The sequence below is a fragment of the Arthrobacter sp. B0316-5-4 genome, assembly GCF_059090325.1.
Map to the genome: position 1 here is coordinate 570,001 of NZ_JBNHFN010000004.1, position 57,671 is coordinate 627,671.

Annotated in this window: 47 protein-coding genes and 1 riboswitch; of the genes, 19 read left to right on the top strand and 28 right to left on the bottom strand. The window is 63.4% G+C overall.

All coding sequences use genetic code 11. From position 1 onward, the window contains the following. Nucleotides 1-119: 119 nt before the first annotated feature. Together AC5RU9_RS14620 and AC5RU9_RS14625 are read left to right on the top strand one after the other, a co-directional pair. Entirely contained in the window at nucleotides 120-1,295 is a 1,176-nt protein-coding gene (locus tag AC5RU9_RS14620) for a zinc-dependent alcohol dehydrogenase (RefSeq protein WP_211712942.1), read from the top strand. A 99-nt stretch (nucleotides 1,296-1,394) separates the two neighbouring features. Beyond that, nucleotides 1,395-1,580: a CsbD family protein gene (locus tag AC5RU9_RS14625; protein ID WP_211712941.1), complete on the top strand. Its 186-nt coding sequence runs from the start codon at nucleotides 1,395-1,397 to the stop codon at nucleotides 1,578-1,580. Between the two features lie 92 nt (nucleotides 1,581-1,672). Here the strand turns inward: AC5RU9_RS14625 and AC5RU9_RS14630 are convergent, their stop codons facing one another. Next, nucleotides 1,673-3,400 (bottom strand): purine-cytosine permease family protein, encoded by a 1,728-nt coding sequence (locus tag AC5RU9_RS14630; RefSeq protein WP_494017003.1) that lies wholly within the window; start codon nucleotides 3,398-3,400, stop codon nucleotides 1,673-1,675. Between the two features lie 193 nt (nucleotides 3,401-3,593). On the opposite strand from AC5RU9_RS14630, the gene bioB reads away from it, so the two are divergent. The 5 genes from bioB to AC5RU9_RS14655 all read left to right on the top strand — a co-directional run bounded on the left by bioB (nucleotide 3,594) and on the right by AC5RU9_RS14655 (nucleotide 6,086). Continuing rightward, entirely contained in the window at nucleotides 3,594-4,607 is a 1,014-nt protein-coding gene (bioB, locus tag AC5RU9_RS14635) for a biotin synthase BioB (protein ID WP_494017004.1), read from the top strand. Further along, nucleotides 4,604-4,849: a biotin synthase auxiliary protein BsaP gene (gene bsaP / locus AC5RU9_RS14640; protein ID WP_494017005.1), complete on the top strand. Its 246-nt coding sequence runs from the start codon at nucleotides 4,604-4,606 to the stop codon at nucleotides 4,847-4,849. The genes bioB and bsaP overlap by 4 nt, the downstream gene beginning before the upstream one ends. Before the next feature lie 41 nt (nucleotides 4,850-4,890). Then, the gene (locus AC5RU9_RS14645) at nucleotides 4,891-5,370 is read left to right on the top strand and encodes a very short patch repair endonuclease (RefSeq protein ID WP_494017006.1); all 480 of its coding nucleotides are present in this window, start codon (nucleotides 4,891-4,893) and stop codon (nucleotides 5,368-5,370) included. Nucleotides 5,371-5,445: 75 nt separating this feature from the next. Then, entirely contained in the window at nucleotides 5,446-5,601 is a 156-nt protein-coding gene (locus tag AC5RU9_RS14650) for a hypothetical protein (protein WP_494017007.1), read from the top strand. 104 nt (nucleotides 5,602-5,705) lie between these two features. Further along, nucleotides 5,706-6,086, top strand: coding sequence for an Hpt domain-containing protein (locus AC5RU9_RS14655; protein WP_494017008.1), 381 nt, complete (start codon nucleotides 5,706-5,708; stop codon nucleotides 6,084-6,086). A gap of 9 nt (nucleotides 6,087-6,095) precedes the next feature. On the opposite strand, the gene AC5RU9_RS14660 is transcribed toward AC5RU9_RS14655, so the two are convergent. Further along, nucleotides 6,096-6,839: a response regulator transcription factor gene (locus AC5RU9_RS14660; RefSeq protein ID WP_494017009.1), complete on the bottom strand. Its 744-nt coding sequence runs from the start codon at nucleotides 6,837-6,839 to the stop codon at nucleotides 6,096-6,098. A 99-nt stretch (nucleotides 6,840-6,938) separates the two neighbouring features. Between AC5RU9_RS14660 and AC5RU9_RS14665 the strand changes: the two genes are divergently transcribed. Further along, entirely contained in the window at nucleotides 6,939-8,609 is a 1,671-nt protein-coding gene (locus AC5RU9_RS14665; protein ID WP_494017010.1) for a sensor histidine kinase, read from the top strand. A gap of 3 nt (nucleotides 8,610-8,612) precedes the next feature. Here AC5RU9_RS14665 and AC5RU9_RS14670 read toward each other — a convergent pair whose 3' ends face one another. The 13 genes from AC5RU9_RS14670 to speB form a co-directional block, all read right to left on the bottom strand. Continuing rightward, nucleotides 8,613-8,867, bottom strand: a complete 255-nt coding sequence (locus tag AC5RU9_RS14670) for a PLDc N-terminal domain-containing protein (RefSeq protein ID WP_309990423.1) — start codon at nucleotides 8,865-8,867, stop codon at nucleotides 8,613-8,615. Between the two features lie 36 nt (nucleotides 8,868-8,903). After that, the gene (locus AC5RU9_RS14675) at nucleotides 8,904-10,112 is read right to left on the bottom strand and encodes a 5-methylcytosine restriction system specificity protein McrC (protein ID WP_494017011.1); all 1,209 of its coding nucleotides are present in this window, start codon (nucleotides 10,110-10,112) and stop codon (nucleotides 8,904-8,906) included. Between the two features lie 73 nt (nucleotides 10,113-10,185). Further along, entirely contained in the window at nucleotides 10,186-12,420 is a 2,235-nt protein-coding gene (locus tag AC5RU9_RS14680) for an McrB family protein (protein ID WP_494017012.1), read from the bottom strand. 72 nt (nucleotides 12,421-12,492) lie between these two features. Then, entirely contained in the window at nucleotides 12,493-14,430 is a 1,938-nt protein-coding gene (locus AC5RU9_RS14685) for a DUF5107 domain-containing protein (protein WP_494017013.1), read from the bottom strand. Nucleotide 14,431: 1 nt separating this feature from the next. Beyond that, a complete protein-coding gene (locus AC5RU9_RS14690) occupies nucleotides 14,432-17,500 on the bottom strand; it encodes a glycoside hydrolase domain-containing protein (RefSeq protein ID WP_494017014.1) in 3,069 nt (1,022 codons plus the stop codon). 147 nt (nucleotides 17,501-17,647) lie between these two features. Further along, nucleotides 17,648-18,409 (bottom strand): copper homeostasis protein CutC, encoded by a 762-nt coding sequence (locus AC5RU9_RS14695; protein WP_494017015.1) that lies wholly within the window; start codon nucleotides 18,407-18,409, stop codon nucleotides 17,648-17,650. 82 nt (nucleotides 18,410-18,491) lie between these two features. Next, nucleotides 18,492-18,911 (bottom strand): acyl-CoA thioesterase, encoded by a 420-nt coding sequence (locus tag AC5RU9_RS14700; protein ID WP_494017140.1) that lies wholly within the window; start codon nucleotides 18,909-18,911, stop codon nucleotides 18,492-18,494. 74 nt (nucleotides 18,912-18,985) lie between these two features. Beyond that, nucleotides 18,986-21,064, bottom strand: coding sequence for an ABC transporter ATP-binding protein (locus tag AC5RU9_RS14705; RefSeq protein ID WP_283091496.1), 2,079 nt, complete (start codon nucleotides 21,062-21,064; stop codon nucleotides 18,986-18,988). Beyond that, nucleotides 21,061-22,794 (bottom strand): ABC transporter ATP-binding protein, encoded by a 1,734-nt coding sequence (locus AC5RU9_RS14710; protein ID WP_494017016.1) that lies wholly within the window; start codon nucleotides 22,792-22,794, stop codon nucleotides 21,061-21,063. Before AC5RU9_RS14710 ends, AC5RU9_RS14705 begins: the two co-directional genes overlap by 4 nt. A gap of 320 nt (nucleotides 22,795-23,114) precedes the next feature. Further along, nucleotides 23,115-25,154: an MFS transporter gene (locus tag AC5RU9_RS14715; RefSeq protein ID WP_494017017.1), complete on the bottom strand. Its 2,040-nt coding sequence runs from the start codon at nucleotides 25,152-25,154 to the stop codon at nucleotides 23,115-23,117. 9 nt (nucleotides 25,155-25,163) lie between these two features. Next, complete coding sequence (locus AC5RU9_RS14720; RefSeq protein WP_211712927.1) at nucleotides 25,164-25,646, bottom strand: MarR family winged helix-turn-helix transcriptional regulator; 483 nt, start codon at nucleotides 25,644-25,646, stop codon at nucleotides 25,164-25,166. Nucleotides 25,647-25,802: 156 nt separating this feature from the next. After that, entirely contained in the window at nucleotides 25,803-27,506 is a 1,704-nt protein-coding gene (locus AC5RU9_RS14725; protein ID WP_494017018.1) for a thiamine pyrophosphate-binding protein, read from the bottom strand. Further along, on the bottom strand, nucleotides 27,503-28,564 hold the full coding sequence (gene speB, locus AC5RU9_RS14730; RefSeq protein WP_211712925.1) for an agmatinase: 1,062 nt from the start codon (nucleotides 28,562-28,564) through the stop codon (nucleotides 27,503-27,505). The genes AC5RU9_RS14725 and speB overlap by 4 nt, the downstream gene beginning before the upstream one ends. Nucleotides 28,565-28,780: 216 nt before the next feature. Between speB and AC5RU9_RS14735 the strand changes: the two genes are divergently transcribed. After that, nucleotides 28,781-30,754 carry an APC family permease gene (locus AC5RU9_RS14735; RefSeq protein WP_494017019.1) on the top strand — a complete coding sequence of 658 codons (1,974 nt, stop codon included), beginning with the start codon at nucleotides 28,781-28,783 and terminating at the stop codon, nucleotides 30,752-30,754. Nucleotides 30,755-30,858: 104 nt separating this feature from the next. Here the strand turns inward: AC5RU9_RS14735 and AC5RU9_RS14740 are convergent, their stop codons facing one another. Then, nucleotides 30,859-31,434 (bottom strand): helix-turn-helix domain-containing protein, encoded by a 576-nt coding sequence (locus AC5RU9_RS14740; RefSeq protein WP_235519052.1) that lies wholly within the window; start codon nucleotides 31,432-31,434, stop codon nucleotides 30,859-30,861. Between the two features lie 267 nt (nucleotides 31,435-31,701). Between AC5RU9_RS14740 and AC5RU9_RS14745 the strand changes: the two genes are divergently transcribed. Both AC5RU9_RS14745 and AC5RU9_RS14750 read left to right on the top strand, forming a co-directional pair. After that, a complete protein-coding gene (locus AC5RU9_RS14745) occupies nucleotides 31,702-33,243 on the top strand; it encodes a sodium:solute symporter family protein (protein WP_494017020.1) in 1,542 nt (513 codons plus the stop codon). Nucleotides 33,244-33,430: 187 nt separating this feature from the next. Beyond that, a riboswitch (SAM riboswitch) is annotated at nucleotides 33,431-33,550 on the top strand. A gap of 16 nt (nucleotides 33,551-33,566) precedes the next feature. Continuing rightward, nucleotides 33,567-33,908: a hypothetical protein gene (locus tag AC5RU9_RS14750; protein WP_494017021.1), complete on the top strand. Its 342-nt coding sequence runs from the start codon at nucleotides 33,567-33,569 to the stop codon at nucleotides 33,906-33,908. Here AC5RU9_RS14750 and AC5RU9_RS14755 read toward each other — a convergent pair. Continuing rightward, on the bottom strand, nucleotides 33,905-34,096 hold the full coding sequence (locus tag AC5RU9_RS14755) for a hypothetical protein (RefSeq protein WP_211712919.1): 192 nt from the start codon (nucleotides 34,094-34,096) through the stop codon (nucleotides 33,905-33,907). The two genes, AC5RU9_RS14750 and AC5RU9_RS14755, sit on opposite strands and share 4 nt — an antisense overlap. Nucleotides 34,097-34,322: 226 nt before the next feature. Between AC5RU9_RS14755 and AC5RU9_RS14760 the strand changes: the two genes are divergently transcribed. The 3 genes from AC5RU9_RS14760 to AC5RU9_RS14770 all read left to right on the top strand — a co-directional run bounded on the left by AC5RU9_RS14760 (nucleotide 34,323) and on the right by AC5RU9_RS14770 (nucleotide 37,529). Further along, nucleotides 34,323-35,495, top strand: a complete 1,173-nt coding sequence (locus AC5RU9_RS14760) for a VIT1/CCC1 transporter family protein (protein WP_494017022.1) — start codon at nucleotides 34,323-34,325, stop codon at nucleotides 35,493-35,495. Between the two features lie 85 nt (nucleotides 35,496-35,580). Next, complete coding sequence (locus tag AC5RU9_RS14765; protein WP_494017023.1) at nucleotides 35,581-36,474, top strand: matrixin family metalloprotease; 894 nt, start codon at nucleotides 35,581-35,583, stop codon at nucleotides 36,472-36,474. 119 nt (nucleotides 36,475-36,593) lie between these two features. Beyond that, nucleotides 36,594-37,529, top strand: coding sequence for a matrixin family metalloprotease (locus tag AC5RU9_RS14770; RefSeq protein WP_494017024.1), 936 nt, complete (start codon nucleotides 36,594-36,596; stop codon nucleotides 37,527-37,529). A gap of 62 nt (nucleotides 37,530-37,591) precedes the next feature. Here AC5RU9_RS14770 and AC5RU9_RS14775 read toward each other — a convergent pair whose 3' ends face one another. Next, nucleotides 37,592-38,731: an LOG family protein gene (locus tag AC5RU9_RS14775; protein ID WP_494017025.1), complete on the bottom strand. Its 1,140-nt coding sequence runs from the start codon at nucleotides 38,729-38,731 to the stop codon at nucleotides 37,592-37,594. 216 nt (nucleotides 38,732-38,947) lie between these two features. Between AC5RU9_RS14775 and AC5RU9_RS14780 the strand changes: the two genes are divergently transcribed. Further along, the gene (locus AC5RU9_RS14780; RefSeq protein ID WP_494017026.1) at nucleotides 38,948-41,887 is read left to right on the top strand and encodes a chitobiase/beta-hexosaminidase C-terminal domain-containing protein; all 2,940 of its coding nucleotides are present in this window, start codon (nucleotides 38,948-38,950) and stop codon (nucleotides 41,885-41,887) included. A gap of 216 nt (nucleotides 41,888-42,103) precedes the next feature. Further along, a complete protein-coding gene (locus AC5RU9_RS14785) occupies nucleotides 42,104-43,126 on the top strand; it encodes a Gfo/Idh/MocA family protein (protein ID WP_494017141.1) in 1,023 nt (340 codons plus the stop codon). Nucleotides 43,127-43,302: 176 nt separating this feature from the next. Here AC5RU9_RS14785 and AC5RU9_RS14790 read toward each other — a convergent pair whose 3' ends face one another. Then, nucleotides 43,303-44,322, bottom strand: coding sequence for a sugar phosphate isomerase/epimerase family protein (locus AC5RU9_RS14790; RefSeq protein ID WP_494017027.1), 1,020 nt, complete (start codon nucleotides 44,320-44,322; stop codon nucleotides 43,303-43,305). After that, a complete protein-coding gene (locus tag AC5RU9_RS14795; protein WP_494017028.1) occupies nucleotides 44,319-45,506 on the bottom strand; it encodes a Gfo/Idh/MocA family protein in 1,188 nt (395 codons plus the stop codon). Before AC5RU9_RS14795 ends, AC5RU9_RS14790 begins: the two co-directional genes overlap by 4 nt. A gap of 157 nt (nucleotides 45,507-45,663) precedes the next feature. On the opposite strand from AC5RU9_RS14795, the gene AC5RU9_RS14800 reads away from it, so the two are divergent. After that, nucleotides 45,664-46,659 carry a LacI family DNA-binding transcriptional regulator gene (locus AC5RU9_RS14800; RefSeq protein ID WP_494017029.1) on the top strand — a complete coding sequence of 332 codons (996 nt, stop codon included), beginning with the start codon at nucleotides 45,664-45,666 and terminating at the stop codon, nucleotides 46,657-46,659. 75 nt (nucleotides 46,660-46,734) lie between these two features. Here the strand turns inward: AC5RU9_RS14800 and AC5RU9_RS14805 are convergent, their stop codons facing one another. The 3 genes from AC5RU9_RS14805 to AC5RU9_RS14815 form a co-directional block, all read right to left on the bottom strand. Continuing rightward, entirely contained in the window at nucleotides 46,735-47,661 is a 927-nt protein-coding gene (locus AC5RU9_RS14805) for an ATP-binding cassette domain-containing protein (protein ID WP_494017030.1), read from the bottom strand. Between the two features lie 12 nt (nucleotides 47,662-47,673). Beyond that, entirely contained in the window at nucleotides 47,674-48,732 is a 1,059-nt protein-coding gene (locus AC5RU9_RS14810; RefSeq protein WP_211712910.1) for an ABC transporter permease, read from the bottom strand. Nucleotides 48,733-48,797: 65 nt separating this feature from the next. Next, complete coding sequence (locus AC5RU9_RS14815) at nucleotides 48,798-49,793, bottom strand: substrate-binding domain-containing protein (protein ID WP_494017031.1); 996 nt, start codon at nucleotides 49,791-49,793, stop codon at nucleotides 48,798-48,800. A gap of 307 nt (nucleotides 49,794-50,100) precedes the next feature. On the opposite strand from AC5RU9_RS14815, the gene AC5RU9_RS14820 reads away from it, so the two are divergent. Together AC5RU9_RS14820 and iolB are read left to right on the top strand one after the other, a co-directional pair. Next, the gene (locus AC5RU9_RS14820) at nucleotides 50,101-50,841 is read left to right on the top strand and encodes a GntR family transcriptional regulator (RefSeq protein WP_211712908.1); all 741 of its coding nucleotides are present in this window, start codon (nucleotides 50,101-50,103) and stop codon (nucleotides 50,839-50,841) included. Nucleotides 50,842-50,856: 15 nt separating this feature from the next. Beyond that, complete coding sequence (iolB, locus tag AC5RU9_RS14825; RefSeq protein WP_494017032.1) at nucleotides 50,857-51,750, top strand: 5-deoxy-glucuronate isomerase; 894 nt, start codon at nucleotides 50,857-50,859, stop codon at nucleotides 51,748-51,750. Between the two features lie 65 nt (nucleotides 51,751-51,815). Here the strand turns inward: iolB and AC5RU9_RS14830 are convergent, their stop codons facing one another. Genes AC5RU9_RS14830 through AC5RU9_RS14850 form a run of 5 tightly spaced genes read right to left on the bottom strand, consistent with a single transcriptional unit; the run spans nucleotide 51,816 to nucleotide 57,646 of the window. Continuing rightward, nucleotides 51,816-53,231: a sugar porter family MFS transporter gene (locus AC5RU9_RS14830; protein ID WP_494017033.1), complete on the bottom strand. Its 1,416-nt coding sequence runs from the start codon at nucleotides 53,229-53,231 to the stop codon at nucleotides 51,816-51,818. Beyond that, a complete protein-coding gene (locus tag AC5RU9_RS14835) occupies nucleotides 53,228-54,100 on the bottom strand; it encodes a sugar phosphate isomerase/epimerase family protein (protein WP_211712905.1) in 873 nt (290 codons plus the stop codon). Before AC5RU9_RS14835 ends, AC5RU9_RS14830 begins: the two co-directional genes overlap by 4 nt. A gap of 10 nt (nucleotides 54,101-54,110) precedes the next feature. Next, nucleotides 54,111-55,124: a Gfo/Idh/MocA family protein gene (locus AC5RU9_RS14840; protein WP_211712904.1), complete on the bottom strand. Its 1,014-nt coding sequence runs from the start codon at nucleotides 55,122-55,124 to the stop codon at nucleotides 54,111-54,113. A gap of 59 nt (nucleotides 55,125-55,183) precedes the next feature. After that, entirely contained in the window at nucleotides 55,184-56,101 is a 918-nt protein-coding gene (locus AC5RU9_RS14845) for a sugar phosphate isomerase/epimerase family protein (RefSeq protein ID WP_494017034.1), read from the bottom strand. A gap of 33 nt (nucleotides 56,102-56,134) precedes the next feature. Next, nucleotides 56,135-57,646, bottom strand: a complete 1,512-nt coding sequence (locus AC5RU9_RS14850) for a CoA-acylating methylmalonate-semialdehyde dehydrogenase (protein ID WP_494017035.1) — start codon at nucleotides 57,644-57,646, stop codon at nucleotides 56,135-56,137. Nucleotides 57,647-57,671: the final 25 nt, after the last annotated feature.

The following is a 57,671-nucleotide window of genomic DNA, read 5'->3' on the forward strand; positions in this document are numbered from 1 at the left end:
GCCCGGGCCCTGACACTGTCGAGGTCAGGCGGCCTTGTGCCGGGGTATCAACTCTGCTTCGCTGGGAAGGTCTCCTGCAGCGTGGGACAGCTCCAGCCGAACAGCAGGGAGAACCAGTTGTGAAAGCAGTGACATGGCAAGGCCGGCGCTCTGTGAGCGTCATCGACGTCCCGGATCCAACCATTCAAGAACCCACGGATGTGATTGTCCGAATCACATCCTCGGCCATCTGCGGTTCGGACTTACACCTGTACGAGGTCCTTGGCCCATACATGCATAAGGGCGATGTCATAGGCCACGAACCCATGGGAATCGTGGAAGAAGTCGGCTCGGAAGTCCATCGCCTGAAGAAGGGCGACCGCGTGGTGGTGCCCTTCAACATCTCCTGTGGGCGGTGCTACATGTGCAATCAAGGCCTGCAGTCACAGTGCGAAACCACCCAGGTCACCGCCAAGAACTCGGGAGCTGCCCTGTTCGGATACTCCGAGCTCTATGGCTCCGTGCCCGGCGGACAAGCCCAATACTTGCGGGTCCCATTCGCGGATTACGGCCCGGTCAAAATCGAATCCGATGCCCCCGACGAGCGTTACCTTTTCCTTTCGGACATCCTTCCCACCGCCTGGCAGGCAGTGGAGTACGCGAACGTCCCCGAAGGCGGCACACTCGCGGTGCTCGGACTAGGGCCGGTGGGCCAGTTTGCTGCCAGGATCGGCGTCCATAAGGGATTCAGGGTGATCGGCGTCGACCCCGTGCCAGAGCGCAGGGCCATGGCGGAACAGCACGGCGTGGAAACCATGGACTACAGCCCGGACGTCGCCGGCCAGATCCGGGAAGAAACTGTGGGACGCGGCCCGGATTCAGTGGTGGACGCCGTGGGAATGGAAGCCCATGGCTCACCCGTGGCCTCCTTCCTGCACAAGGCCGTGTCTTTGCTCCCGGACAAGCCGGCACAAGTCGCCATGGAGACCATGAGCGTCGACCGGCTTGCCGCACTGCACACCGCCATCGACACCGTCCGACGCGGCGGGACCATCTCGCTCAGCGGCGTGTATGGCGGACAGGCGGACCCCATGCCGCTGATGACCATGTTCGACAAGCAGATCCAGCTGCGGATGGGCCAATGCAACGTACGCAGTTGGACCGACCAGTTGCTCCCGCTGGTAGAAGACGACGCCGATCCGCTGGGCGTCATGCGCCTGGTCACCCATACGGGTTCCTTGGATGAGGCACCTGACCTGTACGAGAAGTTCCAGAAGAAGCAGGACGGCTGCATCAAGGTGGTCCTCAAGCCCTAGGCAGCCGGTCGTCCTGCACACCAAGGACTTTCAGGAAACACCCAGAATCGCTAGATAGCCTAGCGATTGTCAGAGTTGGATTACATCGAAGGAGGGCCCATGGGACTCGGAGACAAGATCAGCAACAAGGCACAGGAAGTCACCGGCAAGGCAAAGGAAGCCTTGGGCGACGCCACCAATAACGAGAAACTGCAGGCAGAAGGAGCCGCTGACCAGGCGGCCGCCAAGACCAAGCAGGCCGGAGAGAACGTCAAGGACGCCGCCAAGGACGTCTTCGACAAGTAATCCGCAAGCAGTAAACCACACAGCACAACGCCCCGGCTCCCTCCAAGGGAACCGGGGCGTTCGTGTCACCCCAACTGGGTGGCCAAGGGCACCTATTTTTGGGCTGGGAGGACCAACTCGCCCGACTTGTCCGTGGACAAGGCGAGGGACGAAATGTACTGGGGTTCGCCGTCGGGCCCGTCCTGAGCGGAGCGAAGCATGTCCGGGCGCTCGAACTCGAGGCCGGTGACGTGGCAAAGGAGCTTCGCGTCGCTCGGGTTACCGTCGGCGTCGAACATGGGCAGGTCGATCCCGTCATCGGCGCGCCGGAGGTAGTAGCGTCCCTTGGTCGCGAAAGCCAGGACCGGCGGCAAAACCAAGGCCAAGCCCACCGCAAAAATGGGTGAGAACGGCTGGACTGCCGGCCCGAACGCCCCGAAGAACACAGCGATCGACACTCCGGCGGAGACCAGCATGGATACGAAGCCCACCGGGTTCACCGCGTAGAGCATCCCGCGGCGGAACTCGGGAACCTTGGGTGAAATCTTCAGCAAGTACTTGTTGATGGCGATGTCCGAGGCCACAGTGACCACCCAGGCCATGGCGCAGTTGGCATAGAAGCCCAGGATGGTGTTCAGGAACTCGAACATGTTGGACTCCATGAGGATCAGCGCGATCACCAGGTTCACCACCACGAAGACCATGCGGCCCGGGTAGGTTTTGGTGATGCGGGTGAAGGAGTTGGTCCAGGCCAACGAGCCGGAGTACGCGTTGGTGACGTTGATCTTGATCTGCGAAATCACGACGAGCACTACGGCCAAGGTCATCGCCAACCAGGCTGGCATCATCTCTTCGTAGACGCCCAGGAACTGGTGGACGGGTTCGTTTGCGTGGACTGCTGCTGCGGGGTCGAGCTTGGCGATGAGGTAGATCGCAATGAACAGGCCAATGATCTGCTTGATGGCTCCGAAGATCACCCAACCCGGTCCGGCCAGGATCACGGCACGCCACCAGGCGCCCTTGTTTTCCGCGGTCTTGGGCGGCATGAAGCGGAGGTAGTCGATCTGCTCGGCAATCTGGGCCATCAGGGACAGGCAGACACCGGCAGCCAGCATCACGGAGGCCAGGTTGGGCCCGCCCTCGCCCGAAGCGCCGGTGAAGGCGAAGAACGCATCGATGCTTTCCGGGTGGGACAGGAGCAGGTAGCCCACGGGAACAACCATGAGCAGCAGCCACAAGGGCGTGGTCCACACCTGCAGGGTGGCGAGCGTCTTCATCCCGTAGATCACCAGCGGAATGATGATGATGGTGGACACCGCGTAGCCGATCCACTGCGGGATGCCCAGGCCCAACTGCAGGCCCTGGGCCATGATGGAGCCTTCCAGGGCGAAGAAGATGAAAGTGAACGTGGCAAAGATGATGTTGGTGACCACGGAGCCGTAGTAGCCGAATCCTGAGCCTCGGGTAATGAGGTCAAGGTCGATGTTGTACCGGGCGGCGTAGTAGGCCAGCGGGAATCCCGTGGCGAAGATGATCACGGCCGCCACGATGATGCCGAAGATCGCATTCACCGTTCCGTAGGCGATGCCGATGTTCGCGCCGATCGAGAAGTCGGCCAGGTAGGCGATGCCGCCCAAAGCACTGGTGGCTACGACGCCGGCGCTCCACTTCCGGTAGGAGCGCGGGGCGAACCGGAGCGTGTAATCCTCCAGGCTCTCCTTCGCAGCACTCAATGCGTCGGCGTTGCCTTGCTGCGGCGTGCCGGCGGTGCCGATTCCGACGGCGGTGCCTGCCGCCGTCGTCGGCTCCAATATTGCGGTACTCGTCTTGTCGTCACTCATGCGTGGTCGCTTTCGTCCGGGGAGGGTGCCTCGCCCACGACGCTAGTAATGCAGCGCGTCAATTCCGTCACGTGCGTGTTTCGCATCTGTAACTTCTGCATCAGCGGCCACGCGCGCCCCCACCAAAATCCGCGGCCACGCTTTGTGCGCAACCCACAAAATCGGCTGTGACCAGCACGGATACCGTCAAGGCATGACCCCAGAAGCCATCAGCTACACCATCCTGGACACCGCCCGCGAACGGGTCCTGCAGCGCGGTGAGGGCCTGGACGAGGCGCAGCTCATCGAGATCCTGGAACTCCCCGACGACGCCATCCCGGCAGCCCTGCAACTGGCCCACGAAGTGCGGCTCAAGCATTGTGGGGAGGACGTGGAGGTGGAAGGCATCATCTCCATCAAGACAGGCGGTTGTCCCGAGGACTGCCACTTCTGCAGCCAGTCCGGCCTGTTCGACTCCCCTGTCCGTGGCGTGTGGCTGGACATCCCCGAGCTCGTCAAAGCAGCCAAGGAAACCGCCGCCACCGGGGCCACTGAGTTCTGCATCGTGGCAGCAGTCCGCGGCCCGGACATCAAGCTCATGAACCAGATCAAGTTCGCGATCGACCGCATCAACGAAGAAGTGGACATCAACATCGCCTGCTCCCTGGGCATGCTCACACAACGCCAAGTGGACCAGCTGGCGGAGTGGGGCGTGCACCGCTACAACCACAACCTCGAAACAGCCCGCAGCTTCTTCCCGGAGGTGGTCACTACCCACAGCTACGAGGAACGGCTGGAAACCTGCGCGATGGTCAAAGCCGCCGGCATGGAACTGTGCTGCGGCGCCCTGATCGGCATGGGTGAATCGGTGGCCCAGCGTGCGGAGTTGGCCGCCCAACTGGCCGCGCTGGAACCGCACGAAGTCCCACTGAACTTCCTCAACCCCCGCCCCGGAACACCCCTGGAAAACCAGGGAATCATGGACGGCAAGGATGCCCTCCGTGCCATCGCGGCGTTCCGGCTCGCCATGCCCCGCACCGTCCTGCGGTACGCCGGCGGCCGGGAACTGACCCTCGGCGACCTCGGCACCCGCGATGGGCTGCTCGGTGGCATCAACGCGGTGATCGTCGGCAACTACCTGACAACCCTCGGCCGGCCCGCCAATGCCGACCTCAACCTCCTGGTGGAGCTGAACATGCCCATCAAGGAATTCCAGAAGTCCCTGTGACAACCGGCTATTGCGGCCATTGCGGCGGCGTCGCGGGCGCGCCGGCTACCCAAGGCGGGCGGCCGACGTCGGACCCTCACCACAGCTGCCGTCAGCAGTTGGTGATGGAGCCGCCCCGCTATTGCGAGGAGTGCCGCAGGCGGATGAAGGTCCAGGTCACTCCGACGGGCTGGACCGCGGAGTGTTCGCGGCACGGGCTCACGGGTATTTGTGCAGATACTGCCCCTCAAAGAGCTTCCTAAGGGCAGTATCTGTCCAAAAACTCCCTGGGTAGGCTGGATTCATGGGCGAAGGCCGGGACCGTCTGACGCAGGAGCAGCGCAGCCGCAACATGTCCAAAATCCGCGGGAAGGATACCAAGCCCGAGTTGCTGGTCCGCAGGCTGCTGCATGCCAAGGGCTACAGGTATCGGCTGCATGGACAGGCCGGGTCAACCAAGCTGCCCGGCCGCCCGGACCTGGTGTTCGCGGGCAGGCGCAAGGTCATTTTCATCAACGGCTGCTTCTGGCATTTTCACGACTGCAAGGTAGGCCTGCACGCCCCCGCGGCAAACGCGGAGTTCTGGGAAGCGAAACGTTCCCGGACCAGGGAGCGCGACGCAAGGCAACGGGAGCTGTTGCACGCTGCGGGTTGGGACGTACTGACCGTGTGGGAATGCGAACTGGGCAACCGGTCGATGCTCGAAGAACGGCTGACCGGTTACCTCGATACGGTCAGAGGCTACGGTGCGGACGTGGTTGTCGGGGCTGACTCAACAACGTGATCAACACCGGCACTGTGTGAGCTCTGCTCCCAGAGGGCGAAAGCGGCCGTGCCGCCGATGCCCAGGAGGATGGTCATGCAAAAGACGATCAAAACCATGAGCGCCGGTGATATGCGAGCCCCACTGTCCATGCTGTTTCCCGCTCCTTGGTTCAAGACTGACATCCCCAGATCAGTGACCTCCAACCTGCTCTTCACCACTTTCAGGCCCGGCGATCAAGACTCCCTCTGAGTCCGCTCAAGATTGGATCAAGCTTTGGGTTTCTGGCACTTGGGTAGTTCGGCGGGTCCTACTGTTGAATCGTGAATCGATTGTTTGGAGGCGGGAGGGGTTTGGTGTCTGAGTATGGCGAGTGCACCGAAGTCCTGGTGGATCGCACGGTCCTCATCGCACTCCAGGCCGAGCTTGGCGGCGACCATGCCATCATCGGTGCGTTCGTCAGGAACTACGTAGCCCTGCTGCCGTGGCGGGTTTCGCGGCTTCATCGCGCGTTGGACAACGCGGACATGGAAGATGCCATGGATGCTGTGCTGAGCCTGAAGACATCCAGCCACATGGTGGGTGCAATCTGCATGGACCGCCTGGCCAGGGAACTGGAAATTGGCATCCGGCTCGTGCCCAACGAAAACCACTTGGATGAGCTGCGGCCCCTGGTGACCCAAATCGAGCAGTACGTCGCCGGCACTATCGCCGAGCTGGAGTCACCTGTTCCCTAATGCGGCGCGTTAGTTGTTTTGCGCGGACGGCGCGAGCCGGTACCCCACGCCGCGGACCGTCTCCAGCCAACGCGGGGCCTGGATACTGTCGCCAAGCTTTTTGCGCAGGTTCCCCATATGCACCTCGACGGCGCGTTCGTCGGCGTCGCTGACGTAACTTCCGACGTCGTATGGTTCGTTCCGAAGGCGACGGGCCAGATCGGCCTTGGTCCGCACAATACGTCCGGTCTCCAGCAGGGCGAGCAAAAGGTCGAACTCCGTGCGGGTCAGCTTCAGCTCTTTGCCGTTCAGCACTGCTGTGCGTGAGCCCGCGGAAACGGACAAGCCGTTATGGGCCATCTCGGGATCGGCTTCGTCCGGGACACTCCTGGTGTCCGACGACGCGCGGGGCCTCCGCATCATGGCCTCCACACGGGCGCGCAGCTCGCGGGGGCGGAAGGGCTTGGTGAGGTAGTCATCGCCGCCGGCTTCGAGGCCCATGAGGGTATCAAGTTCTTCAGCGCGAGCGGTAAGCATGATGATGTAGGCGTCCGAGGACTTGCGGATTTGGCGCGCAACCTCAAAACCGTCGATATCGGGAAGGCCGAGGTCCAAAGTGATGACGTCCGGATTCAGCTCGCGGGCCGACATGACGCCCGCAGATCCCGTGGACGCAGTGTGGACATCAAACCCCGCCTGGGATAGAACCACACGTACCAATTCGCGAATATCCTGGTCATCTTCAATGACCAACCCCACACGTACTTCACTCATCGCTGCCCCTCAGCCCCTTCGATAACCTCAGAAGTATATCCGTTATGGTTAGGCTGATCTCATGAACCAAATTTCTTCTGCATCCGTGGTGGATGTGCCATGACCGGCCCTTCTTTTTGGGATATTGGCGAAAAGAAGAAATTGTTGATCTTTCAGCGCTCCTTCCATGAACATACCCTGCGGATGCGGGTAGTCCTCAGCCAATTGCCGTTATCGGTATGTGTCTGCTTGTCGGCTGTTTTGGTCTGGCTGTTTTTTCCGGCCACACTCGGAAATCCGTTGTTCCTGATCTTCCTGCTCAGCCAGGCTTTTTTGTTGGCGTTGTGCATCATTGTGCCGTGGCACAGGCTTCCCTTTGCCAGCTTCCTGGCCATCCCCATCCTTGACATGGTGTCGATCGCGTTCGGCCGGGAAGGCGGCCAGGAAGCGCTCACCGGCCTCAGCGTCCTGGTGGTGCTGCCGGTCATCTGGCTGTGTGCCTCGGGCCTGTACCCGAAGCTGGCCATAGCCCTGTCCTTCATTGGCCCCCTGGCCATCGTGTGGTTCCCATTGTTCGTCCGGGGTGACCTCTCGCAGCAAGCCCTGACCAAGCCGCTTCTGTTCCCCATACTCATTCTTGGCATCGGCGTGTCGGTCAGCGTCCTGACCTTGAGCATGGTCCGCCAACAGCGGGCCATGGAGCAAAAAGACGAGGCACTCAAGGAAGCCCTGGATGTCAGCACCAAGCAGGAACGGCTCCTGAACACTGTCATGGAGGCGTTGCCGCTGGGTGTAGTGGCGGTGGACGGGGACGGGCACGACATCCTCATGAACCGTCGCCAACGGCAGACCCACACCCTGGCATCGCCCCCCGGCAACGATGATCCCAACGAATCCCAGCTGCTCATCTTCGACACCGACCGGAGCACCCCCATGCCGGCCGACCGCCGCCCGGTGCGCCGTGCCGTGCTGGGCGAACGGTTCACCGACCAGCTGGTGTGGCTCGGCGACGGCAAAGACCAGCGCGCCTTCACCGCCAGCGCCCGCCCCATGGTGGACGACGACGGGAAGTTCGCCGGGTCAGTGGTGGTGTTCAGCGATGTCACCGAATTGGTGAACGCGTTGGCTGCGAAGGACGACTTTGTTGCCAACGTTTCCCACGAGTTCCGCACTCCACTGACGTCCATCCTGGGCTACGTGGAACTGATCCTGGACGATCCTGATGCCTTGGATGCGCGGTCCCGCAAGCAGCTGGATATTGTCCGGCGCAACGCCGAACGGCTGCTCACCCTCGTCTCGGACCTCCTGGCTGTCCGCTCGGGCCAAATCGCCATCCAGCCCCATGCCGTGGACGTCGCGGAACTGGTGCGGGGCAGTGTTTCCTCCGCCGAACCCCGCGCAGCGAAGGCCGGGATCAGGCTGTCCATGGACTTGCCCGATGCTTTGGAAGCGCACGTCGACTCGTCACGCATCGCGCAGGTGCTGGACAACCTGGTGTCCAACGCCATCAAATACTCACCCGACGGCGGGGACGTCGAGGTAGCTGCCTGGGAGGATCAGGACTTCGTCTTCTGCCGTGTCAGCGACACCGGAATGGGCATGAACGAAGAAGAACAGGCGGAGGCCTTCACCAAGTTCTTCCGCGCCGGTGGCGTCCGCAACAGCGCCATCCCCGGCGTGGGCCTGGGACTGCCCATCAGCAAGGCGATCGTTGAAGCGCACGGTGGCACCATCACCCTGGAAAGCGAACCGGGGCGCGGCACGACCTTCACGGTGAAGGTGCCCGCCTGAGGCTCAACGCTTGGCGGGCGATCCTCCCACCAGGGCCGAATCCCGACGGCGGCCGAACAGGAAGTAGCTGACGGGGCCGAAGAAGTTGACGAACGAAACAGCACGCCAGATGCCCTTCTTGCCCCGGATGTTGGCGTCCGGGGTTTTGGCGATGCTCCGCTGCGCGGCCACCAGCAACGCCATGTTCACCACGCCGCTGGCCACCACGGAAATCCGCTGGCCCTTGCTCATATCCCGCCACGATTTCTTGCGAGCCATGGTTTTGCCTCCACTCCGGATAGGTTCCTTCTCAGGCTAGTCCGACGGAGGTCCACCCGCCACAGCCTGGCGCACCACTTCGCCCCACGACTGTTCGGCGAGGTCTGCCACCGACGCCAGGATTTCCGCAGGCGGCCGGGAAAGATCCAGCGGATACTCCACAATGTCTATGTCAGTGTTCAGGATCCGCCGCAACTTCATTTCCCCGGAACCGGCGTACACCAACCATGCGGTGGGAACCCTTAGCGCAGTGCAGTAGGCCAGCAGCTGGTAATGGTCGGCACTCAAGGAGGCACCGGCGTCGGAAGCTGCTTTGTACTTGGAGTCGTACACCACCACGGGACGGCCGCCCAGGAAGTGGACAGCATCGGGGCGGACGGTGAGGCGATCGGAGTCACGGACGGCCTCGTTGAGCAGGGCCCCGTACTGGAGCCGCATCTCTCCCGGATGGGCGCTCATGGCACTGCGCAGGGCTGCGCCTACAAACTCCTCGAAAACCTGCCCCATGTCCACCACGAAGGAAGCGCTCTGCTGTTTGCCCACACCGGCCTCGGCGGAGGCGTTGCGGAGGATCACCTCGGACAGGCGCAGGACCGCGTGGTACCTGAGGTTCATCCGGTTGGCCCGCCACGGCGGAAGCGGAGCCCCGGACTGAAGGCGGGTGACGGCGTCGAGTTTTCCCTTGAGCTGGCGCAAGCGGCTCAGGACGTCGGGCCGGACACCGGGGACCTGTCCCATCCTCTCCAAGGCGGCCCGAAGAATCCGGTTCTCCGCGATGTCCTCCGTGAATTCGTCGTAGGACACCTCCAGCGGAACCATCATTCCGGGCCGGCGGGAGATCTGGTCCGAGATGCGGATGCGGCCCTTGACCGTCCGGAGCGATTCGTCCACCGTCAGGTAGCCCTGGAGGACTCCCCGGCTCAGTGCTTTGTCCGCAAGTTGGGCCAGCGACTCGGCCAGCGCGCTCCACAAGTCCGGGTGCTCCACGGCCTCCACCGACTGGTCGCGGAAGCCTTGCTCGCCGGCGTAGCTAAGCAGGAAGAGCAGGCGGCTGAGGCCCAGCCGGTCCTTCGGGCGGACTTCCAACTGCACCGTGGCAGTGCGCACGGAGCCCACCTTGCCCACCGGTTCTATCCGGTAGAGGCCCATGCCCATGGGCGATGCCTTCGCCAGTCCGCTGGCATTGATGAACGCCGCCGATTCGGGGTCGAGCTTGTCCACTACTCCGCCGGAGAGCTCATCCATGACAATGTGCCGTGGACCCGATGGTCCGCGGCGGGCACTCGCAGGAGCCCGGCCGGGCTTCGGCGGGATGGCGCTAGCGGGCTGCAAGACGTCCCAGCAACTGTTCCAGGCCGAAGCGTTCTTCCAACTGTGCCCGGTTCAGCTGCCCGTGGTAGTGCTCCTCCAGCAACGGCATAAGCTCGTACTTCCAGATGCGGCGCAGGCCCGTGGGATTCTGGGCTGCGTTCTTCATGAAATACGACGGCCCGATCATGAGGTCCCGGTCCCAATCGTCAATCGCGTCATTGAGCGCGTCGAGGAGGTCCGCGTTGAGCGTATCCAGGCCGCGTGCTTCCAGGAAGCGGCGCAGCGTGCCCCGGATGGGTTCCTCTTTGGGGTGCAGTTCGATGAACGCGAAACGGCGGCGAATGGCAGCGTCCATCATGGCGATTGAACGGTCCGCCGTGTTCATGGTGCCGATGATGTAGAGGTTGTCAGGCAAACTGAAGGGCTCGTTGGGACTGTACTGCAGGTAGATGCGGTCGTCCCTATACTCCAGCAGGAAGTAGAGCTCGCCGAAGACCTTGGCCAGGTTGGCTCGGTTCATCTCGTCGATGATCAGGAAGTACGGCTTGTGCGCGTTTTCGGGCTTGGCCGCTTCCTCCGCGAGGCGCCGCAATGGTCCGGCGACGAGTTTGAAGGAAACCTGGCCGTCGTCGGTCTTGTCGGGCCGGTAGCCCTCGAAGAAGTCCTCATAGGCGTATGAAGGGTGGAACTGGACCAGCTTCACGCGCTCGTCCGTGTGGTCGCCTGCGAGCTCGGCCGCGAGATGCTTGGCAAGGTAGGTCTTGCCCGTGCCTGGCGGACCGTACAGGACCAGTTGCCGGTTCTCTTCGAGCAGTTCCGCGATCTCCTGCAGGGGTTCGAGGTCCATGTGCAGGGACGCCGCGAACTCTTCCGTCAGGGGACGGAAACCTTGCTGGACAACCTCGACGACGGCGGTTGGCGGCGCTTCGTCCTCGCCGTCGGTTTCGGCTTCCACCGGGAGCAGTTCCTGCAGGGCCTGGATGACCCGGGTGACATCCACGAGGATGCCGGGCGTGGAGAGCTGCCGCTGAGCGTGCCGTGGAAGCTCAGGGATGGCGTAGCTGTCATCGAACCAGCGGACTTTGCGGCGGATGCGCCGGTTGTCCTCGTGGTGCTCAGGCTCGCCGAGAACCACGCCCACCCGCACCCGGCCCGCGTGCTGGTAGAGCGTGAGGTCGCCCGGCTTCATGACTGTCAGGAACGCGAAGACTGCCGTCTTGGTGTCTTCCCGTTCAACGTAGCCGAGATGCTTGTAATCCTCATCCACGGCATGCTGGACCACGCCGGCGGTAACTCCCGCGGTGAGGGTGCGCAGGTGCTCCACGTCGAGGGTGGCCTTTTCTTCGGCAACCCATGAAGCCAGCAGGTCGGCATTGTCATGGTGCGTGCGCAGGAGCCAGGAACGGCGCCCCGGGTCCCCTACCTTCCGCCACTGGCTCACCAGCTGGCGGGCGTACCAGTCGATGCGTTGCCCGGCCTGCTCGTCCAAGTGCAAGCGGATCCGGTGGATGTCCGCGGTAATGTCCTCGTCCGTGTCGCCCTTGGCCCCGCCTACCAACGACGCGAAAGCATCCCTGATCTCCTGGCGTTCAACGTCCGCAACCACAGGCTCGAAGTAGCTTGGCCACACCAGATACTCGATGCTTCGGCGCAGGGCGGGCTGGTCTCCGGGTGTACCGGCGGCAAGTTCGTGGAAGGCCAGGGGGTCCGCGAGCGCCTGGCTGATGGTTGCGGTGCTTTGGCCGTCCACGTGGGCCACGAAACGGCACAGCCATTTGAGGTGGTCCCAGATGGTCCAGTTGAATTCCGCGGTCCGGTCACGGATCACGCCGTGGTCCGTCATGCCCTCGTAGAGTTCCTCCGGGAGCTCTATGGGCGGCTCAACCCACGATGCTGCCTCAGCAACGCGTGCACGCTTCACCCTCAGGGACTTGACCTCGTGGGCGAGGGGCAGGGACTGCAGGAACAGCAATTCAACGGCCAGGAGCTTGGCCTCCCGGGAGGCACCTTCAAGGTTTTGGCGCAGGTTGGTCATCATGGGCGCCTTGGAGTCTTCCACCCCGCGTTCAAGCCGTTCAAGGAGCTCCGCGGCAGCGTCCGATGTCCACGTCAATGTCCGTCCGTCCAGCGCCGAAGGTCTCCCCTTCAGCGCCGGACCGAGCACATACCAGGCCGCGTCCTCGATCTCCTTGGAGACTCCGGGGGCGCGGTCAATGGCAGGTTCTACGGAGGGAATCACCATGCCAACTTACCCTGTTTGGCTTAAGCAAGCATCTGGATATCCACAGCCTCGCAGCGCAGGCCGGGGCTCCCGTCAGTGCATGCCGAACTGGTAGGCCGCCGGTACGGGTTCGCCCGGACACACTTCCTCCCACAGCGCGGCAATCGCGTCTTCGCCCTCGCGGAGGTCCGGGATTTCGACGCCGTTCCGCAGTATCGCGGCAGCCTCCGCGCCGTGGCCGCCCCTGGCAAGTGCCAGGGCTTTGAGGAACGTCAAACGCCCGACGGCGGCCCCCTCCTTGGGTGCCGACTCCGCCAAATCCAGGGCCATGGTGGGATCGCCGTGCCGGATACTCAGGGTCACGGCCTCCGAGAGCAAGGCAGTGGCGGAGGAATCGGTTTCCACCCCGTCCCGCAGTTCGGAGAGCCCCTCCTCATCGCGGCCGGCCGCGAGCAGGGCCAGGCCAAGCCCACGGTGCGCGAGCGCCTTGGTGCGCCTCCGGACACCCTTGGCCTCGAGGACTTTCCGGTACCCTTCCTTGGCGCCTTCAAGGTCCTGGCGTGCGTGCCTCATTGTTGCCAGGTGGAACTCCGCCTCGGGGTTGTGTTGCCCTGCCAGCATCTCTTCCCAATCCGGCCCGGCAACGTAACTGGGGGCGCCGTCGAACGCTTCTCCGTGAAGAAGCCCAAGCCAGGGTTCCTGTTCCTCCGTGACGCTCTCGTCCACGAACGGGGTCCCGCTTTCATCGATCCAGCGCCTGCCGCCCTTCAGCCGCCGGGCACGTTCCACCACACCCCAGCCGCTGCCGTGCAGGAGCATTTTCGACGGTGGTACGTCGGCATTCGTGATGGCTGCCGGGAGCATGGCCTCAAGATCATCATGGGGCAGCAGCTCTTCCAGGCGGGCGCCCGCATCGGCCACGGCAGCGCCCCAGTCCGCGCCGTGCGAAGCTTCCGGGTCCAGATGCCCGTTGCCGTATGCCTCCACCCAGGCCCACTCCGCGCCAGCGGGCATCACCAGGTGTTCGAACTGTGTCTGCGCCAGGCCCGCTTGGATTTCCGCGTAAGGACCTGCTCCGGGGCTGAGCCATTCCTGCCACCGTTTGCCGCCCTGGCCCTGGCCCCACACGAACAGTTTCTTTCCCCGCAGGAGGCCCGTGGACAGCATCGCCAGCCCGTCGCCGTCGTCGTCTGCCGCTACCACCCAGCGGCGCTCGCCGGGGTCGATGTCGAAGAAGAAGTCAGCTGCGTGCGGGCTGTTGACCAGCCAGGTTCCGTCGTAGCCTTCGTGGCTGGTGGGCGTGACGCGGGTGATGTCCGTGGTGTAGTCGCTGCCGAAAGCTTCGTCTGCCGGGGCGATGACGCGGGTTCGGTCGGTCTCGGGGATGGCCGCGTTGCTCCACCAGTACATGGGGACGTCGTGGTCGTTCGGGTTTCGGAGCCGGACGGCCGCGAACACCACGGACGAGTCCTCAGGAAGCCAAATGTCCACTTGGAACACCATTTCGCGCAGCCGTTCGTACTCCCACATGCGAAGGATGTGCTTGCCGTCGGGTGTGTGGACGATCGCCGTGTGCAGCGGGTCGCAGCTGGTGGGCGAGTGTCCGCGCGTGCCGATGTTCCATTCCAGTCCGCCCGCGAACCATGCCTTGCGCAGCGCGATGTTGGCCAACTGCGGGGCGTCGTGGGTGTGGAGCAACTGCTTGCCGGTTGCTTTGTCGAACAGTTCCCAGATGCGGCCGCCCAGCGACGGAAGGACCGTCACCCTCAGTTTGCTGTTTTCAAGCACGACGGCGGGCAGCTCCTTGGGCGCCGCGTCCCGGCTGTAGCCGTCCTGCATCAGGTACGGGTAAACGTTGGGCACCACGCCGTAGCGGGCTGACGCTTGGAGTTCCTCCGGGACTCCCTCACCCACGGTGTAGGGCTGGTCCAGTTCGGCTGCGACCACAGGCAGGGGGTTCAGGGGGCCGAGCTCGGCCATGGTCAGCGAGATGGTGGTGACGGTCAGGTTGGAAGTTGCTGTGTGTGCCACGTCAGAATCCGATCCAGAGAAGGAGGCCGCGCTGGGGCTCGATGGTTAGTGATTGGCCGGGGGCGTACTCCGCGGCTGGCTGGAAGCCGCGGATCGCGGGCGCTTCCATGCGACGGCCGGTGGCGGCAGCACCGTGGCCCCCGGCGGTGACGGCAGCGTCGTCGAATATCAACGTCACGTCCTCAGTTTGACCGGCCCATGATGCGAGCGCCACAACCATTCCGCGCTCCGTGAGCCAGGTGGTGGCCAGGACGTCCGGATGGCTTGTGCGGACGGGTGATTGCGGGTCCCAGAATCCCCGCATCTCCGCGCCCTCCAGGCCGTTCGCTGCCCAGAACTCCCAAAGTGGGCGGTTATCGACGGCAGGAGCCCGGCCCGTCATGCCGAACACCATGCCACGCCATGGGTTGCCCCCGCCTTCCAGCATTTCGCCCATGAGGCCAAAGGGAATGCCGGACAGTTCCACCAACCAGTAGTCGGGGTCGGTGTTGTCGTAGTCGAAGTACTCCCCCAGCCATAGCCTGTCCACATAGGGCAGCTGCTCCATATACAGATTGGCCGACGACGCGTACCCGTCATGCGCTGTGAACTGGTTGGCCGAGTGGAGGTCGATCTCCGGTCCAACTACACCCCGCGTCGCGCAGGCCCTCTCGAGGACCTTGCGCACGCGCACCATCGCATGCCGGTCGTAGGCGATGTCATCCAGGTAGATACCGTCGATCCCGTCATCTCCCTTGGCCAGTTCCTGCAGGCTGCGCACGTAGAAGTTCTCCCACCGGGACTCGCCTGTGGTCACCACTGCGATGTCCTCCACATTCGGTGCGAACCACGCGGACACGTAGCCGCTGCCGGCGTGTTCCTGAAGCCAGATGTGACCTGCCCCCGGGCCGTCGCTGAAGATCTCATGGTCGAGTTGCAGCAACGGCAGCAGCTCCGGGCTGTGGAACGTGAGCTCCCGGACGGTGTTGTAGATTTTGGCTTTGAGCCCGTTCTGATGGCAAGCAGCCACATACTTCCTCAGCCGCTCGGAGCTGAGCAGGGGGTCGTTGATGTAGGGCGCCGGTGCTGTTGCGTGGTGGATGTTGACCACCGTGGCGCCGGCAGCTTTGATGTCCGACGGGTTGGCCGGTTCGTGGAAATATCGCTTGCCCATGTGCTTTCCGGGCTGGATCGGTTTGAACGGTGTCAGCAGGAGCCTGAAGTCGAAGTCCAGTGGCTTGCCCGCTTCCAACGTCCGGGCGCCACTTGATGCGCGGACCACGACATCCTCTCCAGCAGTCCGCAGCGTGACCCCGCCCCCAACTGTGCTGCCCTGCCGGTTGGCCCACGACGCCGGCTCCACCAACGGCTTTTCCCGGTAGAAATTGGTGTTGAGGGGACGCTCGTAGCTGCCGTCCCGCAAAGCCAGCTGGATCCCGGCGTTCACCCCACCCAGCCACAGCGAATCCTGGTTCCTCGTTGCGACGTCCCACGTCCAGTCGATGGTTTCAGGCCGACGCCCACCCGGCACGCCCAAGCCCATCGCGAACGGAACCGCAGCCTGATGGAACACCAGTTGCAGGCCGACGTCGTCCGCCGCGAAAGTCGACTCGGGCGCGAGGCGCAGGCTGTACGTAACTGTTCCATCGGCGTCGAGAACGCCCTCCAACCCGAGTGAAATGGCAGTGGTTTGGCCCGCGTGACCGGTCCACTGGGACCGCCACGAGACCCGGGCCGGGCCTTCCCGCTTGAACATGATCGGCGAATGCGTCCACTCCACGCCGTCCACGTCCAACTGGATGGGCGCACTGAGAAGCTCGACGGCGGGACCTTCGGTTGACGTCACAGCGGCGGTGAACGTTGACGTCACCTGGGACGGAAGGCCCGATTCCGTCAGCCGCAGCGTCCTGCCCAGGATCCCGAGAGTACTGGCTGATTCGTTCAGCGATATGGCGGTGAACGGCGCCACGAGCTCGGCGTCCTGGGCCACAGCCGAATCGAGCCAAGCGAGGCGTCGGAGGTAGCGGGGGTCGCCGTGGCCGCCCGCACTGACTACCGGGTCCGCCTCTTCCGCCGGGAGGACATCAAGCTCGACGTCGACATTCCGCGCTGGGTGACCCGTTGCGGTGATGGTGATCGACGCATAGTGCGTGGTCCCGGCAGCGTGCCGCGGGATGGGCAGGATAACGAACAGGGCCCGCACCGTCCCCGAAGGAACGTCCAGGCTCCTATGCCACGGCCGGCCCAGGCGGTCCATGCCGTCGGTGTTGATGCAGTGCCCACCCGAGCGTGCCGTGACCTCCACGGAGATCCCTTCCAGGTCCTGCTGCGCATACAGCCCGAGCTGCACCACGTAGTCCTCGCCTGGCTGGGCCGTCGCATGGAACGAGTCCGATGGGCCGTTGATCACCCAGTGGGCCGGCAGGTCCGTCCGCATGGAGACGGGGTTCAGTCGGTCCTCGGGGAATACCAGGAAGGCCTCTCCCGAATGCCGGGCGTGGAGTGCTTCCAGTTCGGTTGCGGTGGCGGTGAAATTCATCGGCGCGAAGGAGTCCCGGTCACTGGCGGCCTCATAGCGCAGAACTTCCGCGCGGGGCAGCTCATGTTCCGGCGCTGCAGGTGCCCAGGAAGAACGTCCGACGGCGGCCGCCCACGCTGGGTCCGCGGCCGGCCGGAGCGGGAGGTACTGCGCCTGGGGATAGTGGGCCTTCCCCAGCATTGCGTACGGCAGATAGTAGACGAAGTAGATGCCAGCTCCGTCGATGGCTTCGAACACGAGGGTTCCCGACTCCCTCGTGGCCTGTTCCACCGTGAGGTTCCTGACCCTTCCCCCGGATTGCGCCGAGACAACAATGACTTCCACGGCTGCCGGCTCATGGTCCTGTCGGCGCCACGGCAGCACCACAACGTGCGCCCGTCCTACTCCTGGCTGGGCTTGGGTTGTGTTGACTTCGATGACGAAGCGGTGGTTTCCGTACAGCAGTTTGTCCCACTCCCCGATGCCACACTCCACCTCCGGATGTCCGGGACTGTTCCTGGCAGATGGAAGGGGGTGGGCAAGGGCCGGTGAAACCGGCGAGGGCAGCGGCATCGCTGGGACTCCTGAAGGTAGCTTCCGGGGCTTTTCACCACGTTGGTGAATCCTTCAATCATTGGCGGTGCGTCGACCTCTGTAAAGGGTCATTACGATGCGTACTCACTGGAATTCGTCCGCCGTTGGGCTGTACGAGAGGTCTACTCAGGCATCGCCCAAATTCAGTGCGTTGACGATCGCTCTGGCAGCCCGAACGGTTTCGCGATCGGTGACGGTGTAGGCCGTGGGATCGTTACCGTCCTGCGCGCCGAGGGAAATGGTTCCCTCCCCGAGCGTTGAGACGATCTTCTTGGCTGACAAGTGGACAGCCGAAAGGCCTGCCCTGTGCATCGCAGGGATGTCATCGAGCGCAAGTCCCCCACCGGCCATGATCTGCAAGGCGGCTCCGGCTCGTTCTGCCATGGTGGCCAGAGTGGGCAGCCCTGCTCCTGCAGTGGCCTCATGACCTGAGGTGAGGACCCGGGTGAATCCCAGTTCGAGGAGTTGCTCCACAGCGGCCAGCGGGTCCTTGGACTGGTCTATGGCCCGGTGGAACGTCAGTTGGGCGTCCTGGTTGGCGTCCTTGGCAGAGTCCGCCAAGCGTTGCAGGGTGCGGACATCCAGTTCGCCCGATCCAGTGAGGGCCCCCACTACAACCCCGTGTGCGCCCTGGGCCAGCAGGTGCCGGATCTCATGCACCATGGTGTCCACGTCCGACGCGGAATACCGGAAATCGCCGGGCCTGCAACGAATCAGCGGATGGATTTCCAAGCGGCCGTCGACGTGCTCCATGCTGGCTTCCATGAGGCCCTGGCTGGGCGTGATGCCACAGAGTTCCAGGCTGCTGCACAGTTCGATGCGGTCGGCGCCTTCCGATGCGGCAATCCCGGCTCCTGCAGCACTCACCACGGCTATTTCAAGTTTCATGCTGAAACTCTACGTGCCCTCGGGTTTGTCTACGCGAACGGCCCCCGGGAAAGCATCCCAGGGGCCGCACGCGCACTTGACGTCAGGAAGCCTGGTAGCGGCCCAGCTGTTCCTTTTGCTTCGGAGTGAGCCGGAGGACGCGGCCGGTGGCTTCAGCAACGAAGGCCAGGTGCGTGCTGGCTTTGACGCAATCCTCCCGGGTGACCGGGTCCTTGATGACGTAGTGCAGATCGAAGCTGGCACCTTTGACGGCACCCACCCAGATCTCAACGACAGCCGGGATGTTGCGGTATTCCAGCGTCCGGACGTAGCGGACTTTGTGTTCGACGACCAGGGTCATGGTGCCCTCGTCAACATCGTTGAAAAGAGCCGCCGGTGGTTCCACCCCAGGGAGTCCCGCCCCACGGGGTGGCCCGAAGGCTGCGATGCGGGCTTCCTCGAGCATGCGCACGATCTGGACGTTGTTGATATGTCCGTAGACGTCCATGTCGCCCCAACGCATGGGCACAAGGACCTCAATGCGCTGGGGCGTGGCGGAAGCCAGTGCAGCCACTCCGGTAGTCAGCGATTCGTTGCTCAGCTGTGCACCGCCGTCGAATCGTCCACCGCGGTCTCTTGCTCACCTGCGAACTGCGACATGTACAACCGGTAGTACGCGCCCTGCAGTGTGAGCAGGTGTGCGTGGTTGCCTTGTTCCACGATCTTGCCGTTCTCCATGACCAGGATGGTATCGGCGTCGCGGATGGTGGAGAGCCGGTGCGCAATAACGAAGCTCGTCCGGTCCGTGCGCAGGGCCGCCATGGCCTTCTGCAGCAACAGCTCCGTACGGGTATCCACGGAACTGGTGGCTTCGTCCAGGATGAGCAACGAAGGATCGGAGACGAAGGCACGGGCGATGGTGATGAGCTGCTTCTCACCGGCACTGACGTTGCTGCCTTCTTCGTCGATGATCGTTTGGTAGCCGTCAGGCAGCGCACGCACGAACCGGTCCACGTAGGTGGCCTTGGCCGCCTCCATGATCTGGTCCTCCGTGGCGTCCAGCTTGCCGTACTTGATGTTGTCGTAGATGGTTCCACCGAAAAGCCAGGCATCCTGAAGCACCATGCCCACCTTGGATCGCAGCTCCGCGCGGCTGAGGTCCTTGATGTCCACGCCGTCCAGGGTGATGCGGCCGGCGTTGAGCTCGTAGAAACGCATGACGAGGTTGACCAGGGTGGTCTTGCCCGCACCTGTTGGTCCGACGATCGCTACCGTATGCCCTGGCTCAGCGCTGAACGAGAGGTCCTCGATCAGTGGCTTATCCTCCACATAGCTGAACGAGACGTGCTCGAACTCAACGTGGCCGTCGGTCTTGGCGGGCAGATGGCGTGTGCCGGTCTCTTCGATTTCTTCATCGGCATCGAGGAACTCGAAGACCCGCTCGGCAGAGGCAACGCCGGACTGCAGCATGTTGGCCATACCGGCGATCTGGCCGAGGGGCTGGGTGAATTCGCGCGAGTACTGGATAAAGGCGGTGGCGTCACCCAGGCTCATTGAACCCGACGCGACCCGCAGGCCGCCCACTACGGCGATGCCAACGTAGGACAGGTAGGACACAAAGTTCATGGCCGGGAAGATCACGCCGGAGACGAACTGGGCGCCGAATGATGCCTTGTAGAGTTCATCGTTCTTCTCATCGAAGCGCTCCAGCATGTCTGCGTCGCGGCCGAATACCTTCACGAGGTCGTGGCCGGAGAACGATTCCTCGATCTGGCCGTTCAAAGCGCCGGTGTTCTTCCACTGTGCCGCGAAGAGTTTCTGGCTACGGGCACCGATGACGCCTGCCAGGATGCCGGAAAGAGGCAGTGCGATCAACGCGATCAGCGCCAATTCCCAGGAAACGATGAACATCATGACCGTGATGCCCAGCACGGTGAGCACGGAGCTGACCAGCTGGGAGAAGGCCTGCTGCAGACCTTGCTGGACGTTGTCGACGTCGTTGGTCACGCGGGACAGGATGTCGCCACGCTGGCGGGTGTCGAAGTAGTTCAACGGGAGCCTGTTGAGCTTGGCCTGGACATCGTTGCGGAGCTTCTTGATGACCCGCATGACGATCCTGTTGAGCAACCAGCCCTGTGCCCACAGGAAGATGTTGGCTACGAAGTACATCAAGAGAACGATCGAGATCAGGAACGTCAACTTGGGAAAATCGATGCCGTTGGTGAGGTGCATCTTGGAGACCATGTCCGCATAGTTGTTCTGGCCTTGCTGGCGCATGAGCTCTACGAACTGTTCCTGCGAGACACCCTGGGGAACCTGTTTGCCCAAGACGCCACCGAAGATGACATCCATGGCACTGCCGAGGACCTTGGGGGCGATGACGTTGAGGACCACCGAGACCACCACCAGGCCGATCACGATGTACACGCCGACACTCTCGGGTTTCAGCAGGCCCATAAGCCGCTTGGCCGACGGCCAGAACGCCTTGGCCTTCTTCGCCGGAACGTCGCCGAACATGCCGCCGTCAGCCTCTGTAGGGACGTATTCCTCCTCAACGAAGTCTTCGTCCTCGAGCATTTCGGTTGCGACCTCGGCCTCGGCTGTCGCCTTGGCGTTCTTCGCGGCTTCTGCCTTGGCAGCCCAGCCGCGCTTCTTCTGCTGGTTCTGCTCGCTCATGCCACTTCCTCCACGCTCAGCTGGGATTCAACGATTTCCTGGTACGTGGGGGACGTTTCCAGCAGTTCGTCGTGCGTTCCGCGGTCCACGATCCGGCCGTTGTCCAGGACCAGGATCTCGTCGGCGTCTGCGATGGTGGAGACGCGCTGGGCCACGATGATGACCGTGGCGTCCCTCGTCTTGGCCTTCAGCGCCTTCCGGAGCCTGGCATCGGTGGCAACGTCCAGGGCCGAGAACGAATCATCGAACAGGTAGACGTTCGGTTTGGTGACCAATGCCCTGGCAATCGACAGTCGCTGGCGCTGCCCGCCGGACACGTTGGTTCCGCCTTGCGCGATGCGCCGGTTCAAGCCGGACGACTTCTCCTCGACAAAGCCCTTGGCCTGCGCGGTTTCCAGCGCCTCCCACAGTTCCTCGTCGGTTGCTTCCGGCTTGCCGAAACGAAGGTTGTGCTCGATGGTGCCGGAGAACAGATACGGCTTCTGCGGAACAGCCGAGACCCGGCTGGTGATCTCCGAGGCATCCATCTGGGTGACGGGTACGCCGTCGAGCAGTACGTCACCCGAAGCGACGTCGTAAAGCCGCGGAAGCAGCGAAACCAGGGTGGTCTTGCCGGCGCCAGTGGAACCAATGATGGCCAGGGTCTTACCCGGCTCTGCGGTGAAGGAAATGTTGCTCAGCACGGGTGCCTCAGCGCCGGGGTACTTGAAGGTGACGTCGCGGAACTCGACACGTCCCTTCTTCTCAGCAGGCACCACCGGGGAGGTGGGGTTGTGGATGGAAGGCTCGACGTCGAGCACCTCGCCGATGCGGTCGGCGCAGACGGAGGCACGCGGAATCATCATGGCCATGAAGGTACCCATCATGACGGCCATGAGGATCTGGAGCAGGTACTGGAGGAACGCCGTGAGCGCACCGACCTGCATGTCGCCGGAGTCCACGCGCTGGCCACCGAACCACAGCACAGCTGCCGTGGAGAGGTGCAGGATCATCCCGATGGCCGGGAACATCAGGACGAACAGGTTGCCGATCTTCACGGACACTGCCGTCAATTCGTCGTTGGCATCACCGAAGCGTTTGGCCTCGTGGGGCTCACGTACGAAGGCACGCACCACGCGGATGCCGATGATCTGCTCGCGGAGCACGCCGTTGATGGCGTCGATCTTGGTCTGCATGGAGCGGAACAAGGGCATCAGGCGGACCACCAGGTAGCCCACTACTGCGACGAGGACCGGAACTGAGACCCAGACAAGCCAGGAGAGGCTGAGGTCCTCGCGGAGTGCCATGATGATGCCGCCAACACACATAATGGGCGTCGAAACCATGAAGTTCAGGCCCATGAGCACCAGCATCTGGACTTGCTGGACGTCGTTAGTGCCGCGGGTAATCAGCGTAGGGGCACCGAACCGGTTGACGTCCTGTGCGGAGAAACTGCTGACCTGGCGGTAGACGCTGCGGCGAAGGTCGCGGCCGATGGCCATGGCAACCCGGGCACCAAAGTAGACGGCGATGATGGCAGCGAGCACCTGGCCGAGGGCCACCGCGAGCATGAGGGCGCCGGTTTGCCAGATGAAGTCGGTGTCCCCGCGGGAAACACCCTCATCGATGATCTTGGCGTTGAGGCTGGGGAGGTAGAGCGTGGCAATGGTGGACGCCAGCTGAAAGAACAGCACGGCCACTATCTGCGGCAAATACGGCTTGGAATAGCGCCGTATAAGGGTGACAAGCATGCCCACGGGTCCTTAGAAAGAGTGCGTGAATGAGATAAGAAGAAGTTTGGCAGCAAGGGCTGACAGTATTAGCCTCCCCACTGTACGAAATCCTTTGCTGCGGCGAAACAACCTACGGAAAAGATCATCCCAGCGGAGTATTTCCCGTGTCGCGGAGGCGCAGACACGCCGCAGTGGGACCAGTGGAGACCAGTTGGGCAGGACCACACATGCAAAAGCGCCGGCTGGAATCCCAGTCGGCGCCCTTGCTCCGGCCCTTGTTCGCTACACCCCGCGAACTACGCCGTGGGGGTACGAACAAGAGCCGGATCTATGAGTCGTTAGCCTGCGTGCTTGCCGTGGTCCGCACGGGCTTCAGCGCCCTGGAGAAGCAGCAGTGCCATGCGTTCCTGTTGCCTGCGTTCGCGCTTGAGCTCCTTGCGGATGGCTGCCAGCTCTTCGGCCGTGGTGGCCTGTTGCTGCGCGATCGCTTGCTGCTCCCGCAAGCGTGCCTGGAGTTCAACGTTGGCGCGGCTGAGCTGCAATTGCTGTTCGGCCAGGACGTACTGCGTCCGGGACAGCTGCTCCTGGACTTCCTTGACGTCACCAGCGGCGTGGGGCCGTTCCTGGGTGAGGATCCGGGCAAACTCCAGGTCCAGGTCGGATCCGGAATCCTGCTTCGGAATCTGGCGTTCCGCCCCACCAGCCGGGCGTTCGGCACCCAGGCCGCTGCCGCCGTCGTCGGTCTTTACCGCGTCCAGGGACGAGGTGTCCAGGGACATTCCGGCGTCGCCGGAAGCCGTGGCGATCAGTTCCTTTTCGGGAGCGGCATCAACCGTGCGGCGCAGTGGGCGTTCCTTGATGAACAGCACGGCCAGGAGGGCCACCACACTGATGATCGCGGAAATAAGGAAGATCTGTGCGGTTGCGTCACCGTAGGCAGCGCGCATGATCTCGGCGATGGGAGCAGGCATATCGGCCAGGTCCATGCTGGCTCCGGACCCGCCACCCTGGACGGGAATGCCAGCAGCGGCCATTCCTTCCACGGCAAGGTCCTTCACGTGGTTGGACATGATGGCACCGAGGACGGAGACGCCGATCGCGCCACCCACCGACCGGAAGAACGCCACCGAAGCGCTGGCCGTTCCGATGTCCTTGGCCTGGACGGTGTTCTGTACGGCCAGCACCAGGTTCTGCATCAGCATGCCCAAGCCGAGGCCGAACACGCCGGTGTAGATGGCAACGATCCACAGTTCCGTGGTGTGGTCCATGGTGCCGGCGAAGGCCAGACCACCGATGAGCAGCACCGAACCTGCGATCAGGAACCGCTTCCACTTACCAAAGCGGCTGATCAGGATACCCGATGCTACCGAACCAATAAGGTTGCCCGCGATCATGGGCAACGTCAGCAGGCCGGCCTCGGTAGGCGTGGCGCCGCGGGCCACCTGGAAGTACTGGCCCAGGAAGGTGGAGGAACCGAACATGGCGATACCGACGGCGATCGACGCAACGATGGCCAGTGCGGTGGTGCGCTCGGAGATGATCTTCAGCGGGATGATCGGCTGGGCAACCTTGGTTTCCACGAACACCAGGAGGGCAAGCAAGGCTACGCCGCCTCCGACCATGAGCGCGGACTGCCAGGAGAACCAGTCGTAGTAGTCCGGGTTGCCGGCGAAGGAAACCCAGATCAGCAGCAGGCTGACGCCCGAGGTGAGGAGGATGGAACCGAGCCAGTCGATCTTGGCGGGGCGCTTGATGTGCTCAATCTTGAGGGTGATCTGGAGGAGGATGAGTGCCACAACGGCCAAGGGAACACAGACGAAGAACGTCCAGCGCCAGCCGAGCGGGCTGTCAACAATGAAGCCACCCAGCAGCGGGCCGCCGGCGGTGCCGACTGCCATGACAGCACCCATGTAACCGGAGTACTTTCCGCGGTCGCGCGGCGGGATCATGGAGCCGATGATCGCCTGCGCCAGGGCGGTCAGGCCACCCATCGCAATACCTTGGATGACGCGTGCGGTCAGCAGCAGCGGGATGGTCTCGGACAGGCCGGCCATGACCGAGCCCGCCACGAAGATGATGATGCTCAACTGGACCAGGAGCTTCTTGTCGAAGAGGTCAGCGAGCTTGCCCCAGATGGGCGTGGTGGCGGCGTTCGCCAGGAGCGCTGCCGTGATGACCCACGCGAAGTCGGTCTGGGTGCCCTTGAGCTCGGACATGATGGTTGGCAGTGCGTTGGCGACGATCGTGCTGCTGAGGATCGCCGTGAAGAAAGCCGCGAGGAGGCCGGTCAGGGCTTCCATGATCTGCCGGTGCGTCATGGGCGCGGCAGCATTTGCTACGGCGCCCACCGCCGTCGGGGTTTGTGTTGGTTTAGCCATTCCGGGCTCCTAAGCTGTCTGGTTTGTTGTGATGGAGCCGGCCGCCGTTGCCCGGATTGAGTCCTTGAGGGACTCCGTGAGTTTGTTGATCACCTGGGAGGCCTCGAGGGCGTCAGCCTCGCTCCAATCCGCCAGGTAATCCCGCAGTCTCACGCTGCGTTGTTCTTCGAATTCGTGCAGCTTGGCTGCACCCTTTTCGGTGAGGGCCAGGAGTTGCGCCCTGCCGTCAGCCGGATCCGGACGACGGACCACAAAGCCGAGCTCTTCGAGCTCCGCGATGTGCCGGCTCAGGACCGGAGCGCTGACCCCTAAGCGCGAAGCGAGGTGCGTTGCGCGGGCCTCCCCCTCGCCGATGAACCGCATGACACCCTGGACCGCCATTCCGACGTCGGGAACGCGGGCCATGTGGGCGGTCACCACGCAACGCAGTGTTCGTTGGAGGTCGAAGATTTGATGAACAAGATCGGTTGCGGTGGCAGAACCGACGGACATGGAGACACACCCCTTTTTTGTTTGCCTAAAGCAACTATAACCCATATTGATTGCTTTGGGAAACTAATGATGAGGGCGGCTGGAGGTCGCGGCGTCACCCCACAACGCAATCAGCCCCCGCACAGGTTCTGTGCGGGGGCTGATTGCTTGGCGTTTCTAGTCGTCCAGGTGGGTGGGGCCGAACATCTTCAGCAACGTCTCAACCACGACGACGTTGGGTCCGTCCGCTTCGAAGGACGCCTTAAGCGCGTCCCCCACTTCCTCGGGGGCTACCCGACGGGCCGGGACGCCGAAGGACTCGGCCAACTTCACGAAGTCCGGACGGGCAAGCTCGGTGGCCGTGGCCTGCCCGAAGGCACCCACCATGTATTCACGGAGGATGCCGTAGCCGCCGTCGTCCACGATCAACCAGGTAACCGGGACGTTGTGCTGCTTCGCGGTGGCGAGCTCGGAGATGGAGTACATGGATGAACCGTCACCGGACACGGCGAGTACCCTGCTGGGTTTACCCGTGGTTTCCAAGCCGACTGCTCCACCGATGGCGGCCGGGAACCCGTAACCGAGGCCGCCCGCGCCCTGCGCTGAGTGGAACTGGCCCTGCCGGGCGTCCCAGCAGCTCCAGCCCCAGTATGCGGAGATGGTCATGTCCCAGAACGTCTGCATGTCAGCCGGCACAGCCTCGCGGATGTCCGACATGAACTTCAGTTCCTTGGCCAGGTCCTGGGATTCCAACCGTGCCTTGACCTTTGCCAGGGACTCTTTGACCACGTCTTCCGGGCTGATTCCGTGCCAATCCCGCCGTGCTGCATCCGCCGCTCCCGCTGCTGCGAGCGCTTCGTCCAGCGCGGCGAGTGCCTGTCCGGCGTCGGCGCGGATACCCAAACCAGGACGGTTGGACTCCAGGACGCGTGGTTCGGCGTCGATCTGGATGATGCGGCCGCGCGGTTCGAAGGTGAAGTAGTTGGAGGTCACTTCACCCAGGGAGGAGCCGATCACGATCAGGACATCGGCGTCTTCCAGGACATCGGTCATGTACCGGTCCTCGATCCAGGACTGCAGGGACAGCTCGTGGGTCCAAGGGAAGGCACCGTTGCCGCCGGGAGTACAGATGACCGGGGCCCGCAGCTGCTCGGCGATGGACAGCAACGATTTCTCGGCCCGGCCACGGCGGGTACCGCCGCCTGCGATGATCGCCGGACGTTCCGCCGTCGAAAGCCACTTCACGGCTTCCCGGATCAGCTCGACGCGAGGCGGGTTGTCGAAGGCTTCGGCCAGGGCGTCTTCCACCGGCGGGACCATGATGGGATCGAGCAGGACGTTCTGCGGGATCTCGATCCACACCGGACCCTGCGGCGAGGAACTCGCCTCGGTCCAGGCGTCCTGGATGGCCGACGGAATGCCGGAAGCGTGCTGGATCAGGCGCTGGCTCTTGGTGACGTTCGCGGCCGAAGCCTTCTGGTCATCGAGCTGGTGCAGCATGCCTTTGCGGCGTGCGCCCAGGCCGTCGAGCGGGATCTGGCTGGCAACAACAACCATGGGAACACCCGTGGCGTATGCCTCCTGGAGGCCGGCAAGGGACGTCAGCGCGCCCGGACCCGTAGACAGGAACAGCACACCCACCTCACCCGTGGCGCGGGAATAACCGTCAGCGGCGAACGCCGAGTTGTTCTCCACCCGGGAGGAAACGAAATGCAGGTTGCCGCGGCCCATGGCGTCAAAGAGGCCCAGCGCATGCTGGCCCGGGATACCGAAAACAGTCTTCGCACCCAGCGCCTCGAGGGTCTCGACGACGAGGTCCCCGCCATTGCGCTGGTTGGTCCCCTTGGTGGGGGCTGCCGTGCCCGGATCGAAATCGATCATCGCTGGTCTCCCGAGGCTTTTGCGAGTTCCTCGATGCGGGCGCCGAGTGCCTGCTGCGCGTAGCCGTTGGGGGCGCCCAGCCGATCGCCTTCGACGGCGTTGTCTGCCATCAGGGTGACGAGCTCGTAGGCGACGTGGCTGCCGGCAACACCGGTGATCTCCGCATGGTCGTAGGCGGGAGCAACTTCGACGATGTCCGCGCCAACAAGGTTCATTCCGCGGAAACCCCGGATGATTTCGAGGAGTTCACGGCTGCTGATCCCGCCGGCCTCGGGAGTGCCGGTGCCAGGTGCGTGCGCGGGATCCAGGACGTCAATGTCCACGGAGATGTACAGGGGACGGTTGCCGATGCGGTCACGAATCTTCGCGACCGTTTCCAGGACGCCCTGGTAGTAGACGTCCGCGGAGGTGACGATTCCGAACCCGAAGCGGTGGTCGTCGTCGAGGTCCTTCTTGCCGTAAAGCGGACCGCGGGTACCCACGTGGCTAATGGCTTCCGTGTCCAGGATGCCCTCTTCCACGGCACGGCGGAACGGGGTGCCGTGGGTGTACTCCGCGCCGAAGTACGTGTCCCAGGTATCCAGGTGTGCGTCGAAGTGGAGCATGGCGATGGGTTCGCCGGCGCGCTCGGCCGCGGCGCGAAGCAGCGGCAGGGCAATGGTGTGGTCGCCACCGAGGGTAACCAGCTTGCTGCCGTTGGCGGTGAGGTCCAGGGCGTTCTGCTGAATGGTCTCGATGGCCTCGTTGATGTTGAAGGGGTTCACGGCCATGTCGCCAGCGTCGGCGACCTGGATGTTTTCAAACGGGCTGACATCCCACGCAGGGTTGTAGGGGCGCAGCAGGCGGCTGGCCTCACGAACGTGGTTGGCGCCGAAGCGCGCGCCCGGGCGGTACGAGACGCCTGAGTCGAAGGGAACGCCCACAACAGTGACGTCAGCCTTGGCGACCTGGTCAAGGCGGGGCAGGCGGGCATAGGTGGCGGCACCGGCATAGCGCGGGATGCGGGACGAATCGATGGGGCCAAGGTTGCCGTTGGCCTCAATACGGAGCTCTTCCAAAATGCGCCACTCCTTAGTGGATCGGGGGTGAATCAGTGACTGTGACACCCATCATACACTCGAAGTTGCCTAATAAGCATCAGTTGTTTACAACTTTCGGAAGACGTGAGACGCCCATCACAGCGGGCGTAAAGATTCCATAAAAACGGGGGTGCCGGCGTCGAAGGCGGTCCTACGCTCGACCGGGAGCAGCACCGTGCTGCGCGAAAGGACACCGTGACCACCCTGTCGAGGCCTCCGGCCGATCCGGCCAACCGGCCAAAAGATTCCTTCAAGCTCAAACCCTGGCTGCTGGAAGGAATGCCGGACACCTCAGGCAAGCGGCAAGGCCCCCACGGCCGCCCCTCGGAGTCGCACAAGCCGCAGGCCTGGTGGAAGGTCATGTGCCTCACCGGCCTGGACTACTTCTCCACGCTTGGCTATCAGCCCGCCATCGCCGCGTTGGCGGCAGGCCTGCTCTCTCCGCTGGCAACGCTGCTCCTGGTTGTCGCAACCTTGGCCGGCGCCCTGCCCGTATACCGGAGGGTGGCGAAGGAAAGCCCCCGCGGTGAAGGTTCCATTGCCATGCTGGAGCGCCTCCTCCCCCGCTGGAGCGGCAAGCTCTTCGTCCTGGCGCTCCTGGGCTTCGCTGCTACCGACTTCATGATCACCATCACCCTGTCCGCGGCCGACGCCACGGCCCACCTCATCGAAAACCCGTTCGCCCCGGACTTCCTTGAGGGGCAACACGTCGTCATCACCTTGGCACTGATTGCAGGTTTGGGCGTGGTCTTCCTTCGCGGCTTCAAAGAGGCCATTAACGTCGCCGTCGTCCTGGTAGCCGCGTTCCTGGCACTGAACCTGGTAGTGATCACCATTTCCCTGGGGCACGTCTTCACCGAGGCACACGTCATCACCGACTGGTGGACAGCACTGACAACGTCGCACGGCGACCCCATCATGATGGTTGCCCTGGCGCTCCTGGTCTTCCCGCGGCTCGCCCTGGGCCTGTCCGGCTTCGAGACCGGGGTAGCCGTCATGCCGCAGATCAAGGGTCACCCATCCGATACTGAAGCCAATCCCGCCGGACGGATCAAGGGCGCCCATCGGCTCCTGACCACCGCAGCCATCATCATGAGCTCATTCCTGATTACCTCCAGTTTCACTACGGTGATGCTTATCCCGGCGGCCGAATTCGAAGCCGGGGGCAAAGCCGAAGGCCGCGCACTTGCCTACCTCGCCCACAAGTTCCTTGGCGACGGCTTCGGAACGGTCTACGACATCAGCACCATCGCGATCCTCTGGTTCGCCGGCGCATCCGCCATGGCAGGCTTGCTCAACCTCGTCCCGCGCTACCTTCCCCGCTACGGAATGGCTCCCGCATGGGCACGGGCCCTTCGCCCGCTGGTCCTGGTCTTCACCGTGATCGCCTTCATTGTGACCATCATTTTCCAGGCCGACGTCAACGCCCAGGGTGGGGCATATGCCACCGGCGTCCTGGTCCTGATTACTTCCGCTTCCATCGCGGTGACCCTTTCGGCACGGCGCAAGAAGCAGCGGGCCCAGTTCATCGGCTTCGGCATCATCTCCCTGGTCTTCGTCTACACCACAGTGGTCAACTCCATCGAACGACCGGACGGCCTGAAAATCGCAGCCCTCTTCATCCTGGGCATCATGGTGGTCAGCTTCATCTCCCGCATGCGCCGCGCGTTCGAACTACGGGCCACGCACATCAAACTGGATGAGAAAGCGTTGGAGTTCACGGCGAACCACGCCGAGGGTCCGGTCCGGATCATCGCCCACGAGCCCAAGCACCTGAGCGCCAGCCGTTACAAGGAGAAGCTCCAGCACGCCCAGCAGGCAAACCACCTTCCCGTGGACTGCGACGCAGTGTTCATTGAGATCATCGTGGACGACAGCTCCGACTTTGAGCAGGAACTGCAGGTGGTGGGCAAGGAGAGGCACGGCTTCAAGATCCTGGAAGTGCACAGTAACAACGTGCCCAATACCCTGGCCGCGGTTTTGCTGCACATCCGCGACGTCACCGGCTTCATGCCGCACATCTACTTCCGCTGGACCGAGGGAAACCCGATCTCCAACCTGAGCAGGTTCCTGTTCTTCGGCGAGGGCGAAATCGCGCCGGTCACCCGGGAAGTGCTGCGGGAAGCGGAACCGGACATCACCCGCCGGCCCTGGGTCCACGTGGGCTAGCCGGTCTCCCCAGCGCGGGGCCGCCCCCGGCTCCCCCAAACTACAGATAATGCCCATGTTTACGACAAACATGGGCATTAACTGTCATCTCGCGGAGGGAAGAACTACCGGCTCGCGGCCGGGACCAGCACCCAGAGCACTTCGACGGTTTCGTCCGTGGGGTTGATCCAGGTGTGGGGTTCCCGGCCCGGGAAGGAGAGCGTATCGCCTTCTGCGAGGTCGTATTCCTCATTGGTCAGGATGAGTTTGATCCGGCCCTTGACCACATGCAGGACATCCACATCGCAATCCACCGCGTACAGCTCGTTCTCGCCGCGGCCGCGGGGTTCGATGGTGGCCTGCAGGATCTGCAGGCGGCGCTCGGAGCGCGCAGTCAACAGGCGTTCCACTATTCCTTGGCCACCCAGGGAGATGCGGGGGCCGTCGTCGCGCTTTGTCAGGTGGGTTTCCGGCGCCGCGAACAAATCCCCTACGGAGACGGACAGAACCTGGCACAGGGTGACCAGGGACGCGACCGACGGCGATGTCAGGTCCCGCTCCACACGGCTAAGGAACCCTTTGGTGAGACCTGTAGCATCCGCCACTTGCTCGATGGTGAGGCGCTGCGCTTGCCGGGCTGCGCGGATTCTGGAACCGATGGCAACAGGAACGTTGCTTGGTTCAACGGGGAGAGCCTTCATTCACGAACCTTTCAGGCCTGTCATGTGGCCCTGTCATTGGAGCAATAGTAGCCGGATCGCGCAAAACAGTAGCCAGAAACGACGGAAGCATGTCGTAAGCATCTTGACTGTTACTCCGATCACAACATATCCTCAGAGGCAACAAGTGTTGTCTGTGAGGCATACAACACCTCCCCCAATCTCCAATCGTCAGCACGGAGACTTCGACCCTTCGCAGGAGTATCGTCGAAATCCCCAACCTCCGTGCATCAGCTCCAAGGACCGTTCATGGAATCTTCGGCTATTAACATCGCAATCGTGGTGGTGTACCTGCTCGCCATGCTGGCGTTCGGCTGGTGGGGCAAGTCCCGCACCAAGAACAACAGCGACTTCCTGGTGGCCGGCCGCCGCCTTGGCCCCTTCCTTTACACAGGCACCATGGCCGCGGTGGTCCTCGGTGGCGCATCCACCGTCGGCGGCGTCGGCCTGGGCTACAAATTCGGCATTTCCGGCATGTGGCTGGTCGTTGCCATCGGCGCCGGTGTGCTGCTGCTCAGCCTGCTCTTCGCCGGCACCATCCAACGCCTGAAGATCTACACCGTCTCCCAGATGCTCAGCCTCCGCTACGGCAGCAAGGCCACCCAGACGTCCGGAATCGTGATGCTCGCGTACACGCTGATGCTGTGCGCTACATCTACCGGTGCCTACGCCACCATCTTCGTTGTGCTCTTCGACTGGGAACGCTGGATGGCAATCGCTGTTGGCGGCGCAATCGTGCTGGTCTACTCAACCATCGGTGGCATGTGGTCCATCACCCTGGCCGACCAGGTGCAGTTCATCATCAAGACTGTGGGCATCTTCTTCCTGATGCTTCCGTTCGTCATGAACGCTGCCGGCGGCATGGACGGCATCCGTGGGCGCCTCGAAGACAGCTTCTTCCAGATCGACGGCATCGGCACCCAGACGATCATCACGTACTTTGTCGTCTACACCTTGGGCCTCCTGATCGGCCAGGACATCTGGCAGCGCGTCTTCACCGCCAAGACCCCCACCGTTGCACGCTGGGGCGGAGCCACGGCCGGTGTCTACTGCATCCTCTACGGCATCGCCGGCGCCTTCATTGGTCTCGCAGCACGCGTGGCACTGCCGGATATCGACGTCGCAAACCTCGGTAAGGACGTTGTGTACGCCGAGGTGGCAACCCACATCCTCCCCGTCGGCATCGGTGGCCTGGTGATGGCCGCGGCTGTCGCCGCCATGATGTCCACCGCCTCCGGCGCGCTGATCGCCGCCGCAACGGTTGCCCGCGCCGACGTCGTCCCGTTCGTGGCCAGCTGGTTCGGCAAGACCATCAACACCGATGACACGGAAAACCCCGAGCACGACGTCAAGGCCAACCGTTACTGGGTCCTGGGCCTGGGCATCGTTGCGGTCCTGATCTCCATGGCCGCGCAGGACGTGGTGGTAGCCCTCACCATCGCCTACGACATCCTGGTAGGTGGCCTCTTGGTCGCCATCCTCGGCGGCCTTGTCTGGAAGCGCGGAACAGGCATCGCGGCTGCATGGTCCATGGCAGTTGGCTCCGTGCTGACACTGGCCCTGCTGATCATGTTCGCAACCGGAGTCATCCCGAGCGAGGACGGCGTCTACGCCAACGAACCCATCTACTACGGCCTCGCCGCCTCGTTCGTCGCTTACGTGGTCATTTCGCTCCTCACGCCGCGCACTGACCCCGCAGTCCGGGCCGCCTGGGACAAGCGAGTGGCTGGCGCGATCTCCGACGAACTGCCGATCGAAGCACACCCGGTCAGCTCCAACAGGGCCAACTAACCCGAACGCGCAGGACAAAAGAAACAAAGCAACGCCCGACGGCGGCGCTCCCCTTGTCGGGGAGCGTCGCCGTTGTTGTGTCCCCGGCAGGTACACGTTGTGGGGCCTGCTCTGCAGACTTAGACCCCACCAAACCCTGCGGAGCAGGCCCAACAACGAGGGCGCGCGTGCGGTAGGGTGGTGCCAGCTTCAAGAGATGTGGTGCCAAGCTCCGACTGGCCACACACCAACCCCATGTTCACGGGTGGTTCGGATGAGGAAGCGGCCCGCCCCGGACCAAAGACAACCGAGCGGGCAAGAGCACTCCCCCAAGGAGACGTACCTTGCCGTACCAAGCCGACAGCAGCCAAGCCTTCAACCCGCAGGCACCCGGCGCCCAAACCCCCTCAGCCCAAACAACCGGTACCCCCGCCGAAGCCGCAGCCGGCACGGTCGCGGTGATACCCGCCGTCGACCTCTTCCTGGGGACCGTCACCCTTCTGGCCGGGGCGAAGAGCGTGACATTGCTGCACCCCGATCCACAGGTGATTGCCCGCGCGCTTGCGCAGGCCGTCCGCCCTACCCAATGGTGCGCAGCGTCAGGGACGCTGACGGTGACCGTTGCCGCCGTCGGGAAGCCAAGGGGGCTGGCGAGGCACTTCACCTTTCCGGAGCAGCCTGCCTAATCCTCTGCGTCTTCCTCCCGGAAGTCGTCGGTTTCATCAATCGGGACCACCCGTTCGTCATCCTCCGGTGCGTCCACTTCCTCCACCCAGGCTTCGTCCACTTCCTGGTCTTCTGCGTAGTCGTAGGCCGGGTCGGACTCCACGGTTGCCCGCTCCGGGTAGTTGGCGTGTGATTCGGTGGTGTTCATGATGCAACCTCCGTCCCATGGGCCGCGAACGGCCCGATGACCTCGTGCGGGAGACCCCGCCCCTGTCATTCCATCTGAGCACCGGCCCACGGACCGGTCAAGGGGCGGAAATTAAGGTGCACCGAACATTCCGGTTGAGGAATACCAGCCAAAAAACCCCGGGAATAAGCGGTAGTGTGGGGCGTGCAATGGGGCCGCAACTACCCCACCCAGCACAGGAGAAAAAGTGCAACAGCACCAGGAATCCCACGGTTCGTCGAGCCCCGCTCCGGACCCCATCCACGAAACCGAAGCCCCCCAAAACGCCGGAGCGCCGCAAACCGCACCGACGTCCTCGGACATCCGGCGTTGGCGTCAATACCTGGCAGACGAACGGGCCGAAGCCGCCGTCTACCGGGAACTCGCCCAACGCCGGGACGGCGAAGAACGCCAGATCCTCCTGGCCTTGGCCGAGGCCGAAGGCAGGCACGAAGCCCACTGGCTCAAGCTCCTTGGGGAGCACGCAGGAATGCCCAAGGCGGCGTCCGGCCGCAGCCAGTTCCTGGGTTTCCTGGCCCGCAACTTCGGCTCGGTGTTCGTGCTCGCGTTGGCGCAGCGGGCCGAAGGCCGCTCCCCATACGGCACCGAGCCCGCCGCGACACCTGCCATGGTGGCAGATGAGCAGATCCATGAAGAAGTAGTCCGCGGGCTTGCCACCCGTGGCCGGAACAGGTTGTCCGGCACCTTCCGCGCCGCAGTCTTCGGCGCCAACGACGGCCTGGTCAGCAACCTCTCCCTGGTCATGGGCATGGCCGCCACCGGAGTGCCCAGCCCCGTGGTGCTGATGAGTGGCGTAGCAGGATTGCTGGCCGGAGCCCTCTCCATGGGCGCCGGCGAATACGTCTCGGTGCGGTCGCAACGGGAATTGCTCAACGCCACCCTCCCGACACAGGCCACGCTCACCGCTGCGCCGTCCCTGGATATTGAGCACAACGAACTGGTCCTGGTGTACCTGGCCCGGGGGATGACCCAGGAAGCCGCCGAGCACCGCGCTGCCGAACGCATGGGGTTGTTCAGCTGCGATTGCGATCCCAGCCTCTCCCTGCAACCCGAAAAGCCGGCAGCGGACGAGCACGAATCCGTAGGCTCAGCCTGGGGCGCAGCGTTGTCCAGCTTCTGCTTCTTCGCTTCGGGTGCCATCATTCCCATCCTGCCGTTCCTCTTTGGCATGACCGGTGTGGCTGCCCTGATGGTGGCCGGTGTGCTGGTGGGCATCGCGCTGTTGGCGACCGGCGCCGTCGTCGGCCTGCTTTCCGGAACGTCGCCGCTGAGCCGCGGCCTGCGGCAGCTTGCGATCGGCCTCGGAGCGGCTGCCGCCACCTATGGACTGGGATTGCTCTTCGGCGCAGCGATCGTCTGAGTTTGGACGGCTCAGTCCGCAGCCCGTACTGTTGGTTCGTCCTCCGCGCTGCCCCGCGTGACCAGGGCGTGAGGAATGGAGAACCGTGGACCCGGAGCGGGAAGAAGTACGTGCGCCCAGGCACCGGCGCACAGGAACGGCCCTGCGTGTTCTCCGCGGTGTCCTCCTGGCCGCCGTCGCGGCGGTCATTGCCGTCCTGGTCAGCGGTTTCCTGCACGGCGACCCCCGCATAACAGCACTCTTTCCTGGGGCGGGCGTGCCTGGCACACCGCAGCAAGGGAGCCAGGGGCAAGGGAAGGCCGCCCACCCTGTCGACGCGCCGCCGCCGGGACTTGAGGAAGCAGACGCACCGCTGGCCTCGCCCCCGGCACCGGGAACCACCAACGATTCGTACAAGTTCCTGGCCACCAACGACGACGGCACTCCCGTTGGGTACTCGCCTTGCCGCCCACTGCATTACGTCGTCAACAACGCCACCGCACCGGAAGGATCCGACGCGCTGCTGACAACCGCGATTGCGAACATTTCCGCAGCGTCGGGCATCCAGTTCGTCAACGACGGCACCACCGACGAACTGCCTGTTGAGCGCCGAGAGCCCTACCAACCCGCCAAATACGGCGACCGGTGGGCTCCGCTCCTGATTTCCTGGACGACGCCGGAGGTTGCACCGGCCCTGGCCGACAAAGTGATCGGCACTGGCGGCAGCACCATGTACTCCCTCAATAACGGCCCCAAAAGCTACATCACCGGCAGCCTCGAGCTGGACACCCCGCAGGTGACAGAGCTGATGGCCAGTGGCGGCGCGGACTATGTCCTGGCGGTCATGCAACACGAGCTGGGACACGTGATGGGGTTGGACCACGTGGACGACCCCATCCAGCTCATGTACCCGGAAATCGGGGCACCGGACGGACTTGCCGCAGGCGACCTGAACGGCTTGCACCTGCTGGCTTCAGCACCCTGCCGCAAGGACATCTGACAAGCACCGCTTTCCAGCGGTCGCGCCATGGACTCGCGGCGTCGCCGGACTTATGCTGACGGTTACGGCCGACGGCGGCGCCCCCACCACCCGTCGCAGCCGCCACGTCAGGGGGTTCCATGGAACCTTTCGGGTCGTCCAAATGGCCAGACCATGATCCTCTCCGGCCGAATTTCCTCCCAGTGGTTGCGCGTCCGCCCGATGATCCACCCGTCCGGCCACCCATCAAGCACAGCAGCATCGCTGCCATCATGTTCTTCTTCGGCATCCTCGGCCTCGTCTGCGCGGGCGCCTACTTCAGCGGCGAACTGCAACAACTCGTGGGTGGTTCCTCCGTTGCGCAAGGACAACAACCACGGCCCGGGATGGTTCCCTTCGGGCAGCGCCAGGATCCGCTGCCTGGGCTCGAGGAAGCCGACGCCCCCCTTGGCAAACCTGCCCCGTTGAGCAAAACCAGCACCTCGTACAAGTTCCTGGCCGTCAAGGAAGACGGGACCCCGTTGGCGTATTCGCCCTGCCGGCCCATCCACTACGTGGTGAACTCCGATGTGGCACCGGCGTCCTGGCAGGCACTGGTGGATGAAGCCGTTCGGCGGGCGAGCCTCGCTACAGGACTGAAATTCATCTATGACGGCCCCAGTTCCGAGGTCCCGTCCACCAACAGGTCCGGCTACCAGCCCGCCAGGTACGGCGACCGCTGGGCGCCAGTACTCATCGCGTGGAGTACGCCGGAGCAGGTCCCGCGCCTGACAGGACAGACAGTTGGCCTGGGCGGAAGCTCCTCCATCGGCCTCAGCAACGGCTACAAGGCCTACGTGACCGGCACGGTGTCTTTGGATGCACCCCAGTTCGCCGGGATCGTCGATACCCCCAACGGCCAGGAGATCGGCGTGGCCGTCATCATGCACGAACTGGGGCACCTTGTGGGCCTGGATCACGTCAGTGACCCGCGGCAACTCATGTTCGACGAAGCATCCTGGGTTCGGGACTACGCTGCGGGCGACCTCACGGGGCTCGCGCAACTTGGCTCCGGTCCCTGCAGCAAGGACTTCTGAGCAGCCTCCTCAGTGTTCGGTCAGACCCGTTCGGTCAGACCCGTTCGGTCAGACCCGTTCGGTCACAGCCCTTCGGTCACGACCGCGAGCGCTTCCTCCACGCTGTCCACCAGGAAGATCCGGCCTTCCATCGGCTTTCCCGCCGCCAGGCTTTGGAGCATGGGCCAGGCCGGGAAGGTCCTTTCCCAGTGTTCGCGACCCACCAGCACCATGGGCGTGATGGTTTCGGGCGCACCGTAGTAGTTTTCGCAGGCGTCCTGGAAGATCTCCTGCACGGTCCCGGCCGCCCCCGGCAGGAACACGATCCCACCGTTGCACAGCTCCAGCAGGATGGCTTCGCGGACGGCGTTGGCGAAGTATTTGGCGATATGGGTGGCGAACAGGTTGGGAGGTTCGTGCCCGTAGAACCATGTGGGGATGCCAAGCGTCGGAGTGCCCTGCGGATGCTGCTGGACGACGGCCGCTGCCTGGCACGCCCAAGCTGTCACCGAGGGCCTGAACCCCGGTACCAGGGCGAGGTCATCAAGCGCGGCTGTGGTGTCGGCGTCGGGCAGTCCGCTCAAGTAGGCGCCCATGTTGGCCGCTTCCATGGCACCCGGCCCACCGCCGGTGGCGACGGCGAAGCCGGCTTGGGCCAGGAGCCGACCCAGCCGCGCGGCGTCGGCGAATTCGCGGGTCCCGCGTTGGGCAGCGTGCCCACCCATGACTCCCACCAGTTTGGTGCCTGACAGGGCGCCCTGGTCCAGCAGTTCGTCCAGGGCGTCTCCGATCGCGTGGTCGTGCAGGGCCGCAGCGAGGGTGGCGTCGAGGCTCTTCCGTTGCCCGGGCAGGATGCTCCATTGGTACACCCGGGCGTCAAGGGTGGCCTCGTACTCTGTGGAGGAAATGTCCTGGTAAAGCTCGTTGGCAGAGTAGAGGCTGCCCCGGTAGGGGTCGAACGGGATGCCTTGCATTTTGGGGAAGATGAGCGCCCCGCGGCGTCGGAGGCTCTCTTCCACGCCGTCGTCGAAACTACAGCCAAGGAAGATCGCGCCTTGGGGATCAAGGGCCATAAGCTCGCGTGAATGTCCGCGCAGGTCCAGGGACTGAGCGTGCCACCCGTGCATCGACCCAGCGCCGGCGGCCACCAGACGGTCGAAGTGGACCACGCTTTCGACGTCGAGGGTCCGCGGACTCGGGTTCAAAGCTCCGGTGCGATTCATGGTTTCAGACTAGTGGCGGGAAACCGTTAGTACGCGCTCCGTCGCCTCATGAAGTACCGGCCCCTACCCACGATCTGGTCCGAGGAGTACAGTAGCGCTCACTGCATCGCTTCCACCCAACTGGGATCAGTGCAGGGCATCACTCCTACATCGAAAACGACGTCCCCGGGCGTCGTAAGTTTGCCGGCTGGGGGGCCCAACATCTGCTCAAGGAGCATGGTTGTGGTCCGTTCAAAATACGTTCGTCGTCTTCCTCATCAAGAAACCCAATCTCTGCTCTTCAGCATCCGATCCATCCCCAGACGCGCCCTTAGCATCATCCTTGGCGCAGCTTTGGTTGCCAGCGGACTTATCACCAGCTCGGCGATCCCAGCAATTGCAGCCGTGCCGCCCTGCGCTGGCACTGGTGGCGCCATGCAGATCGTGGCCCACACCGACGACGACCTGATCTTCATCAGCCCGGACTTCATGCGTGATATCCAGGCCAAGCGGTGCGTCCAAACCGTGTACACCACCGCCGGGGAAGCCGGCGAGGGCGCTTCCTATTGGAGGAGCCTTGAGGCGGGAATAAGGGCCAGCTATGCGAAAATGGCAGGCGTCGCAGACTCTTGGACAACGTCAGACGCAGGTGTACCGAACCGCCCGCTAACCATGCAGACGCTCAATGGGGCGCCTAACGTCTCCGTGGTGTTTATGCGCCTTCCCGACGGTTTCCCCAACGGGCTAGGCAGCGCGGCCTACAATTCCCAAAGCATTCTCAAACTCTGGGACGGGCGGTTGTCTTCCATCCGTCCGGTGGATAACGCGGCTACTTTCACCAAGACACAGTTCCAAACCGCACTGAACCGGCTGGTGGCCAATTTCCAACCCACGACATTCCGCACGCAGGATTGGACGGGCAACTTCAACAACCCGTACGACCATAGCGACCACTGGGCGACCGCCAAGTTCGCTCAGCTCGCCAGCCGCAGCTACACGGGACCTCACACAGCCTTGGCATATGACGCGTACGTCATTGACGAGTACGCCCAAAACGTGACGGGCGCCGAGCTCACAGCGAAAGTAGATACCTTCGTACGGTTCGCGGACTTCGACATGTACATCTGCAGCAGCCCAGGCGAAGGATGCCCTGACTCCCCGTACGACGAATGGCTCAAGCGGCAGTACATCACGGCCATCGAGTGGACAGGCAACGCCGCCAAGTCAGCGGGCACCACGGTTACGGCGTCGTCGCAGAAGGCCGCCGCCCAAAGTCCGGAAAAAGTCCGAGACGGCTATTTCTGGGGCGCTCCCATGGACGCTGCGCGCGAGTGGGTCACGGCCGGTGAAAAGGCAGGGAGCTGGATCCAGTACGATTTCTCGCCCACGCGCACCATTAACGCGGTCACCCTGGCTGATCGCCCTCTGCTCACCGATCAGGTAACGGGCGGCAATCTGCAGTTCTCCGATGGCAGCACCGTGACCGTTCCGGCCCTTCCCAACAATGGATCCGGCCTAACCATCAACTTTCCCGCCAAAACAGTGAGTTCCGTCAGGCTCAACATCACCTCAGTCAGCCCCACAACCACCAACGCCGGGCTGGCCGAGTTTGAGGCCTACCTCGGAACGGACAACGTGGCACCCGTAGTAACGCCGACCCCTCCAGGCGGAACCTACCCCGTTGGGCAGACCGTCACCCTCACGTCCAACGAGACCGCCACAATCTACTACACCACCAATGGCAGCACCCCCACGTCCGCCAGCAGCAAGTACGCCGGTCCGCTGACCCTGAGCGGTCCGCTGACCCTGAAGTACTTCGCAGTGGACACCGCAAACAACGCATCCGCAGTGGCCACCCAGACCTACTCCACGGGACCGGACACCACCAAACCCGTGGTGACCGCCAACCCGGCAGGAGGAGCGTACGCTGCCGGCACGTCGATCACTTTGACGTCCAATGAACCGAATTCGGTGATCAAGTACACCAAGGACGGCACGGACCCGCTCAGCGCGGGGATCGTGTACACCTCGGCCATCACCTTTGACGGTCCGGGTCCAATGGTCCTCAAGTACTTCGCCACCGACCCTGCCGGCAACGCCTCCGACGTCGCCTCGCAGACATACACCGTGCCACCTGACACCACGGCTCCCACCGTGACGGCGAATCCCACCGGCCGTGCCCTGCCCAGCGGTGCAACCATCGCACTTTCGGCCAACGAGGCAGGAACCAGCATTTACTACACCACGGACGGCAGCACGCCGACTGCCACGGAAAGTGCCACGAACATCAAATACGCCTCGCCGATCGTGATGGGCAACTCCACCCTGGTGCTCAAGTACATCGGAGTGGACACCGCCGGCAACACCTCCGCCGTAGGTACCCAGACCTACAGCGTTCCCGCAGCCGGTCCGCCGTCGGCCCATGATTTCAACGGTGACGGCAAAGCCGACGTCCTGGCGGCCGACACCGCAGGCAACTTGTATTTGTACCCGGGTGACGGCATGGGCAGACTTCTCCCCCGGCAAGTGGCCCTGGCTGCACCAGCTTGGTCATCCATCACGGACACGATTACTCCTGGCGACTTCAACAGGGACGGCAAGCCCGATTTGTTGGCCCGGGCCGGCGATATCCTGTGGTTCTACCCTGGTGACGGCGCCGGCAGTTTCGGCACGAAGCAGCAGGTCAGCAGCGGCTGGAGCACAATGACACAACTGTTCTCCCCGGGCGATTTCAGCGGTGACGGGATCCCCGATTTCATCGGGCGACGCAGCAACGGTGAGCTCCGTTTGTATGAGGGAAACGGAGCCGGAGGGCAGCGTACCCCTTACACCGTGGGTTGGGGGTGGGACGTCATGAACGCCATCTTCAGCACGGGTGATTTCAACGGCGACGGCAAGGCAGATGTACTGGCGCGGCGCACGGACACAGGCGCATTATGGCTATATCCGGGCAATGGTGCCGGGGGCTGGCTGCAGTGGACACAGATTGGGACGGGCTGGGCCACCAGGACTGCAATTGCAGGGCCCCGGGACTTGGACGGTGACGCCAAGAATGACGTCCTCGGCCGCATCGGAGACACCTTGTGGCTATATCCGGGCTCGGGCAACGGAGCGTTCATCAACGTTCCGCCCACCAGCCTCGGTACCGGTTGGCAGGCCATGAAGATCATCGCCTGACCGGCCCCATGGACCTGGCGCGGGTCGGAGTTTTCCCCCAGACTCTTCGGCCCGCGTCAGCCACGTCCACACGCTCTCTCACATCCCACCCCTTTCAACCGCACCCTCTCTCACATCCCACCCGATGTTTGACAGGACAATCTGACAACCTCTAGTCTCACTTCAGGAATCTCTCCTTGGAGATGACCTTCTGCTGCACTGACGGAGACAGAAATGATGAAGAACGTGACCCTCGGCCTCGTAGGCGTAGGCCGGATCGGCGTGATGCATGCCAAGAACATCAGCGCCCTCAACGAGACCCTCAACCCTGACGGCATTCACGTAAGCCTGAAACTGACGGATGTGGCAGAAGACCACGCCCGCACAGTGGCAGACAGCGTGGGCGCCGAATTCCTGGGATCCGTGGAGGAGCTCATCAATTCCGGCGTGGACGGCTTGGTCATTGCGACAGGCACAGCGACCCACCCCGGACTCATCCGCGCAGGTGTGGACGCAGGCATCCCGGTCTTCTGCGAAAAGCCCGTGGCAGTAAATGTGGCGGAGTCCCAACCCGTCCTCGATTACATCAGCGAGAAATCGGGCACCGTCCAAATCGGGCACCAGCGCCGATTCGATGCAGGGTACTTGGAGGCCAAACGGGCCTACGAGGCCGGGGAGCTTGGTTGGATCCACTCACTTCGGGCTGTCACCTGCGACATGACCCCGCCGCCGGTTGAGTTCCTTGCAACGTCGGGCGGTTTGTTCCGCGACTGTTCAGTCCACGACTTCGACATCCTCCGATGGCTCACCGGCAGGGAAATCGTGGAAGTCTACGCCAAGGGCTCCAACAACGGTGATCCGGCCATCGGTGAGGTGGGCGACGTCGACACCGCCCTGGCTCTGGTGACGTTCGACGACGGCACGGTGGGTACGGTATCGGCGAGCCGCTACAACGGAGCCGGGCATGACGTCCGCTTGGAACTTCAAGGTTCCGAGCAATCAGTGCTGGTGGGAATGGACCAGCAGATGGCACTGAGGTCGGCCGAGCCCGCAGTTACGTTCCCGTCCGGCACAGCGCACACCACCTTCGCCGAGCGGTTTGACCAGGCATACCGAGCCGAGATGGCGGCCTTCGTAGAGGTTGTGCTGGGCAAGCGTAAGAATCCTTGCACTCCCGAAGACGCCGTGGCGGCGTCAAAGGTGGCCGACGCAGCACAACTGTCCCTGGAGACCGGCGTCGCCGTCAGGGTCCCGGCCTAAACCCTCCGGCACATCCCGATGGCTTGCGGCCGTCGCTCTCTCACTTTCGTCAGGAAAGCCCGACGTCGGCACTTCGGTTGCGTCCGCCGTCGAGCCCTAAAACTCTAAGACTCCGAAAGTGAGCGAGCGTCCGGGGCGGGGGCCGTAGCCGCCGCCCCGGACGCAGCACGGCACGCTTAGGCGGGGACGTTCAACGATGCTGCCAGGGCTGCGTCGGCGTCGCGAAGGACCTGCGCCGCAACCTCGAGCCCCTCGATCCGCCCCAGCGAAACGTCCTCGTGCTCGACATTGACCAGCATGTTCGGATCGACGTCGTGCAGGGCCCGGAGGAACTCGGTCCAGAACGCGGTGTCATGACCACGGCCCAGGGCCACGAAATCCCAGGCAGAGTTCTTGGGCCATTCGTTGGCCCATTCGTCGCCACCGAGGTTGGTCCGGTTTTCCGCTTCCGAGAGCCGCCGGAAGCTGTTGTCCAGCACACCGTAGAGCGCAGCGTTGTCCTTGTTCACCCGGACGTCCTTGGCTGCCGCCTGGAAGACCAGTGGCCCAAGTTCCCGGACCACCGCCACGGGATCCATCTGCTGCCAGAACAAGTGGGATGCGTCCAGTTCGACGCCAACGTGGGTGGCACCGGTGACCTCGACGAGCTTGTAGACGTCAGCGGTATTGAAAACAATGTTCTGCGGGTGCAGCTCCAACGCCACCTTCACGCCATGGTCTGCGGCGAGCCGATCGGTCTCTTTCCAGAAGGCCGCGGCCACTCCCCACTGGTAATCCAGCACATCCAGCGCCGCGGAGTTCCAGGCGTTGACCACCCAGTTGACCGTGGTGGCACCAGGTTCGCCACCGGGCAGGCCGGACATGGTCACCACGCGGTCCTGGCCGAGGCGGTGCGCCAGCCGGATGGACCGACGGATGTCCTCGGCGTGCTTTTCACCGATTTCCCGCTTGGGATGCAGGGGGTTGCCGTTGCAATTCAGGCCCGCGATGGACACGCCTGTGCCCTCGAAGATCCCGAGGTAGTCGTCGCGGGCGGCGTCACTTTCCAGGATCTGGTCGAACGTGGGGACATGCACGGCGGGAAGGAATCCGCCGGTGTTGATCTCGATGCCAGTCAGGCCAAGGTCGGCGATGACTTTGAGCGCTTCAGGAAGCGGACGGTCGTGGAGGATCGCGTTGTAGACCCCGAGTTTCATAGCGTGATTTTCTTTCCGTTGTTCAGGGCGGACTCAGTGACCGCGCCGAGGAGTTCCATGTTTCGGACACCTTCGTCGAACGTTGCGCAGCGGGGCAGGGAGTCCGCTTCAGCCAAGCCCGCGACCTCTTCGAGGAAGGCCCGTGCCTGGTAGCCGAAGGCATCGTTCTGGCCGAAGCCGACTTCCGGGGCGTCCATGGCCAGGCCGCCGGCAATGTAGGGGTGCCCTGGCCCCAGGATGACTTGGCGGTAGCCGCCCTGCAGGCCGGACCCGTCATTGAGGAAGAGTTGGATTTCGTTGGGGCGGCGCTGGTCGAACTTGGCTCCGCCGTTCTCGCAGAAGACCTCGAATTGGAGGCTGTTGGCGTGGCCGGCGGCAACCCGGGAGACTTCGAAGCTGCCGGCACCGCTGGTGAACTCTGCGTTGAAGGCCGCGTAATCGTCGTTCTCCACGGCTTCGAAGGTGTCGCTCACGGCCGCATGGTCGTGACCCATGACTGCGCTGAGCGGGAGCGGGCGCTTGTCGATCGCGGTGGACAGCCTGCCACCGCTGATGGAGGTGATGTTCCCGCACAGGAATTCGGAGATATAGGTCAAGTGGCTTCCGACGTCGGCCAGCGCACCTGAGCCCGGGCCGCCTTTGTAGCGCCAGCTCATGGGAGCCTGGGGGCTGAATCCGTAGTCGGTCCAGTATCGGCCGCTGAAGTGCAGGACGTTTCCCAGCACGCCATTCCGGATCAGGTCCCGGATATAGGCGATGCCTGGGGTTCGGCGGAAGGTGAATCCGATGCGTGCCAGGTTACCGCGGGCCTCGGCGGTGCGTGCGGCTTCCGCCATGGCACGGGCGTCGTCGAGGCTGTCACTGAGCGGCTTTTCGCAGAGGACGTGCTTCCCGGCGGCGAGCAGGCCTTCGACCACCTCCCGGTGCAGCGAGTTGGCGATCACCACGCTGACGACGTCGATGTCATCGGCTTCGGCAATAGCCTGCCAGGAAGTGTCGTTGCGTTCGTAGCCGAATCGGCGTGCAGCCAGGGAGCCGAACTCAGCATTGACGTCGCCAATGGAGACGAGGCGGATCTGGGGAAGCACGGGGCTATAGAGGGCAGATGCCGTGCGGTAAGCGGCGGCGTGGGCTTTGCCTGCCATGCCTGCTCCGATGACGGCTACGCCGAGGCTTTCAGCCATTGATTTCTCCTTCGAAATTCTGCCGTCGTATGGGGATCGTCCGGCATTTTGTAGCGCTACAATTTTTACGCTGGCTTTGAGCGTAACCATGTCTATATGTCCTGTCAATCCTTTTGCGACTATCCTCGGGAGAGGACACGAAAGGCAGCCCACTCCGTTGAACAACAACCGACGCCCCACGCTCTACGACGTCGCCACCCAAGCCGGCGTTTCGCCGTCGTTGGTGTCACTGTTCCTCAAAGACCCCGAAAGAATCAGCGAAAAGCGCCGTAACGCCGTGCGGGACGCCATTACGGAACTGGGCTACCGGCCGAGCCGTGCCGCCACCACCCTGGCGAGCAGCAGCACGAAAAGCATCGGCCTGGTCATCGATGATTACCGGAACCCCTGGTTCGTTGACCTGCTCCGCGGAATGGAATCCGTCCTTTCAAACCTCGGGTACCAGGTGATGCTTGCGGACTCTCGGCCAGGCGAAAACCGGATCAAGGAAGCCACCGACGGCCTGCTCGCCATGCACGTCGATGCGCTGGTGATAGCCGCCGAACCGAGCGAGGCCATGCTCGCCAAGACCTGGGTGCCCACCGTGGTGGCCGGCTGGCGCAAAGGCGTGCCCTTGGGCGCGGACCTCATCACCAACGATGACGACGGCGGCGGAAGCATGGCGGCCAACCACCTGCTGGGTTTGGGCCATGTCCGCATCGGCCACGTCTCAGGGGCCGACGGCGCCTCCGCACACCGGCGCGCCGGTTACCGTCGCGCCGTGGAAGCTGCCGGCGTCGAGCCCGTCATCAGCGAGTCCACCGGAACGTCGGAGGAAGACGGCTACGAGACAGCAAGGCGGCTCCTGGAGCGCCATCCGGACACCACTGCGATCTTCGCCGCGAACGACTCCATGGCCCTCGGCGCTTTCGCAGCCATCAAAGCACGCGGCCTGTCAGTGCCTGCCGACGTGTCGGTGATCGGCTACGACAACTCCCCCTTGGCCAAGTCGCGCTTCCTGGACCTGACCTCCATCGACAACCGCAGCGACATCGTTGGGACGGACTCCGCCCACAGGCTCCTGGCCCGCATAGCGGATCCGGCTCTGGAACCGGAGCGCAAGCTCATTGAGCCAACCCTGGCCCTGCGCGGCACCACGGCGCCGCTTCGCTAGGATCGGTCCTTGCCCGGAAACGGCCCTGCCCGGAGCCAGCATGCGCTCCAGGCAGGACTTCCAGCAGCTATTTCGTCAGTGCCGCTTGGTGGCGTTTTCCGGAACCGACTCCTCCACACCGGCCACTTCGGCTTTGACTTCCTCAAGGGCATCCGAGTGGCCACCGAGCTGCTCAAGCTCGTGGGCGAGCTCCGCCAGTTCTGCACCTCCGGCCATCTGGGCCGTCAGCTCATCCAGGGTGATGTCCTTCTTGTCGTAGTAGCCGATTGACTTGCCGCGCTTGAGCAGCAGGAACCGGTCCCCCACAGGGAAAGCGTGGTGCGGGTTGTGCGTGATGAAGATGACCCCGAGGCCGCGGTCGCGGGCCTGCAGGATGTAGCGGAGCACCACGCCGGACTGCTTCACGCCAAGTGCCGCAGTAGGCTCGTCCAGGATCAGCACCTTCGCACCGAAGTACACGGCCCGGGCGATCGCCACGCACTGGCGCTCACCGCCGGACAGTTGACCGATGGGCTGCTCCACATCGCGGAGGTCGATGCCCATTTGGGCCAGTTCCTTGAGCGTGATCTCCTTCATTTTCTGGACATCCATGCTCTTGAACGGTCCAAATCCCTTGGTCAGTTCAGAGCCGAGGAAGAAGTTGCGCCAGATGGGCATCAGCGGAACAACAGCCAGGTCCTGGTACACCGTGGCAATACCGGCGTCGAGCGCGTCCCTTGGGGAGTTGAACTTCCTGGCATCGCCCATCACATGCAGGGTGCCTTCGTCATGCTGATGCAGGCCGGCGATGATCTTGATCAGGGTCGACTTGCCTGCACCGTTGTCGCCCAGGACACAGGTGACTCGGCCGTTGTCCACGGCCATGGTGACATCCCGCAGCGCGATGATGTTGCCGTAGTGCTTGCCCACTCCATCGAGGGACAGCAGGTGGACCGGTGTGTGTGTCAAGGGATCCTTCTCGCCTTTCAGCAGGGTTTGCTGATCGATCTGTTGTGCGTTCATTGTTCCGGCCCCTTACTTGAGCTCTGCCCGGCGCTTGACGATGAGGTTGACGATGGTGGCCAGCAGCAGCATCAAGCCCAGGAAGAACTTGAACCAGTCCGGATTCCATTGTGCGTACACGATGCCCTTGTTGGCCATGCCAAAGATGAAGGCGCCGATAGCACCACCCACTGCGGAGCCGTAGCCGCCGGTCAGGAGGCAGCCACCGATGACGGCGGCGATGATGTAGAGGAATTCGTTGCCCACGCCTTCGCCGGACTGCACGGCGTCGAAGGCGAACAGGTTGTGCATACCCAGAATCCAGCCGCAGAAGCCCACGGCCATGAAGAGGCCGATCTTGGTCTTTGTTACCGGAACACCCACGGCGCGGGCGGCGTTCGCGTCGCCGCCTACTGCGAAGATCCAGTTCCCGATCCGGGTGCGCAGCAGGATCCACGAGGCCACGGCCACCAGGACGATCCAGAAGAAGACCGTGATCTTGACCTCCACCCCGCCGATGCTGACGGAGGACGCGAAGACCGCACGTGCTGATTCAAAGCCGTCCAGCTTGGAGATCGACGGCGAGGATACGCTGCCGCCGATGAGGCGGGTGAGTGCCAGGTTGAGGCCGGTGAGCATCAGGAACGTGGCCAGGGTGACGATGAAGCTGGGCAGTTTGGTTTTGACGAGGATCCAGCCGTTGATGAAACCGATGCCCAGGGAGACCACCAGGGCCAGCCCCACGCCGACCCAGGCGTTCAGGGAGAAGTTCCAGCTGAACAGCGACGCGGTGAGTGCGGAGGAGATCACGGCAACACCGGTGGAGAGGTCGAACTCCCCACCGATCATCAGCAGGGACACACCTACCGCCATGATTCCGATGGTCGATGAGCCGTAGAGCACGGTAGCAAGTGCGTTGGGTTGGGTGAACGTCTGCGAAACGGACGCGAAGAAGATGAAGAGGACCACCGCGCCCACCAATGCTCCAACTTCGGGCCTTGCGAGGAACTTCTGGAGGGGGCTGCGCCGCCCGATCCGTTCATCGCCGGGGGCCGTAGCCGGCGCCGGCGGCAGGGTTGCTGTGTTTGCCATAGGGGAGGACTCCTTGTTGGTCAGGCTGCGCGGCAGGGAGCTGCCGCGCAGCCTGGTTCCTGGATCTAGCGGACGCCCTGCTGGGCGAACTTGAGGACATCGGATGCGTTGGTCTTGTCCACGATGGTTGGGCCGGTCAGTACGGGCTGGCCGCCACCGATCTTGAAGCCACCGCGCTTGGCCTGCCACAGGGAGTCAACGGACATGTAGCCCTGGAGCCACGGCTGCTGGTCGACCGTGAAGATCACGGCGCCGTCCACGATCTTCTGGGCAAGGTCGGCGTTGAGGTCAAAGCTCGCAACCTTCGACGAGCTGCCGGCGTCAGTGACGGACTTCAGCAGGGTCAGGGTGATCGGAGCGCCGAGGCCGATGATGACGTCGGCGTCCTTGGCGGCCTGGAGCTTTGCCGTTGCGGTGGACTGGACTGCAGTCATGTCCTTGCCGTCCACGTACAGGATTTCGGTTGCGGGCACCTTGGCCTTCACACCGGCGCAACGGGCTTCAAGGCCGACGTGGCCCTGCTGCTGGATCACGCAGACGGGGTGCTTGTACCCCTCGGAGGCGAGCCTGGTGCCGACTGCTTCGCCGGCAAGTTGCTCGTTGGAACCGAAGTGGGTGAAGGCACCCAACTGCTTGGAGACTGATTCGCCGGCGTTGAGGCTGACCACCGGGATGCCCGCGTCGGTGGCCTTCTTGAGGACATCCTTCAGTGCGTCCGGGGTTGCCAGGGTGACGGCGATGCCATCCACCTTCTGGTCAATGGCCTGCTGTACCAGCTGCGCCTGGCGACCGGCCTCAGGGTCGCTGGTGTAGAGGAGTTCAACGTTGTCTTTCGCCGATGCTTCCTCGGCACCCTTTCGGACGATGTCCCAGAACGTGTCGCCGGCAGCGGCGTGCGTAATCAGCGCTACCTTGATCCGGTCAGTGGATGCCACCTGGCCAGCGGCTGCGGCGCCGCCGTTTTCGGCCGGCTTGCCGCCTTGGCTTGAACAGGCGCTCAGTGCCACCAGGGGAACCACTGCTGCGACGACCGCCGCTTTGCGCCATGAGAATTTTGCCACCGTTATCTCCTTTGATGTCAGCTTCAGGTTTCCGGGACTCGTATCCGGAACACCTGCTACTCAGATCATGGTGACTGACCTCACACTTTGTCAATAGTTTGTCCTGACATTAGGATGTTTTAACGTAATATCGCTATCGTGAAGGCCGAACCCACCCCTTCCTTGACGGCCCAACCGCGGCTGCTATCATCAGAAAAAGGCAGTATGTCCTATCAAGAGAACATGAGCGGACATACGCTACCATCCGGCAGAGGAGCCGCAGACCTGCTCCCCCGGCCGGCCTTCAGCAGGCGTCTAGGAGAATCCAGTGGCGAACCAACTCAGTCTCAGCATCGATCGTTCGTCCCCCGTGCCGCTTTACCATCAGGTGGTCCAAGGAATCGAGGCCGCCATCCACAGCGGCATCCTGGAACCCGGCAGCCGCCTGGACAACGAAATCGACCTCGCGGCACAGCTGAACCTGTCCCGCCCCACCATGCGCAAAGCCATGGATGAACTGGTCCGGGCCGGGCTCCTGGTCCGGAAGCGTGGTGTAGGAACGCAGGTGGTTTCAAGCCAGGTCCGCCGGCCCCTGGAACTCTCCAGCCTCTATGACGACCTCAGCAACAACGGGAAAAAGCCCACCACGGACGTCCTCAGCTTCTCCCACATCGAAGCCGACGCGGCAACGCTGACCGCCCTGCAACTACCGGCCGGGTCCAAGGTCTACCACTTCACCCGCCTGCGCAAAGTCGGTGGCAAGCCCCTGGCACTCATGGAGAACTGGGTCCGCGACGACATCACCAGCATGGACGAAGCACAGCTTGCCAACGAGGGCCTCTACGCGATCCTGCGCCGCGGCGGGGTCAACTTCCGGCTGGCCTCGCAACGGATCGGCGCCATGATCGCCAACGACTACCAGGCCCCGCTCCTCGAAGCCGAGGTGGGATCGGCATTGGTCACCATGGAACGCACCGCGGTGGATGACACCGGACGCATGGTGGAAACCGGCCACCACGTCTACCGCGCGGACTCCTACAGCTTTGAAATGACACTCGTACAGCGCTAACGCAAGGACACACACATGACCAACTGGGTCTACCCGCTGGGAACAGCCACTGACGGTAAATGGGACATCTCCCTGGGAACCTCCGACTCCACCCTGGCCGTAGACGGCTGGGCCCACACGGGACTGAAGGTCGCGACGCTCGCCGCAGGTGCCGCCGTCGAGCTTCCCGCAGCTCCGGAGGAGCGCATTGTGGTACCGCTGAGCGGATCCTTCACCGTAACGGTCGACGACGGCGGGTACACCCTCGCGGGGCGGCAGTCAGTTTTCCACGGGCCAAGCGACGTCCTGTACACGGGGATCGAGAAGGCCGTCACCATCAGCTCGAACGACGGCGGCCGGGTGGCCATTGCGACGGCACCCGCCAAGGCTGGGTATCCCACCCGCCTGATCACGGCCGATGAAACCCCGGTAGAGCTCCGCGGAGCAGGCAACTGCTCCCGCCAGGTCCACAACTTCGGCACGCCGGCTGCGCTGGAAGCCGACCGGTTCATCGTGTGCGAGGTGATCACCCCTGCCGGTAACTGGTCCTCCTACCCTCCCCACAAACACGATGAGGAGAAGGACGGCGAGACCAGCCTCGAGGAGATCTACTACTTCGAGACCCGCGTCGCCCAGGGCTCCCCTGCGCCGGAGGACACGGATCCGATCGGGTACGCCCGCGTCTACGCCTCCGACGAGCGTCCCATCGACGTTTCAGCCGAGGTGCGTACCGGCGACGTCGTGCTGGTCCCCTACGGTTGGCACGGACCGGCCATGGCTGCCCCCGGCTACGACCTGTATTACCTTAACGTCATGGCCGGCCCCGGCCGCGTGCGTGACTGGCTCATCAGCGACGACCCACACCACGGCTGGATCCGCCAAACGTGGGAAGGCCAGGACACCGATCCGCGGCTCCCGTTCGGAGCGTAACCCACACAGCGAAGGCCGCCTGGATGTTCCAGGCGGCCTTCGCTATGTGCTTGTGAAGCCTTGCGCTACGGTCGTGCACCGGCTTTGAAGAACTCTTCCAGTTCCTCAAGGCTCTTCCCCTTGGTTTCGGGCATGGAGCGTTTCACCCAGCCGATGGCCACCAGTTGGAGCGCAACGAACACCAGGAACGTTGCCGAGACGCCCATCCAGGCGACCATTTGCGGGAAGAAGAAGCCCACCAGGAAGTTGAACATCCAGAGCACGAAGACGCAGATACCCATTCCCACCCCGCGCACGTGCAGCGGGAAGATCTCTGCCAGGGTCAACCAGGTGACCGTACCAATGCACGACTGCATGGAGGCCAGGAAGGTCACCATGAACAGCAGCACAAGGTAGCCACGCAGGGTTCCCTCCGGAACCGCGACGGAGATGATCGAAATGGCTGTGAGCGACACCGCGGTACCGGACAGCCCGGCAATGAGCATCGCCTTCCGGGGAAGCCTGGTCATCAACGACATACCCACGATCACAGCCACCACGGAAGTCACACCGTTGACCACGTTTGCCAGGAGCGCGCCCTGGTCGCCGAAACCGGAGGACGACAGGATGGACGTGCCGTAGTACATGATGGCGTTGACGCCGCTGATCTGGTTGATGATGGCAAGGCCCAGTCCCACCACGAAGATCTTCCGTATCCACGGCACGGTGAGATCCTTGAAGGTGCCCATCCTGGACTGGTAATCCTCGCGCGCGGCGCGGCGAACGTCGTCGAACTCCGCCGAAACGTCACCGGCGGCGCGGGTCTGCCGCAGTACGTCCATCACCTCGCCGAACCGGCCCGACGACGCCAACCAGCGGGGACTCTCAGGCAGTATGAGCATGCCGATCCACAGAATGACGGCGGGAAGTGTGGCAATGACCAGCATCCAACGCCACACGTGCATGGATTCAGGGAACAGGTTCCCGAGCACCGCGTTGAACGTGAAAGCCAGGAACTGGCCTGTCACAATCATGAGTTCGTTTTGGGTGACGATCCTGCCGCGCTGCGCGGCAGGCGACATTTCAGCCAGGTACACCGGGACGATCACCGAGGCACCGCCGACGGCGAGACCCAGGACAGTGCGGGCCAGCACCAGCAACTCCGTGGTTGGTGCAAGGGAGCAGGCGACTGTGGCCACGGCGAAGATGACGGCCAGGCCCATGATGGTCCTGCGGCGGCCGAAGCGGTCGGACAAACGTCCGGCGCTGATGGCACCGAACGCCGCGCCGAAGAGCAACATCGACGTGACGAGGCCCTCGGTCAACGGAGTCAGGCCCAGGTCTTTCTGCATGAACGGCAAGGCACCGTTGATCACGCCGGTGTCATAACCGAACAGCAGGCCGCCGAACGTGGAGAACAGCGCCACCTTGCGAAGGAATTTCCTGGGGTTGGCCGGCTTGCCGGTTTTCCCTGCGGTTACGGGGAGCGAACCAACCGTCATTTTGTCCGGGCGACGTAGTCGACCATTGTCTTGAGCTGGTACCTGGAGACGTCCTCGGCATTCTCGTCCTCCGCGAACACGGAAGAAACCATGACGGTGTTCGCCTTGTCCAGGAAGCCGATCTCCTTCAGCCCGCCAAAGAACTCGTCCCAGTTCACGTCGCCGTCGCCGATCTTCAGGTGCTGGTGGACGCGGACGGCGTTACCCGGCGGATTGGTGATGTACCGCAAGCCATGGGATGCATGGTGGTCCATGGTGTCGGATACGTGCACAAGCCGCAGCTTGTCGCCGGCAGCCCGCATGATCTCCAGGGGCTTGTTGCCCATGTGGAAGCTGTGGGAGGCAACGTAGACCATGCCGATGTTCGGCGAGTTGACCCCACGGATAACCCGTAAAGCAGCCAGTCCGTCTTCCACGAAGTCGTCCGGGTGCGGATCGATCAGGACGTCCATGCCCTCGCGCTCGATGATCGGCAGCAGTTCCTCCATGGAACGGTAGAACGCGCGCTCGGACTCTTCTGCCTTCTCCGGGCGGCCGCTGAACTCCGTGTTCATGGTCTGGACGCCGAGGTCCACTGCGATCTGGATAGCCCGCTTCCAGTAGCGGACGGCTGCCTCGCGTGCGTCCTCATCCGGCCCGGACCAGCGGAGGACGGGCAGGACAGAGGCGATCTCGACGCCGGCATCCTTGCACGCAGCTTTCAGCTTGCCTACCAGCTCGTCGTCGGCCTTGGGGTGGTTGTAGAACGGGATGAGGTCCGCATGCGGGGTCATCTGCAGGTATTTGTAACCAAGGTCTGCCGCTACCCGGGGGAATTCGAGCAGGCCGTGGCTGTGGTGGAACGGTGTGGGGTCAAGGGCGATTTTCATACTCAGTCCCCTACTTGTACAGGTCCGGCTTGGTGTTCAACTGGACCTTGACCTTTTCGCCCGACTTCTGCGCTTCGACACCGGCCTCGCAGCATGCTGCCGTGGCATAGCCGTCCCAAGCGGTAGGTCCGCCGATTTCGCCGCGGAGGGCGGCGTCCGCCCAAGCCTGCACCTCGACGTCGTACGCGGCTCCGAAACGTTCCTCGAAACCGGGGGTGACGTTTCCGCCCCACTTGCCGGCTGCCTGGACGTAGGGGCCGTTGTCCCCGCCAATGCTGACGATGCCATCCTCGAAGGACGCCTGCGTGGCCACCTGGTAGCCGAACTTGGCGTTGACGTAGATTTCGACGTCGGCCAGCACACCGGATTCGGTTTCGAGCAGCACGTGCTGCGGGTCATGCTGGCCATTGGGTGCGCTGCGGGTCGGTTTGCCCAAGCGGACCTGGACGGAGGTGATTTCCTCACCCGTGAAGTAGCGGATGGCGTCGAACTCATGCACGACGGAGTCGTTGATCAGCATCTCGTTGGTGAAGCCTTCAGGCGTGCTGGGGTTGCGGTGCTGGTGGTGCAGCATCAACAACTCCCCCAGCTCGCTGTTGCGGATGATGGCGCCCAGTGCCGAGTACTCGGCGTCGAAGCGGCGCATGAAGCCCACCTGGATGCGCTTGTGGCCCAGAGCCTGCTCAGCCTGGACAACTTTCCAGGCGCTTTCGGCGTCGGGGGTCAGCGGCTTCTCGCACAGGATCGGGAAATCCTTCTCCAGTGCCTTGTACAGGATTTCCTCGTGGAGGAAGCCCGGAGTGGCGATCAACACGGCATTCACGTCGCCATTGTTGAGCGCCTCGTCTGCGCTGGCCAGTGCCACGGCGCCGTCGATACCCTCGATGGCGGCCTGGGCCCTGGCGAGGTCAACGTCGACGACGGCGGCCACTTCAGCGCCGTGGATGCGGGTGCTGAGGCGCTTGATGTGGTCCGCACCCATGCGGCCTGCGCCGATGACGGCAACGCGGAGAGTCTTTGTCACTGTATCTGTCCTTCGTGAAGTTCTTCTGGGGTGCTGCTGGCAGGCGTTACTGGACTGCGTTACTCAACGCGGGTACGGGAACCGCAGGAAAGCAGGTAGTTGCGGGTGCGCTTGGCGATGGGCATGGGCACATCGAACGCTACCGGGTACATGTCCTGCTCCACGATGCCGAAGATGGGCCTGTTGAGCGCTTCGACTGCTTCGATGACTGCGCGAAGGTCCGGGAGGCCGTTCGGCGGTTCGGTCATGACGCCGGCCAGGTTGGCTGCCGCCCAGGTCATGTTCTTCTCGTTGACTTCGGCCAGGACCTCGGGGTTGATCTGCTTGAGGTGCAGGTAGCCGATGCGGTCCGGGTAGTTCTTGATCAGTTCCAGGCTCGAAGCTCCGCAGTACTCCGCGTGTCCTGTGTCAAGGCAGAGGTTCAAGTACCGCGGATCCGTAGCTGCCAGCAGGGTTTCGATGTCCTTCTGCGCACCCACATGTGAATCCGCGTGGGAGTGGAACTGCTGGTGCAGGCCGAAGTCCTCCAGGAGGACCTTGCCCATGCGGTTGTGGCCGGCGAAGAGGTCCGCCCACTGCTCGTCCGTGAGTTCGCCGTTCTCCACAGCTTCGCCGGTGACGTCGTCGCGCCACATGGCGGGGATGACCACGATGTGTTCGCCGCCCATGGCTGCAGTCAGTTCCGCGACCTTGCGGGCCGGCTCCCACGCTTCGTCGTACTGCTTGGCACCGCGGTGGAAAGCGGTGAAGACCGTCCCTGCAGTCACCTGGAGGTCCCGCTGCTTCAGTTCCTCCGCCAGGCGGGTGGGATCGTTGGGCAAGTACCCGTAAGGGCCAAGTTCGATCCACTTGTAGCCGGACTCCGCGACCTCATCCAGGAATCGCTCCCACGGGGTCTGCTGGGGATCATCCGGGAACCAGACACCCCAGGAGTCCGGGGCGGTGCCGATGATCAGTTTGTTCTCGACATCAGTCATGACAGCGTTGTCTTCCTTTGCGGCGGTGGGGACTTAGTTGGAGGGGAAGTTGTAGGAAGCGCCGGAGGCGTGGGTGGGCTCGGGCCAGCGGGAGGTGATGACCTTGCCGCGGGTGTAGAAGGAAACGCCTTCGGGTCCGTAGATGTGCTTGTCGCCGAAGAGGGAGTTCTTCCAGCCGCCGAAGGAGTGGTAGGCCACCGGCACGGGCAGGGGGACGTTGATGCCAACCATGCCCACGGTGACGGAGCGCTGGAACTTCCGCGCTGCTGCGCCGTTGGAGGTGAAGATCGCGGTGCCGTTACCGTACGGGTTGGAGTTGATCAGGTTGATGCCGTCCTCGAGGGTATCGACGCGTACTACCACCAGGACGGGTCCGAAGATTTCCTCGGTGTAGGCGGTCATCTCGGTTTTGACGTGGTCGATCACGGTGGGACCTACCCAGAAGCCGTCTTCGTGGCCGGGGACCACGAGGTCGCGGCCGTCCACCACCATCGCTGCACCGGCCTGCTCGGCTTCGGTGACGATCTTGACGATGCGTTCCTTGGAGGCCGGGGTGATGACCGGGCCCATTTCGGCGTCGGGCTCGGTACCGTTGTTGACCTTCACGGCCAGGGCACGTTCTTCGACCTTTTTCACGATCAGGTCCGCGGCGTCCCCCACGGCGACGGCCACCGAGATGGCCATGCAGCGTTCCCCGGCAGAACCGAAGGCGGCGGCGGCGAGGTGGTCGGCGGCGTTGTCCAGGTCAGCGTCCGGAAGCACGATTGCGTGGTTCTTTGCCCCACCCAATGCCTGGACGCGCTTGCCGTGCTTGGTGGCGGTTTCGTGAACGTACTGGGCGATCGGGGTGGAACCAACGAAGCTGATGCCATCCACGTCCGGGTGCGTCAACAGGCCGTCGACGGTCTCCTTGCCACCGTGCAGGACCTGGAACACGCCATCGGGCAGGCCGGCCTGCTTCCAGAGCTTGGCCAGGAGCATCGAAGCGGAGGGGTCACGCTCGGAGGGCTTGAGGATAAACGCGTTACCGGTGGCGATGGCCATCGGTGCCATCCACAACGGAACCATGACAGGGAAGTTGAACGGCGTGATGCCGGCAACGACGCCCAGGGGTTCGCGGAAAGAGAAGACGTCGATCCCGGTGGAGACCTGGTCCGAGTAATCGCCCTTGAGCAGCTGCGGGATGCCACAGGCGAACTCGATGACTTCCAGGCCGCGTCCGATCTCACCCTTGGCGTCCGAGAGGACCTTGCCGTGCTCGGCGGTGATCAGCTCGGCGAGGTCATCCACGTGTGCTGCGACCAGCTCGCGGAACTTGAACAAGACGGCGGTGCGCTTGGCCAGGGAAATGTCACCCCAGGTATCGGCTGCCTTGCGGGCCGCTTTGACCGTGGTGTTCAGGTCCGCCTCGTTGGCCAGGCGCAGTTCAGCGGTGACCTGGCCGGTGGCCGGGTTGTACACCGGCTGGGTACGGTCGCCCTCGCCTGTGGTTTCAGCGCCGTTGATGAAGTGGTGGATGGTGGTCAGTGTGGTCGTCGTCGACATGTGCGGACTTCCTTGTGGTCTGTGG

Coding starts and splice junctions, on each gene's coding strand:
- AC5RU9_RS14630 (WP_494017003.1), bottom strand. CDS start 3,400: ATGAGTGACGACAAGACGAGTACCGCAATATTGGAGCCGACGACGGCG.
- bioB (WP_494017004.1), top strand. CDS start 3,594: ATGACCCCAGAAGCCATCAGCTACACCATCCTGGACACCGCCCGCGAA.
- AC5RU9_RS14660 (WP_494017009.1), bottom strand. CDS start 6,839: ATGAGTGAAGTACGTGTGGGGTTGGTCATTGAAGATGACCAGGATATT.
- AC5RU9_RS14650 (WP_494017007.1), top strand. CDS start 5,446: ATGCAAAAGACGATCAAAACCATGAGCGCCGGTGATATGCGAGCCCCA.
- AC5RU9_RS14795 (WP_494017028.1), bottom strand. CDS start 45,506: ATGGCTGAAAGCCTCGGCGTAGCCGTCATCGGAGCAGGCATGGCAGGC.
- AC5RU9_RS14680 (WP_494017012.1), bottom strand. CDS start 12,420: ATGGTGATTCCCTCCGTAGAACCTGCCATTGACCGCGCCCCCGGAGTC.
- AC5RU9_RS14740 (WP_235519052.1), bottom strand. CDS start 31,434: ATGAAGGCTCTCCCCGTTGAACCAAGCAACGTTCCTGTTGCCATCGGT.
- AC5RU9_RS14830 (WP_494017033.1), bottom strand. CDS start 53,231: ATGACGGTTGGTTCGCTCCCCGTAACCGCAGGGAAAACCGGCAAGCCG.
- AC5RU9_RS14775 (WP_494017025.1), bottom strand. CDS start 38,731: ATGAATCGCACCGGAGCTTTGAACCCGAGTCCGCGGACCCTCGACGTC.
- AC5RU9_RS14715 (WP_494017017.1), bottom strand. CDS start 25,154: ATGGCTAAACCAACACAAACCCCGACGGCGGTGGGCGCCGTAGCAAAT.
- AC5RU9_RS14745 (WP_494017020.1), top strand. CDS start 31,702: ATGGAATCTTCGGCTATTAACATCGCAATCGTGGTGGTGTACCTGCTC.
- AC5RU9_RS14785 (WP_494017141.1), top strand. CDS start 42,104: ATGAAGAACGTGACCCTCGGCCTCGTAGGCGTAGGCCGGATCGGCGTG.
- AC5RU9_RS14720 (WP_211712927.1), bottom strand. CDS start 25,646: ATGTCCGTCGGTTCTGCCACCGCAACCGATCTTGTTCATCAAATCTTC.
- iolB (WP_494017032.1), top strand. CDS start 50,857: ATGACCAACTGGGTCTACCCGCTGGGAACAGCCACTGACGGTAAATGG.
- AC5RU9_RS14670 (WP_309990423.1), bottom strand. CDS start 8,867: ATGGCTCGCAAGAAATCGTGGCGGGATATGAGCAAGGGCCAGCGGATT.
- AC5RU9_RS14710 (WP_494017016.1), bottom strand. CDS start 22,794: ATGCTTGTCACCCTTATACGGCGCTATTCCAAGCCGTATTTGCCGCAG.
- AC5RU9_RS14690 (WP_494017014.1), bottom strand. CDS start 17,500: ATGCCGCTGCCCTCGCCGGTTTCACCGGCCCTTGCCCACCCCCTTCCA.
- AC5RU9_RS14770 (WP_494017024.1), top strand. CDS start 36,594: ATGGAACCTTTCGGGTCGTCCAAATGGCCAGACCATGATCCTCTCCGG.
- AC5RU9_RS14625 (WP_211712941.1), top strand. CDS start 1,395: ATGGGACTCGGAGACAAGATCAGCAACAAGGCACAGGAAGTCACCGGC.
- AC5RU9_RS14705 (WP_283091496.1), bottom strand. CDS start 21,064: ATGAGCGAGCAGAACCAGCAGAAGAAGCGCGGCTGGGCTGCCAAGGCA.
- AC5RU9_RS14755 (WP_211712919.1), bottom strand. CDS start 34,096: ATGAACACCACCGAATCACACGCCAACTACCCGGAGCGGGCAACCGTG.
- AC5RU9_RS14725 (WP_494017018.1), bottom strand. CDS start 27,506: ATGATCGATTTCGATCCGGGCACGGCAGCCCCCACCAAGGGGACCAAC.
- AC5RU9_RS14845 (WP_494017034.1), bottom strand. CDS start 56,101: ATGACTGATGTCGAGAACAAACTGATCATCGGCACCGCCCCGGACTCC.
- AC5RU9_RS14675 (WP_494017011.1), bottom strand. CDS start 10,112: ATGGATGAGCTCTCCGGCGGAGTAGTGGACAAGCTCGACCCCGAATCG.
- AC5RU9_RS14780 (WP_494017026.1), top strand. CDS start 38,948: ATGGTTGTGGTCCGTTCAAAATACGTTCGTCGTCTTCCTCATCAAGAA.
- AC5RU9_RS14850 (WP_494017035.1), bottom strand. CDS start 57,646: ATGTCGACGACGACCACACTGACCACCATCCACCACTTCATCAACGGC.
- AC5RU9_RS14835 (WP_211712905.1), bottom strand. CDS start 54,100: ATGAAAATCGCCCTTGACCCCACACCGTTCCACCACAGCCACGGCCTG.
- AC5RU9_RS14700 (WP_494017140.1), bottom strand. CDS start 18,911: ATGCGTTGGGGCGACATGGACGTCTACGGACATATCAACAACGTCCAG.
- AC5RU9_RS14645 (WP_494017006.1), top strand. CDS start 4,891: ATGGGCGAAGGCCGGGACCGTCTGACGCAGGAGCAGCGCAGCCGCAAC.
- AC5RU9_RS14790 (WP_494017027.1), bottom strand. CDS start 44,322: ATGAAACTCGGGGTCTACAACGCGATCCTCCACGACCGTCCGCTTCCT.
- AC5RU9_RS14665 (WP_494017010.1), top strand. CDS start 6,939: ATGACCGGCCCTTCTTTTTGGGATATTGGCGAAAAGAAGAAATTGTTG.
- AC5RU9_RS14810 (WP_211712910.1), bottom strand. CDS start 48,732: ATGGCAAACACAGCAACCCTGCCGCCGGCGCCGGCTACGGCCCCCGGC.
- AC5RU9_RS14805 (WP_494017030.1), bottom strand. CDS start 47,661: ATGAACGCACAACAGATCGATCAGCAAACCCTGCTGAAAGGCGAGAAG.
- AC5RU9_RS14695 (WP_494017015.1), bottom strand. CDS start 18,409: ATGAAACTTGAAATAGCCGTGGTGAGTGCTGCAGGAGCCGGGATTGCC.